General features: G+C 74.2%; 42 protein-coding genes and 2 pseudogenes (1 of these 44 only partly in view). 13 read left to right on the top strand and 31 right to left on the bottom strand.

All coding sequences use genetic code 11. The annotated features are described in order from the left end of the window. On the top strand, positions 1–1,868 hold the 3' portion of the coding sequence (locus ACFOWE_RS16530; RefSeq protein ID WP_377288587.1) for a transglycosylase domain-containing protein. It extends 448 nt beyond the left edge of the window; only the last 1,868 of its 2,316 coding nucleotides appear in the window; its start codon lies beyond the left edge, outside the window; the stop codon is at positions 1,866–1,868. A gap of 102 nt (positions 1,869–1,970) precedes the next feature. Beyond that, entirely contained in the window at positions 1,971–3,083 is a 1,113-nt protein-coding gene (locus ACFOWE_RS16525) for a carboxylate-amine ligase (RefSeq protein ID WP_377288586.1), read from the top strand. 119 nt (positions 3,084–3,202) lie between these two features. Here ACFOWE_RS16525 and dnaE read toward each other — a convergent pair whose 3' ends face one another. The 3 genes and pseudogenes from dnaE to ACFOWE_RS16510 form a co-directional block, all read right to left on the bottom strand. After that, on the bottom strand, positions 3,203–6,727 hold the full coding sequence (gene dnaE, locus ACFOWE_RS16520; RefSeq protein ID WP_377288584.1) for a DNA polymerase III subunit alpha: 3,525 nt from the start codon (positions 6,725–6,727) through the stop codon (positions 3,203–3,205). Between the two features lie 223 nt (positions 6,728–6,950). After that, positions 6,951–7,235: pseudogene (locus tag ACFOWE_RS16515) on the bottom strand (chorismate mutase); the annotation flags it as partial. A gap of 171 nt (positions 7,236–7,406) precedes the next feature. After that, positions 7,407–7,886 (bottom strand): annotated as a pseudogene (locus tag ACFOWE_RS16510) (hypothetical protein); the annotation flags it as partial. Between the two features lie 350 nt (positions 7,887–8,236). On the opposite strand from ACFOWE_RS16510, the gene ACFOWE_RS16505 reads away from it, so the two are divergent. Genes ACFOWE_RS16505 through ACFOWE_RS16485 form a run of 5 tightly spaced genes read left to right on the top strand, consistent with a single transcriptional unit; the run spans position 8,237 to position 14,822 of the window. Continuing rightward, positions 8,237–10,756, top strand: a complete 2,520-nt coding sequence (locus tag ACFOWE_RS16505) for a serine/threonine-protein kinase (protein ID WP_377289167.1) — start codon at positions 8,237–8,239, stop codon at positions 10,754–10,756. Between the two features lie 60 nt (positions 10,757–10,816). Continuing rightward, positions 10,817–12,973 carry a serine/threonine-protein kinase gene (locus ACFOWE_RS16500; protein ID WP_377288582.1) on the top strand — a complete coding sequence of 719 codons (2,157 nt, stop codon included), beginning with the start codon at positions 10,817–10,819 and terminating at the stop codon, positions 12,971–12,973. Then, a complete protein-coding gene (locus ACFOWE_RS16495; protein ID WP_377288580.1) occupies positions 12,970–13,812 on the top strand; it encodes an AraC family transcriptional regulator in 843 nt (280 codons plus the stop codon). Before ACFOWE_RS16500 ends, ACFOWE_RS16495 begins: the two co-directional genes overlap by 4 nt. 21 nt (positions 13,813–13,833) lie before the next feature. After that, entirely contained in the window at positions 13,834–14,514 is a 681-nt protein-coding gene (locus ACFOWE_RS16490) for an AzlC family ABC transporter permease (protein ID WP_377288578.1), read from the top strand. After that, positions 14,511–14,822, top strand: coding sequence for an AzlD domain-containing protein (locus ACFOWE_RS16485; RefSeq protein ID WP_377288576.1), 312 nt, complete (start codon positions 14,511–14,513; stop codon positions 14,820–14,822). Before ACFOWE_RS16490 ends, ACFOWE_RS16485 begins: the two co-directional genes overlap by 4 nt. Positions 14,823–15,005: 183 nt before the next feature. Here the strand turns inward: ACFOWE_RS16485 and ACFOWE_RS16480 are convergent, their stop codons facing one another. Further along, complete coding sequence (locus ACFOWE_RS16480; protein ID WP_377288574.1) at positions 15,006–16,112, bottom strand: sensor histidine kinase; 1,107 nt, start codon at positions 16,110–16,112, stop codon at positions 15,006–15,008. Continuing rightward, on the bottom strand, positions 16,112–16,798 hold the full coding sequence (locus ACFOWE_RS16475) for a response regulator transcription factor (RefSeq protein WP_377288572.1): 687 nt from the start codon (positions 16,796–16,798) through the stop codon (positions 16,112–16,114). Before ACFOWE_RS16475 ends, ACFOWE_RS16480 begins: the two co-directional genes overlap by 1 nt. Before the next feature lie 121 nt (positions 16,799–16,919). On the opposite strand from ACFOWE_RS16475, the gene ACFOWE_RS16470 reads away from it, so the two are divergent. Next, the gene (locus ACFOWE_RS16470; RefSeq protein WP_377288570.1) at positions 16,920–19,166 is read left to right on the top strand and encodes an MMPL family transporter; all 2,247 of its coding nucleotides are present in this window, start codon (positions 16,920–16,922) and stop codon (positions 19,164–19,166) included. A gap of 52 nt (positions 19,167–19,218) precedes the next feature. After that, positions 19,219–20,907, top strand: a complete 1,689-nt coding sequence (locus ACFOWE_RS16465) for a serine/threonine protein kinase (RefSeq protein WP_377288568.1) — start codon at positions 19,219–19,221, stop codon at positions 20,905–20,907. 78 nt (positions 20,908–20,985) lie between these two features. On the opposite strand, the gene ACFOWE_RS16460 is transcribed toward ACFOWE_RS16465, so the two are convergent. From ACFOWE_RS16460 to ACFOWE_RS16450, 3 genes are read right to left on the bottom strand one after another with little or no spacing between them, the layout of a single operon-like run. Next, a complete protein-coding gene (locus tag ACFOWE_RS16460; RefSeq protein WP_377288566.1) occupies positions 20,986–21,915 on the bottom strand; it encodes an RluA family pseudouridine synthase in 930 nt (309 codons plus the stop codon). Further along, the gene (locus tag ACFOWE_RS16455; protein WP_377288564.1) at positions 21,908–22,525 is read right to left on the bottom strand and encodes a signal peptidase II; all 618 of its coding nucleotides are present in this window, start codon (positions 22,523–22,525) and stop codon (positions 21,908–21,910) included. The genes ACFOWE_RS16460 and ACFOWE_RS16455 overlap by 8 nt, the downstream gene beginning before the upstream one ends. Further along, positions 22,489–22,896 (bottom strand): TraR/DksA family transcriptional regulator, encoded by a 408-nt coding sequence (locus ACFOWE_RS16450; RefSeq protein ID WP_377289165.1) that lies wholly within the window; start codon positions 22,894–22,896, stop codon positions 22,489–22,491. Before ACFOWE_RS16450 ends, ACFOWE_RS16455 begins: the two co-directional genes overlap by 37 nt. Before the next feature lie 498 nt (positions 22,897–23,394). Here ACFOWE_RS16450 and ileS point away from each other — a divergent pair, with 498 nt between their 5' ends. Beyond that, positions 23,395–26,550, top strand: coding sequence for an isoleucine--tRNA ligase (gene ileS / locus ACFOWE_RS16445; protein WP_377288562.1), 3,156 nt, complete (start codon positions 23,395–23,397; stop codon positions 26,548–26,550). Positions 26,551–26,654: 104 nt separating this feature from the next. On the opposite strand, the gene ACFOWE_RS16440 is transcribed toward ileS, so the two are convergent. From ACFOWE_RS16440 to mraZ, 18 genes are all read right to left on the bottom strand, one after another. Continuing rightward, positions 26,655–28,292 carry a hypothetical protein gene (locus tag ACFOWE_RS16440; RefSeq protein WP_377288560.1) on the bottom strand — a complete coding sequence of 546 codons (1,638 nt, stop codon included), beginning with the start codon at positions 28,290–28,292 and terminating at the stop codon, positions 26,655–26,657. 43 nt (positions 28,293–28,335) lie between these two features. After that, on the bottom strand, positions 28,336–29,202 hold the full coding sequence (locus ACFOWE_RS16435) for a DivIVA domain-containing protein (RefSeq protein WP_377288558.1): 867 nt from the start codon (positions 29,200–29,202) through the stop codon (positions 28,336–28,338). 50 nt (positions 29,203–29,252) lie between these two features. Next, a complete protein-coding gene (locus ACFOWE_RS16430) occupies positions 29,253–29,540 on the bottom strand; it encodes a YggT family protein (RefSeq protein ID WP_068894150.1) in 288 nt (95 codons plus the stop codon). A 79-nt stretch (positions 29,541–29,619) separates the two neighbouring features. Next, positions 29,620–30,120 carry a cell division protein SepF gene (locus ACFOWE_RS16425; RefSeq protein ID WP_377288556.1) on the bottom strand — a complete coding sequence of 167 codons (501 nt, stop codon included), beginning with the start codon at positions 30,118–30,120 and terminating at the stop codon, positions 29,620–29,622. Positions 30,121–30,239: 119 nt separating this feature from the next. After that, on the bottom strand, positions 30,240–30,944 hold the full coding sequence (locus ACFOWE_RS16420; protein ID WP_377288554.1) for a YggS family pyridoxal phosphate-dependent enzyme: 705 nt from the start codon (positions 30,942–30,944) through the stop codon (positions 30,240–30,242). A gap of 90 nt (positions 30,945–31,034) precedes the next feature. Next, positions 31,035–32,459 (bottom strand): cell division protein FtsZ, encoded by a 1,425-nt coding sequence (gene ftsZ / locus ACFOWE_RS16415; protein ID WP_377288552.1) that lies wholly within the window; start codon positions 32,457–32,459, stop codon positions 31,035–31,037. A gap of 249 nt (positions 32,460–32,708) precedes the next feature. Then, entirely contained in the window at positions 32,709–33,347 is a 639-nt protein-coding gene (locus ACFOWE_RS16410) for a cell division protein FtsQ/DivIB (RefSeq protein WP_377288550.1), read from the bottom strand. Positions 33,348–33,739: 392 nt separating this feature from the next. After that, positions 33,740–35,146, bottom strand: a complete 1,407-nt coding sequence (gene murC, locus ACFOWE_RS16405; protein ID WP_377288548.1) for a UDP-N-acetylmuramate--L-alanine ligase — start codon at positions 35,144–35,146, stop codon at positions 33,740–33,742. A gap of 57 nt (positions 35,147–35,203) precedes the next feature. Next, on the bottom strand, positions 35,204–36,292 hold the full coding sequence (gene murG, locus ACFOWE_RS16400; RefSeq protein WP_377288546.1) for an undecaprenyldiphospho-muramoylpentapeptide beta-N-acetylglucosaminyltransferase: 1,089 nt from the start codon (positions 36,290–36,292) through the stop codon (positions 35,204–35,206). 26 nt (positions 36,293–36,318) lie between these two features. After that, positions 36,319–37,590 carry a putative lipid II flippase FtsW gene (gene ftsW / locus ACFOWE_RS16395; RefSeq protein WP_377288544.1) on the bottom strand — a complete coding sequence of 424 codons (1,272 nt, stop codon included), beginning with the start codon at positions 37,588–37,590 and terminating at the stop codon, positions 36,319–36,321. Continuing rightward, entirely contained in the window at positions 37,587–38,948 is a 1,362-nt protein-coding gene (gene murD / locus ACFOWE_RS16390; protein ID WP_377288542.1) for a UDP-N-acetylmuramoyl-L-alanine--D-glutamate ligase, read from the bottom strand. Before murD ends, ftsW begins: the two co-directional genes overlap by 4 nt. A 44-nt stretch (positions 38,949–38,992) precedes the next feature. Continuing rightward, the gene (gene mraY, locus ACFOWE_RS16385) at positions 38,993–40,051 is read right to left on the bottom strand and encodes a phospho-N-acetylmuramoyl-pentapeptide-transferase (RefSeq protein ID WP_377288540.1); all 1,059 of its coding nucleotides are present in this window, start codon (positions 40,049–40,051) and stop codon (positions 38,993–38,995) included. Then, on the bottom strand, positions 40,048–41,466 hold the full coding sequence (locus tag ACFOWE_RS16380; RefSeq protein WP_377288538.1) for a UDP-N-acetylmuramoyl-tripeptide--D-alanyl-D-alanine ligase: 1,419 nt from the start codon (positions 41,464–41,466) through the stop codon (positions 40,048–40,050). The genes mraY and ACFOWE_RS16380 overlap by 4 nt, the downstream gene beginning before the upstream one ends. Further along, on the bottom strand, positions 41,463–43,022 hold the full coding sequence (locus ACFOWE_RS16375) for a UDP-N-acetylmuramoyl-L-alanyl-D-glutamate--2,6-diaminopimelate ligase (protein WP_377288536.1): 1,560 nt from the start codon (positions 43,020–43,022) through the stop codon (positions 41,463–41,465). Before ACFOWE_RS16375 ends, ACFOWE_RS16380 begins: the two co-directional genes overlap by 4 nt. A gap of 41 nt (positions 43,023–43,063) precedes the next feature. Beyond that, entirely contained in the window at positions 43,064–44,761 is a 1,698-nt protein-coding gene (locus ACFOWE_RS16370; protein WP_449301217.1) for a peptidoglycan D,D-transpeptidase FtsI family protein, read from the bottom strand. 797 nt (positions 44,762–45,558) lie between these two features. Then, entirely contained in the window at positions 45,559–45,867 is a 309-nt protein-coding gene (locus ACFOWE_RS16365; RefSeq protein ID WP_377288532.1) for a hypothetical protein, read from the bottom strand. 187 nt (positions 45,868–46,054) lie between these two features. Then, a complete protein-coding gene (gene rsmH, locus ACFOWE_RS16360) occupies positions 46,055–47,047 on the bottom strand; it encodes a 16S rRNA (cytosine(1402)-N(4))-methyltransferase RsmH (protein WP_377288530.1) in 993 nt (330 codons plus the stop codon). 450 nt (positions 47,048–47,497) lie between these two features. After that, positions 47,498–47,929: a division/cell wall cluster transcriptional repressor MraZ gene (gene mraZ / locus ACFOWE_RS16355; RefSeq protein WP_377288528.1), complete on the bottom strand. Its 432-nt coding sequence runs from the start codon at positions 47,927–47,929 to the stop codon at positions 47,498–47,500. A 557-nt stretch (positions 47,930–48,486) separates the two neighbouring features. On the opposite strand from mraZ, the gene ACFOWE_RS16350 reads away from it, so the two are divergent. The 3 genes from ACFOWE_RS16350 to ACFOWE_RS16340 all read left to right on the top strand — a co-directional run bounded on the left by ACFOWE_RS16350 (position 48,487) and on the right by ACFOWE_RS16340 (position 53,237). Next, positions 48,487–49,464: an AAA family ATPase gene (locus ACFOWE_RS16350; RefSeq protein ID WP_377288526.1), complete on the top strand. Its 978-nt coding sequence runs from the start codon at positions 48,487–48,489 to the stop codon at positions 49,462–49,464. A gap of 96 nt (positions 49,465–49,560) precedes the next feature. Next, a complete protein-coding gene (locus ACFOWE_RS16345) occupies positions 49,561–50,814 on the top strand; it encodes a DUF58 domain-containing protein (RefSeq protein ID WP_377288524.1) in 1,254 nt (417 codons plus the stop codon). After that, the gene (locus tag ACFOWE_RS16340; RefSeq protein WP_377288522.1) at positions 50,811–53,237 is read left to right on the top strand and encodes a DUF3488 and DUF4129 domain-containing transglutaminase family protein; all 2,427 of its coding nucleotides are present in this window, start codon (positions 50,811–50,813) and stop codon (positions 53,235–53,237) included. The genes ACFOWE_RS16345 and ACFOWE_RS16340 overlap by 4 nt, the downstream gene beginning before the upstream one ends. A 409-nt stretch (positions 53,238–53,646) precedes the next feature. Here the strand turns inward: ACFOWE_RS16340 and ACFOWE_RS16335 are convergent, their stop codons facing one another. The 5 genes from ACFOWE_RS16335 to efp all read right to left on the bottom strand — a co-directional run bounded on the left by ACFOWE_RS16335 (position 53,647) and on the right by efp (position 57,336). After that, on the bottom strand, positions 53,647–54,063 hold the full coding sequence (locus tag ACFOWE_RS16335; RefSeq protein WP_377289163.1) for a DUF3040 domain-containing protein: 417 nt from the start codon (positions 54,061–54,063) through the stop codon (positions 53,647–53,649). A 153-nt stretch (positions 54,064–54,216) separates the two neighbouring features. Next, a complete protein-coding gene (locus ACFOWE_RS16330; protein ID WP_377288520.1) occupies positions 54,217–55,449 on the bottom strand; it encodes a DNA polymerase IV in 1,233 nt (410 codons plus the stop codon). A 37-nt stretch (positions 55,450–55,486) separates the two neighbouring features. Beyond that, positions 55,487–56,245 carry a class I SAM-dependent methyltransferase gene (locus ACFOWE_RS16325; protein WP_377288518.1) on the bottom strand — a complete coding sequence of 253 codons (759 nt, stop codon included), beginning with the start codon at positions 56,243–56,245 and terminating at the stop codon, positions 55,487–55,489. A 120-nt stretch (positions 56,246–56,365) separates the two neighbouring features. Further along, positions 56,366–56,776 carry a transcription antitermination factor NusB gene (gene nusB, locus ACFOWE_RS16320; RefSeq protein WP_377288516.1) on the bottom strand — a complete coding sequence of 137 codons (411 nt, stop codon included), beginning with the start codon at positions 56,774–56,776 and terminating at the stop codon, positions 56,366–56,368. Next, positions 56,776–57,336: an elongation factor P gene (gene efp / locus ACFOWE_RS16315; RefSeq protein ID WP_377288514.1), complete on the bottom strand. Its 561-nt coding sequence runs from the start codon at positions 57,334–57,336 to the stop codon at positions 56,776–56,778. Before efp ends, nusB begins: the two co-directional genes overlap by 1 nt. Between the last annotated feature and the right edge of the window lie 335 nt (positions 57,337–57,671).

The following is a 57,671-nucleotide window of genomic DNA, read 5'->3' as shown; positions in this document are numbered from 1 at the left end:
CCCAGCAGCTCGTCAAGAACATCCTGGTCGCCGGCGCCGAGACCGACGCCGAGCGCGCCCGGGCCCAGGCGCCGAACCTGCAGCGGAAGATCGCCGAGCTGCGGTACGCGCTGGCGCTGGAGAAGAAGTACACCAAGCCGCAGATCCTGGAGCGCTACCTCAACATCGTCTACTTCGGCGCCGGCGCCTTCGGGGTGGAGGCCGCCGCCCGGCGGTTCTTCTCGGTCCCGGCCTCCCGGCTCTCCCTGCCGCAGGCCGCGACGCTGGCCGGGGCGGTGCGCACGCCGTACGGGACGGACCCGGCCCTGGGCAGGAAGCAGCAGCAGCGGCTCAAGCAGCGCAGGAACCTCGTGCTCGACCGGATGGCCGACGTCGGGTTCGTCACCCGCGCCGAGGCTGACGCGGCGCGGCGCAGCCCGCTGAACCTCCGCCTCCAGCCCGCGCCGGGCGGCTGCAGCGAGAGCGCCCACCCCTACTTCTGCGTCTACGTCCACCGGGAGCTGCTGACCAACCCGGTCTTCGGCCACACCCGCGCCGAGCGCGAGCGCCACCTGGCCAGGGGCGGCCTGATGATCCGCACCACCCTGGACCCGGCCGTGCAGCGCGCGGCGGACAGGGCCATCCAGGCCCGGGTCTCCCCGCACGACACCGAGGTCGCGGCCGAGGCCATGGTCGTGCCGGGCACCGGGGCGATCCGGGCGCTGGCGGCGAGCAAGCGGTACGGCCGCAACCCCGGCGACCGCAAGCACGGCCCCCGCACCACCTTCAACCTGCCCGCGGACGCGGTCCACGGCGGCGGGATGGGCTTCCAGGCGGGCTCCACGTTCAAGGTGTTCACCCTGGCCACCGCGCTCCGCCAGGGCTGGCGGTTCAACAGGGGCTTCCGGACCCCCGGCCTGTTCGTGCCCGCCCGGGGGTTCACCGACTGCAGGGGCCGGGCGGTCAACGACCCCCGCGCCAGGATCTTCAACGCCGACGGCCGCCGCCGGGGCGGTCCCTTCAGCATCTCCACCGGCACCTGGAGGTCGGTGAACATCTTCTTCATGATGCTGGAGCAGCGGGTCGGGCTCTGCCCGGTGGTGCGCACCGCCAGGGCGCTCGGCATCACCCGGGCGGACGGCTCCCCGTTGCGGGAGGTCCCGACGTTCACCCTCGGCATCAACGAGATGGACCCGCTGACGGTCGCCGCGGCGTACGCCGCCTTCGCCGCGCGGGGCCGCTACTGCCGCCCGATGGCGATCACCGCGGTCGTCGGCCGGGACGGCGAGCGCACGGCGATCCCGCCCAGCTGCCACCAGGCGATCGACCGCGGGGTGGCCGACGCGGTCAACCGCGTGCTGAGCGGCGTGTTCGGCAGCGGGACCATGCGGGGGCAGGGCATCGGCCGCCCGGCCGCGGGCAAGACGGGGACCAACAACGGCTACACCTCGGCCTGGTTCGCCGGGTACACCCCGCACCTGGCCGCGGCGGTCAGCGTGGGCGACATCCGCGGCTCCTACCGCCACCCGCTCCGCAACGTGGTGATCGGCGGCCGGTACTACGGCTCCGTGCAGGGGGCCTCCCTGCCCGGCCCGATCTGGACGGCCTCCGTGTCCGCCGCCCTGCGCGGCGTGCCCGCGGCCTCCTTCCACCCGCCGGACATGAAGCGCTTCGGCGGCGGGTTCACGCCCCGCCCGGCCAAGGTGAAGAAGGACGGGCGGCCCCGGGCGGGCGGCGAGGGGCACGGCCGGGCCCGGAGCCGGACCTGGCGGTTCCCCGACCGCGGCTGGCAGCGGCCCGGAGGGCGGCAGTGGAAGCGTGACCGCGGCTGGCAGCGGCCCGGCCGGGGCTGGAAGCGCGACCGCAGGTGGCGCGACCCCGACCGCTGACCTCCCGCCCCGGTCTCCGGGGCCGCCCCCGGCGTGCGGAAGCCCGGTTTCTGGGCAAAGAGCGGAAGATTCTCAGTCGTCCGCACGTCAGGGGTGGTCACGTTGGCGGGTCTCGCGGAGCCGATCGCGGTCGGCGTCGAAGAGGAGTTCCATGTCGTCGATCTGGAGACCCGGCGCCTGGTCCCCCGCGCCGGCGTGCTGCTGGAGCGGTTACCCGAGGACCGCTTCACCCACGAGCTGCAGCGCTCGGTGGTGGAGGCCAACAGCAGGCCCTTCGTCCGCCTGGCGGACCTGGCACACGACCTGACCGCGCTGCGCCGTACGGTGATCGCCGCGGCGGACGGGCTGGGACTGGGGATCGCCGCCGCCGGGAGCGTGCCGCTGGTGGACACCGAGGCGCTGAAGATCTCCCCGGACCCCCGCTACGAGCAGATGCTCGCCGACTACCAGCTCCTCACCCGCGAGCAGCTGATCTGCGGGGCCCAGGTGCACGCCGAGGTCTCGGACCGCGACCTGGCGGTCGTCATCTCCCACCGTCTGGCCCCCTGGCTGCCGCCGCTGCTCGCGCTGAGCGCGAGCTCGCCCTACTGGCTGGGCACCGACACCGGCTACGCGGGCTACCGGCCGCTGATCTGGCAGCGCTGGCCCACCGCCGGACCGGTGGCGGCCTTCTCCTCGGCCGCGGAGTACGACCGGGTGATCGCCGATCTCATCCGCTCGGGCGTGATCACCGACCCCGGAATGATCTACTTCGACATCCGCCCGTCGGACCACGTGCCCACCGTCGAGCTGCGGATCTGCGACGCCTGCCCGCTGGTCGGCGACGTGGTGCTGCTCGCGGGGCTGTTCCGGGCGCTGGTGGCGCGGGAGCTGGAGGCGATCCGGACCGGGACCGGGCACGGGGTCCGGCTGGAGATGGTGCGCGCCGCGACGTGGCGGGCGGCCCGCTCCGGGCTGGAGGGCGACCTCGTCGACCCGGTCGAGGGCGTGCCCCGGCCGGCCGGCGAGGTGGTCCGGCGGATGGTGGACGGCCTGCGCCCGCAACTGGAGGGGACCGGCGACTGGGAGCTGGTCTCCCGGCTGGCCTGGGACGCGCTGGCCCGGGGCTGCTCCGCGGCCCGCCAGCGCGCGGCCTTCGCCCGCGCCGGCCGGCTCTCCGACGTGGTGGACCTCGTCCTCGCCGAGACGCGCTCCCAGGAGTGGGAGGCCGCCTGACGGCGGACCGGCGCCACGCCCGCGCGCCGGCCTGCCGGGCGGCCACCGCGCCCCCCGGCGACGAGGCGGTCATCGGTGCGCGGGCCCGGCGCCCGCCGGGCCCGCGCACCGGACCGGCGTCATCCGCTCAGGCAGGCGGGGCCCAGCAGCTCCTTCAGATCGCCCATCAGGGCCGGGGACGGCGAGACGCGCAGCCGGTCGTCCAGGCGCATGACGGTGGTCTTCGGGCCGTTGTGGATGTGCAGGCGGACCTCGGTGGTGCCGGGGTGGGTGGTCAGGACCTCCTTGAGCCGGCCGACCACCGGGGGCGTGCAGCGGTTCAGCGCCATGCTCACCAGCAGCGGCCCGCCCGCCTCGGCGGTGGCCAGGTCGGGGGCCGTCACCTCCATGGCGATGATCTTGCCGATGTCCTCGCGCTTGTCCAGCCGGCCCTTGACGAAGACGATGGCGTCCTCGGCGAGGATCGTCGAGCAGAGCTGGTAGGCCGAGGGGAAGATCATCACCTCGATGGCGCCCTCCAGGTCCTCCAGCGTGGCCAGCACCCAGGTGTCGCCCTTCTTGGTGACCTTGCGCTGGACGCCGGAGAGGATGCCGCCGACCGTCACGATCTGGCCGTCGGGACGGCTCTCGTCCTGGAGCGCGGCGACCGAGCAGTCGGCCCCCGCGGCGAGGATGTGCTCGACGCCGAAGAGCGGGTGATCGGAGACGTACAGGCCGAGCATCTCCCGCTCGAACGCCAGCAGGGTGGTCTTGTCCCACTCGCCCGGCGGGATCTGCACGTCGAAGGTCTGGTCCTCGGCCCCGTCCACCGCGCCGAACAGGGAGTCCTGCCCGATCGCCTCGTTCTTCTTGATGTCGATGACCGCGTCCACGGCCTGCTCGTGGACCAGCACCAGGCCCTTGCGGACGTGGCCGAAGGAGTCGAACGCGCCCGCCTTGATCAGCGACTCGATGACCCGCTTGTTGCAGACGATCGCCGGGACCTTCCGCAGGAAGTCCTTGAAGTCGGTGAAGCGGCCCTTCTCCTTGCGCGCGGAGATGATCCCGTCGACGACGTTGCCGCCGACGTTGCGGATCGCCGACAGGCCGAACCGCACGTCGCTGCCGCGCGCGGTGAAGTCGAAGTCGGACTCGTTGACGTCCGGCGGGAGCACCTTGATGCCCATCCGGCGGCACTCGTTGAGGTAGAGCGCCGACTTGTCCTTGTCGTCCTTGACCGAGGTGAGCAGCGCGGCCATGTACTCGGCCGGGTAGTTGGCCTTGAGGTAGCCGGTCCAGTACGCGACCAGGCCGTATCCCGCGGTGTGGGCCTTGTTGAAGGCGTAGTCGGAGAACGGCAGCAGGATGTCCCAGAGCGCCTTGATCGCCGCGGCGGAGAACCCGTTCTCCTTCATGCCGGCTTCGAAGGTCTCGTACTGCTTGTCGAGTTCGGCCTTCTTCTTCTTGCCCATCGCGCGGCGGAGCAGGTCGGCGCCGCCGAGGGAGTATTTGGCGACCTTCTGCGCGATCGCCATGACCTGCTCCTGATAGACGATCAGGCCGTAGGTCGTGTCGAGGATCTCCCTGAGCGGCTCCTCCAGCTCGGGGTGGATCGGGGTGATCTCCTGCTGGCCGTTCTTGCGCAGCGCGTAGTTGGTGTGCGAGTTGGCGCCCATCGGGCCGGGCCGGTAGAGCGCGAGGGCCGCGGAGATGTCCTCGAAGTTGTCGGGGCGCATCAGGCGCAGCAGCGAGCGCATGCCGCCGCCGTCCAGCTGGAACACGCCCAGCGTGTCGCCCCTGGCCAGCAGCTCGTAGGTCCTGGTGTCGTCCAGCGGCAGGTCGAGCAGCTCGATCTTCTCGCCGGTGTTGGCCTCGACGGCCTTCAGGCAGTCGTCGATGATCGTCAGGTTGCGCAGGCCCAGGAAGTCCATCTTCAGCAGGCCGAGCGTCTCGCAGGTCGGGTAGTCGAACTGCGTGATGATCGCGCCGTCGGAGTCGCGGCGCATGATCGGGATGTAGTCGGTCAGCACCTCCGACGACATGATGACGCCCGCGGCGTGCACGCCGGTCTGCCGGATCAGGCCCTCCAGGCCGCGCCCGAGGTCGACCGCCGCCTTGACGTCGACGTCCTCCTCGTACAGCTTGCGCAGCTCCCCGGCCTCGTTGTAGCGCGGGTGGCCGGAGTCGAAGATGCCCGAGAGCGGGATGTCCTTGCCCATCACCGCGGGCGGGAACGCCTTGGAGACCTTGTCGCCCAGCGCGTACGGGTAGCCCAGGACGCGGGCCGCGTCCTTGATGGCCGCCTTCGCCTTGATGGTGCCGAAGGTGGCGATCATGGCGACCTTGTCGGAGCCCCACTTCTCCGTCACGTAGCGGATCACGTCGCCGCGCCGGCGCTCGTCGAAGTCGATGTCGACGTCGGGCATGGAGACGCGCTCGGGGTTGAGGAAGCGCTCGAAGATCAGGCCGTGCGGGATCGGGTCGAGGTCGGTGATGCCGAGGGCGTAGGCCACCAGGGAGCCCGCCGCCGAGCCTCGGCCCGGCCCCACCCGGATGCCGTTGCGCTTGGCCCACATGATGAAGTCGGCGACCACGAGGAAGTAGGACGGGAAGCCCATCTGGATGATGACGCCGAGCTCTTTCTCGACCCAGGCGCGGTGCTCGTCGTCGACGCCGTCCGGGAAGCGGCGGCGCATGCCCTCCCAGACCTGCTCGCGGAAGAACTCCTCCTCCGTCATCCCGTCGGGGACGGGGAAGGTCGGCATGAGGTTCTTGTAGGTGAACATGCCGGCCGGGTCGACCCTCTCGGCGACCAGCAGCGTGTTGCGGCAGCCCTCGGCCCACAGGTCGGAGGAGTCGACCGCCCGCATCTCGTCGGCGGTCTTGATGTAGTAGCCGCTGCCGTCGAAGCGGAAGCGGTCGGGGTCCGACAGCTGCTTGCCGGTCTGGATGCACAGCAGCGCGTCGTGGGAGGTCGCGTCCGACTCGTAGGTGTAGTGCGAGTCGTTGGTGACCACCGGCGGGATGCCCAGCTCCTTGCTGATGCGGGTGAGCCCGTCGCGGACCCGGCGCTCGATGTCGAGGCCGTGGTCCATGATCTCCAGGAAGTAGTTCTCCTTGCCGAAGAGCTCCTGGTACTTCGCGGCGGCGGCCAGCGCCTCGTCGTACTGGCCCAGGCGCAGCCGGGTCTGCACCTCGCCCGAGGGGCAGCCGGTCGTGGCCATCAGGCCCTCGGCGTGCTCGGCGAGGATCTCGGCGTCCATCCGGGCCCACTTGCGCACGAAGCCCTCGGTGTAGGCGCGCGAGCTGAGCTTCATGAGGTTCTTCAGGCCGCGCTCGTTGCGCGCCCAGATGGTCATGTGGGTGTAGTAGCCGCCCGCCGAGACGTCGTCCTTCTTCTGGTGCGGCTCACCCCACAGCACCGGCTTCTTCTGGTGGCGGGAGGCGGGGGCGACGTAGGCCTCGATGCCGATGATCGGCTTGACCCCGGCCCCGGTGGCCTGCTTGTAGAAGTCGTAGGCCCCGTGCATGTTGCCGTGGTCGGTGATCGCGATGGCGGGCATGCCGAGCTCGCCGACCTGCTTGAACATCTGCTTCAGACGGGCGGCTCCATCGAGCATGGAGTACTCCGTGTGAACGTGAAGATGCACAAACGAGTCGGGCATGCGGCCTTCGTCCTTCCCCTTGTCCCACGTCGGCGAGGGAAGCTTACGCCCGTTTCCCCGGGTGCGGGACGCCCTCGCCCCGCTCCTGTCCGGGCCCTCGTCCGGAGCCCCGCCCGGCCCCTTCCCCGGCTTCCCCGGCTTCCCCGGCCTCCTGGCCCGCTCCCTGCCCGGGACCGCCCGCCGCGGCGGGCAGGCCGCTCCCGGACGGTTCCGCGGCGGCCTGCCGGGCGCGGCGCTCCTCCGCCAGGTGCAGCCCCGCCTCGATGACGGCGTTCATGATGGGCGCCAGCCGGGCCTCTCCGAGGGAGGGGGCCCGGCGGGCCATCTCCGCGACCAGGCGCCGCTCGCGTTCCAGGTCGCGCCCGGCGAACCCGCCGACCGGCTTGAGCCGCTGCACGATCCCGGCCAGCTCGGCGCGGCGCTCCAGCAGGACCGCCAAGGCCGCGTCCACCCGGTCGATGGCGCCGCGGGCGGCGAGCACCGAGCCGGGCTCCTCCCGGCGGGTCAGCGCGCCGACGACCCGTACGGCCTCCTGTGCGGCCGCGGTGGCCTCCGGCGCCGCGTCCGGGGCCAGCAGCAGCCCGTCGGCCCCCGCGGCGACCGCGGCGGCGGCGAGCGCCGCGTCGCCCCCCAGCCCGGCCAGGACGGGGCGGCCGGAGCGCCGCGCGGCCTCGCGCATCAGGGCCAGGTCGGGCGGGGCCGCCGGCGCGCCCGACCGGCCGCGTCCGCCGCCCTCGCAGAGCACCACGTTCTCCCCCGCCTCGGCGGCGCAGTAGTCGGCGACGGCGAGCCACTCCGCCAGCGACGTGGCCGGGCCGCGCTGGACCACCACCGGCAGGCCGAGCCGGGAGACCGCCCGGACCAGCCGCAGGTCCCGCGTCCAGGCCGACCCGACCAGCACCGCGTCGGCCATCGCGGCGATCTGCGGCAGGTCGTCGGCGCAGGACGGCTCCACCAGGACCGGTCCGGCCCAGCCCGCCCGGACCGCGGACAGCGCCTCGGCCGCGGACGGCCATCCGTGCGGCGCGCGCAGGTCGGCCAGGCGGGCGTCCGCGCCCGGGCCTCCGATCACCACGGCCGGGCCGCCGCCCAGCTCGAGCGTTCCCAGGTGGACGGCCTGGTGCCGCGTCCGCGCGGCCGGCCGTACGGTCAACGACATCTCGGCTCCAGATGCTCGGCCGGTGCGCATCCTGCGGACCGGCGGGTGCGGGAAGCAAAAAAGGCAGAGACGATGTCTCTGCCTCGCCGGCTCAGGATGGTCGCTGGATCACGCCTCGGGTGACCGGCCCTCCGGAGCCGGCCTGGTAAACGCGTGACAGCGGTTCATACGGACCACACTAGGCCATCACCGCCCTATTCGCCACACTGCGGGATTGGCGTCTCAAATGCCGGACAGATCTCCCGGTTTCCCCGAACCCGTGCCAGGTAGGACGGTAGAGCCCTCCGGAGGGTCGGGGCAGATCCCTGTTTATGGGAGGATCTTCTCCACTGTGAGGGAGGTTGACGCTGGTGATGCAGTCGGAGGGGAACCGGGAAGGGCGACGCGTCGCGGGCCGCTACCACCTCCTGGAGCCCATCGGGCGGGGCGGGATGGGCACGGTCTGGAAGGCCCATGACGAGCTCCTCGACCGGACCGTCGCCATCAAGGAGGTCCGCTACTCCGCCGCCCTCGGTGAGGACGTCCAGACGCTCAACCAGCGCATGATCCGGGAGGCCCGCGCGGCGGCCCGGCTCAGCCACCCGAACGTCGTGATGGTCTACGACGTGATCGAGGAGAACGAGCAGCCCTGGATCGTCATGCAGCTCGTGCCGTCCCGCTCGCTGGGCCAGGTGCTCCGCGAGGACGGCCCGCTCCCGCCCCGGCGCGTGGCCGAGATCGGGCTCGCCCTGCTGGACGCCCTGCACAGCGCGCACGACGCCGGGGTGCTCCACCGCGACGTCAAGCCGGAGAACGTGCTGCTCGCGCAGAACGGCAGGGTCGTGCTCACCGACTTCGGCATCGCCAAGCTCGACTCGGAGAGCACCCTGACCATGACCGGGGTGGCGGGCACCCCGGCGTTCATCGCGCCGGAGCGGCTGCGCGGCCTGCCCGCCCGGCGGGAGTCCGACCTGTGGTCGCTGGGCGCGACGCTGTACGCGGCGGTGGAGGGCAGGTCCCCGCACGACCGCAAGCTGCCGCTGCCCACCATGCACTCGGTCATGACCGACCCGCCCGACCCGGCGCACAACGCGGGCCCGCTGCTGCCGGTGCTGGAGGGGCTGCTCCGCAAGGAGCCCGTCCAGCGGCTGACCTACGCCGAGGCCTCGGCCATGCTGCGGAAGGTGACCGAGGGCCGCGCGCCCACGCAGCCGTCGTGGCTGGTCCGCCCGGCCTCCCCCGCTCCGGGGCCCGGCGCCCCGTCCGCCGCGCCCTCTTCGCCCGCGCCGGAGGGCGCCTCCCCCGAGCGGCGCAAGCCGTACGGGTCGCAGGCCCCCCGCAGGCCCGCGGCGTCCCCCGGCGCGGCGTCCTCCCAGGCGTCCTCCCATGCCTCTCCCAGGGCGGCGTCCGGATCGCCGTCCCAGGCCGCCGGCGGGGCCGTGCCGCCCGCCCGGGAGAGGTCCGTGACCCCGCCCGGGCGGGAGAAGGTCGTCCCTCCGTCCCCGGGCGGCTCCCCCGGCGGTTCCCCCGCCGGCGCGGCCGCTCCGGCCCGGCTGGACGGGCCGGCCGGACCCCGCGGGTCCTCCGGGCCGCGCGGGCGGGACGAGGCCGCCGGCCGTGCGGAGCCCGGGGACGCGCCGGAGGCCGCCCCGGTGATCCCGCAGACCGGGCACGTCTCCGCGCCGCTCCCCGCCGGGGAGGCCCTGCCGCACGGCGGGGACGCCGCACCGGCCGCCGGGGACGGCACGGCCGGTTCCGGCGGGACCCCCGCCGAGGCCGTCACCGGGGACGGGGAGACCGCTGCCGCGACCCCCGCTGAGGCCCCCGCGGAGACCACTGCCGGGACCGCCTCGGGAGACTCCGGGCAGGACGCGGTCGCGGAGAAGGAGACCGCACCGACCCTGAAGGCCGCCCCCGCCGAGGAGCCTCCCCCGTCGGGCCCGGCGGACCCGTCGGCCTCGGCGGTCTCCCCGTCCCCGGACATCAGGGCGTACGTCAGGAACCTGGTCCCCGAGGAGCCAGCCGACGCCGCGCCGGCCCCGCCCCGGCCGACCGCACCCCTGCCGACCGCGCCCCGGCCCGCCAGCCGAGGGCGCACGCAGGAGCGGGGACGGCCCGCGGCCGCCGGGATCGCGGCGCTCACCGGGATCACCAGGGCCACCGGGATCACCAGGGCCACCGCCCTGCCTGGGGTCCGGCGCGCCCTGCCCGTGGCGGTGGGGGCGCTGCTGCTGGTGGGCACGGTCGGCGTCTGGGCCGGCATGAACAGCGACGAACCGGAGGCGGCGGGGCGGTCCGGCCCGGGCACGAGCGCGCCCGCCTCGCCCCCCTCCGACCCGGGAGAGTCCTCCGGCGGAGGCGCGGAGCCCTCGGAGTCCGAGTCCGCCTCCAGCCCCGCGCCCAGCCCGTCGGAGAGCGAGAAGAAGAAGGAGAAGAAGGACGAGTCCGCGCTCCCTTCCGGCTGGCGCATGCACAAGGACCGCTTCGGCTTCTCGATCGGCCTGCCCAAGGGCTGGAAGGTCATCGAGCGGGAGGGCCCGCGGGTGACGTTCGGCGACCCCGACGACAGCCGGCGCTTCGTCATGATCGACTACACGGACAAGCCCGGCTCGTCCGCCAAGAAGGACTGGGACGACTACGAGCCCCAGGCCCGCCACAACTTCCGGGGATACAAGCTCATCTGGATCAAGACCGTCGACTACATGGAGGACGCCGCCGACTGGGAGTTCACCTGGCGGACGAGCTACGGCAAGGCCCGGGTGCGCAACCGGGGGTTCGTCACCGAGGGCGGGCGGGGCTACGCGATCTACTGGCACACCCTCGCCTCCCGCTGGAAGAAGGACCTGAAGCTGTTCGACGGCTTCGCCTCGACCTTCTCGTCGAAAAAGTAGGGCCCCGCCCGACCGGCTACGATGCGGGGGATTCAGGGGCCGAGGGGAGTCGACCGACACATGACCGAGCGGAAGGTCGCGGGCCGCTACCAGTTGCTCGAGCCCATCGGCGAGGGCGGGATGGGCGTCGTCTGGCGCGCCCACGACGAGCTCCTCGACCGGGTCGTCGCGGTCAAGGAGGTCCGCTACCGCGGGATCGACGAGACCGCGCGGGCCGACCTGAACCAGCGCACCGTCCGGGAGGCCAAGACCGCCGGGCGGCTCGACCACCCGTCCGTGATCATCGTGCACGACGTGGTCGAGGAGGACGGGCGGCCCTGGATCGTCATGCAGCTGGTGCGCTCGCGCTCGCTGGGCGAGGTCGTCCGCGAGCGGGGGCCGCTGGCCCCCGCGCGGGCGGCGGCCGTGGGCCTGAGCGTGCTGGGCGCGCTGCGGGCCGCGCACGCCGCCGGGGTGCTCCACCGCGACGTCAAGCCGGAGAACGTGCTGCTGGCCGACGACGGCCGGGTGGTGCTGACCGACTTCGGCATCGCCGCGAACTCCCACGACACGGGCATCACCCGCACCGGCGGGATGGTCGGCACCCCGGCGTTCCTGCCGCCCGAGCGGCTGCACGGCCTGCCCGCCACGCCGGAGTCCGACCTGTGGTCGCTGGGCGCCACGCTGTACGCGGCGGTGGAGGGCCGTCCGCCCTTCCAGCGGGACACGGCCGCCGCCACCATGATGGCCGTGCTCTCCGGCGAGCCCGCGCCGCTGACCTGCTCCGGTCCCCTCGCCGCGGTCATCACCGGCCTGATGGTCAAGGACCCCGCCGCCCGCATGGGCGCCGGGGAGGCCGAGGCCCTGCTCACCCTGGCCGCGGGAGGCCAGACCGTCCCGGAGGGGGCTCCCCCTCCCCCGCCGCCGTCGGCGGAGGCGCCCTATCCCGCCTCGCTGGCCGCGCCCTCCGCCCCCGCGGCCGGGACGCGCCCGTCGCGGGGCGGCACGGGCGGACGCTCCTCCGCGGACCGCCCCTCCCGCACGGACCGATCCTCCGGCCGCACGGACCGCCCCTCCCGCACGGACCGATCCTCCGGCCGCACGGGTCCTTCCCCGCGCTCCGGCGGGGTGGCCCCGCCCGGCCCGGCGCCCGCGTACGGCGGGCCGCCCGGGCCCGCGCACCCGGCGGCCCCCGGCGCGTACCGGGACGTCCCCGGTGCCCCCCAGTCCTCTCCCGGCGTCTCCCCCGGCGCCTTCCCCGGTCAGGCATCCGAGCCGTCCCGGTCCGCGCGTCCCGGCGCGCCCTCCCCCGCCACCCCGGGCGACCCGTTCGCCGCCACCCCCTTCCCCGCCACCCCGGGCGACCCGTTCGCCGCCACCCCGAGGCCCGCGGCCGGACCGGCCGGCCACGCGCCCGTGCCGTACCCGGGCGGGCCCGCGCACCCGGCGCCGGCCGCCTTCCCCGCCCACCCGGGCGGACCCGCGGGGACGGCCGGGACCGGCCGCCGGTCCCGGCGGGAGCACCCGACCCTCGCCGGGAGCCCCGCCTCCTCCTGGCCGTCGGCCAGGAAGCTGGCCCTCGCGGTGGGCGCGCCGGTGCTCGCGGTCGCCGTGGGCGTGGGCGGCTGGCTCGTCCTGCGGGACGGCGGGACCTCCGCGGCGGCGGACCGGCCGGCCGGTGACGCCGGACCCGCCACGGCGCCTCCCACGGCGCCCTCCAGCGGGACCGGCCGCACGCCCGGGGCCTCCCCCGCCCCGGACTCCACCGCCCCGGACTCCACTGCGGGCTCCGGGACCGGCCGGCTGCCGAAGGGCTGGCGGTGGTACGAGGACCCCGAGATGGGCTTCACCGTGGCGATCCCGCGGAAGTGGACCGCCAGGCGCGCCACCGACCGCAACCGGGTGGAGTTCCGGGCGCCGGGCGCGGCGAGCTTCCTGTGGATCGAGTCGACCGAGGATCCCGAGGTCGACCCGGTCAAGCACTGGGAGAAGGTCGAGAAGGTCATCAGCGTGCACCGGCAGAGCTACCGCCGGATCGGCATCACCCCGCTGAGCTACCGGGGCCTGGCCGCCGCCGACTGGGAGTTCACCTACACCAGCGGGGGCGTGCCGATGCACGTGCTGGACCGGGGTTTCCGCACCGCGGACGGCACGCCGTACGCGATCTACTGGGAGAGCCCCGAGGACCGCTGGGACCGCGCCTACTTCGACCGGTTCACCGACACCTTCCGGCCATGAGCGCGGAGCCGGGCGGGGAGGCGGCGCGGTTCTGGCGGAACCCGGCGCTGCCGGGCGTGGACCTGCTCAAGGCCCGCTACGTCACGCACCGCTTCACCCGGCACGTGCACGAGCAGTACGCGATCGGGGTGATCCTGTCCGGGGTCGAGGAGTTCGACTACCGGGGCGAGCGGCACCGCGCCGGCGCCGGGGCGGTGGTCCTGGTCGACCCCGAGCAGGTGCACACCGGCCACGCGGGCGTGCCGGACGGCTGGGCCTACCGGATGCTCTACCCGTCCGTCGAGGTGGTCTCCGGCGTCGCGGCGGAGCTGCTGGCCGGGCGGGGCACGCCGTACTTCCCCGAGGCCGTGGTCTCCTCCCCGCACGCCGCCTCCCTGCTGCGCGCCGCCCACGCCGCCGCCGAACACGGCGACGACCTGGCCTCCTCCAGCCTGGCCCGCGCGGCCTTCGGCGCGCTGGTGCGGCGCCACGCCGCCCGCCGCCCGCTCCTGCCGCCGCGGGACGCCGGGGACCGCGCGGTACGGCTGGCCCGCGAGATCCTGCACGGGAGCCTCGTCGACCCGCCGACGCTGGAGGACCTGGCCCGCGCCGTGGAGGCGCGGCCGTTCGCGCTGATCCGCGCGTTCAAGGCCGCCACCGGCCTGCCCCCGCACACCTACCTGAACACCCTCCGGGTACGGCGGGCACGCTCCCTGCTCGACGCCGGGACGCCACCCGCCCGGGTCGCCGCGGAGGTCGGCTTCACCGACCAGGCCCACCTGAACCGGCACTTCAAACGGATCGTCGGCGTGCCGCCGGCCGCCTACCAGCGTGCAGGAACGTACAAGACCCACCCTTGAACCGGACATAACCTCACTCGCATGGAAACAACCACTCGTTCCTCTGCGGTCAGGGACGGGCTGGGCGTGGGGATCGCGGTGGGCCTGTCCGGGGTGGCCTTCGGCGCCGCCGCCGTCACCGCCGGGCTGAGCGTGGCCCAGGCGTGCGTGCTGAGCCTGTTCGCCTTCACCGGCGCCTCGCAGTTCGCGCTGGCCGGCGTCGTGGCGGGCGGCGGCAGCCTGGCGGCGGGCGCCGCGGGCGCGCTGCTGCTCGGCGTCCGCAACGGCCTGTACGGCCTGCGCCTGTCCGGCCTGCTCGGCGCCCGGGGCTGGCGCCGCCTCCCCATCGCCCACGGGGTGATCGACGAGACGACGGCGGTGACCCTGGCCCAGCCGGACGCAGAGTCGGCCCGGACCGGGTTCTTCGTCACCTTCGCCAGCCTCTACCTGACCTGGAACGCCACGACCCTGCTCGGCGCGCTGGGCACCTCGCGGGTGGCCGACCCGGCGGTGTTCGGGCTGGACGCGGTGGGCCCGGCGACGTTCCTGGCGATCCTCTGGCCCCGGCTGACCGGCTCCGGCCCCGAGGCCCGCACGCTCCGGGCGGTCGCGGCGGGCGGGGCGGCCGTGGCGCTGGCCGCGACCCCGTTCGCCCCCGCGGGCGTGCCCGTGCTGCTGGCCGCCGCGGCCGTGCTCGCCGTCGTGCTGAGGAGTCCGCGATGACCGTCTGGCAGGCGGTGATCGCCGTCTCCCTGGGCTGCTACGCGCTGAAGCTGGCCGGGCTCTCGGCGCCGCGCCGGGTGCTCGACCACCCGGGCGTGCAGCGCTTCGCCGCGCTGGTCCCGGTGGCGCTGCTGGCCGCGCTGATCGCGGTGCAGACCTTCGCCGAGGGGCAGGCGCTGGGCCTCGACTGGCCGCGCACCGCGGGGCTGGGCGCCGCCGTGGTCGCGCTGCTGCTGCGCGCGCCGTTCCTGGTGGTGCTGGTGGCCGCGGCGGCCGTCACCGCGGCGCTGCGATACGCCGGGCTCTGACTCCGGAGGACCGCCGGAACGACCCCGGGCTCTGGTCCCCGGCGATCTCCGGCGGTCCCTGCTGATCCCCGGCGGCCCCGGTTCCCGCCCCCCGGGGAGCGCGGCGGCCGCCCGTGCACCGTCCGGCTGCGGCTGCGGCGGCCGAGCCGTTCCGGCCGGGCCGTTCCAGGTGGGCCCGGCGGGTCACCCGAGCGGCAGCGCCATCCGGAAGACGGCGCCCCCGCCGGGGCGGGAGTCCGCCTCGGCCCGGCCGCCGTGGGCGGCGGCGACGGCCGCCACGATGGCCAGCCCGAGTCCGGCCCCGCCCTGGTGCCGCTCCCCGCCGCGGCCGCCTCCGGCCCGGTAGAAGCGCTCGAAGACGAGCGTGCGCTGCTCCTCGCCGAGCCCCGGCCCGGTGTCGGCGACCTCGATCACCGCCTCCCCGCCCGCCCGGCGCACCCGGACCACGGCCGGGGCGCCCGGCGGGGTGTGCGCGAGCACGTTGGCCAGGAGGTTGCCGACCGCCTGGCGGATCCGGGCGGCGTCGCCGGGCACCTCGACCGGCCCCGGGTGCTCGGTCTCCAGCGGCCGGTCCGGCTCGATGGCGAGGGTGTCGGCCACCGCGTCGGCCACCAGGGCGGTCAGCTCGACCGGGGCCCGCTCCAGCGGCCGGCCCGCCTCCAGGCGGGCGAGCAGCAGCATCTCGTCCACCAGCGCGCCCATCCGGGTCGCCTCCGCCTCGATCCTGCGCATGGCCACGGCCAGGTCCTCAGGCCGGGTGGCCGCGCCGCGCCGGAACAGCTCGGCGTACCCGCGGATGGTGGCGACGGGGGTGCGCAGCTCGTGGGAGGCGTCGGCGACGAAGCGGCGCAGCCGCTCCTGCGACTCCTCCCGCTCCCGGAACGCCGCCTCCAGCTGGCCGAGCATCGCGTTGAGCGCGTGGCCGAGGCGGCCCACCTCGCCGGCGGCCGGCGCGGCCTCGATCCGGCGGTCGAGGTCGCCGGCGCCGATGTCCGCCGCGGTCTCCACGATGCGGTCCAGCGGGCGCAGGCCCCGGCGGACCAGGTACGCGGCGAGCAGGGTCAGGCCGGCCAGTGCCGCGGCCGAGGAGACGGCCAGGACGCGGGCGATCCGCCCGGTCAGCTCGTCGGAGGCGGCGAGCAGGTCCTCGGGCGAGGCCATGGCCAGCAGCCGGGCGCCGTGGTGCCCGCGCCAGTCCTGCAGCGCCCCGAAGACGGCCCCGGCGACCAGGCCGAGGGCCAGGGCGACCAGGGCGACGACGGTGACGACCAGCCGGGCGCGCAGGGACATCACTCCTCCCGGGGCAGGCGCAGCACGTAGCCCACCCGGGGCACGGTGTGGATGAGGGGCGGGCCGCAGGAGTCGACCTTGCGGCGCAGGTAGCTGATGTACGTCTGCACGACGCCGTCGTTGCCGCCGAAGTCGTACTCCCACACGTGGTCGAGGATCTGCCGCTTGGAGACCAGCCTGCCCGCGTTGGCGGTCAGGAAGCGCAGCAGCTTGAACTCGGTGGGGGTCAGGTCGATGCGCCGGCCGTCCCGGTGGACCTCGTAGGCGTCCTCGTCGATGACGAGGCCGGCGAAGGCCAGCCGTCCGGTGTCCGGCCCGGCCCGGCGGGTCCGGCGCAGCACCGCCCGGATCCGGGCGACCAGTTCCTGGAGGCTGAACGGCTTGGTGACGTAGTCGTCCCCGCCCGCGGACAGTCCGCCGATCTTGTCCTCGGTCGCGTCGCGCGCGGTGAGGAAGACCACCGGGACCTCCGACCCGGCCGCCCGGAGCCGCCGGCACACCTCCGTGCCGGACACGTCGGGCAGCATCACGTCCAGGACGATCAGGTCGGGGCGGAAGGAGGCCGCCGCCGACACCGCCGCGGCGCCCGTCTCCGCCATCGCCGTCTCGAAGCCCTCGTAGCGCAGCGCGGTGGCGACGAGATCGGCGAGGTAGGGCTCGTCGTCCACGACCAGTATGCGGCTCACCGCTCCAGTCTCCCCCGGATGATCTCCGAAAGTCCTCAGAGAACTCTGTGAAGCCCGATCCACAGGGTTCTCCCAGAGCGGTCGCACGGGCCTCGAAGACCGCCTTGCTGCACTGGAGCGCATGGAGCGACTTTCGATCTTCGTCCTGCGGCGCAGGCGGCTGGTCACACTGCTGGCCGTGTGCGCGTTCCTGGCGGGCCTGGCCGCGACCCCGCTCGCGATCCAGCGCCTGTCCGAGGAGTACGCCCACCCCGGCATGCCCGCGTTCGAGGCCAACCGGGAAATCGTCAGGATCTACGGGAACGGCGGCTACCAGCGGCCGTTCGTCCCCGTCGTGGTGCTGCCCGAGGGCATGCGGGCGCAGGAGAGCAGGCAGGCCGTCGGCCGGGCGTTCGCGGCCGTGGCGGCCGAGCTGCCCCGGGCCCGCGTGGTCTCCTACGCCGACACCGGCGACCCGCGGCTCGTCGGCGCGGACGGCCGGACCACGTTCGGGTTGGTCTTCCCCGGCGCCTACTCCGACGGCAGCCCGCCGGGCGGCGGCCTGGGCGAGACGCCCGACGAGGGCCCGGTGATCGCCGCCGCGATGGCGCCCGTCCTCCCCGAGGGCAGCACCGTGCGCGTCACCGGGCTGGACGCCCTCGCGCCGGGCGTGGACGCGGGCGGCGTGGACGTCCCGGCCAAGATCGGGATCGGGGCGGCCGCCGCCGTGGTCGTGCTGCTGCTCGTCTTCCGCTCCGCCCTGGCCTTCGTCCCGCTCCTCGTCTCCGCCCTGTCGGTCTTCGTGTCGTTCGCCGTGATCCTGCTGCTGACGCTGGTGACGACCGTGCACGACGTGGCGCTGACCACCATGCCGCTGCTGGGCCTGGGCATCGCCGTCGACTACTCGCTGCTGCTGGTGGCCCGGTGGCGGGAGGAGCAGGCGAGCGGTCACCGCGGCGACGAGGCCGTGCACCGGGCGATGCGCGGCGCCGGGCGCGCGGTGCTGTCCAGCGGGGCGGCGGTCGCGATCGGCCTGGTGACCATGGTGGTGCTGCCGGTGCCGTTCCTGCGCAGCCTCGGCCTCACCGGGATGGTCGTCGCGGCGGTCAGCGTGGCCGCCACGCTGACCGTGCTGCCGGTCCTGCTCGCGCTGACCGGGCGGCGGCTGGAGCGCCGGCGGGCGCGGTCCGCCGCCAAGGGCCCGGCGGCGACGCCGTTCCACCGGGAGGCGCGGGCCGGGTGCGCCTGGTCGGCCTGGGCCCGCGGGGTGATACGGCTGCGCGTGCCGGCCGCGCTGGTCTCCGGCGGCCTGCTGCTCGCGCTGGCCGCCATCGCGCCTGCCGCGGACCTCGGCCTGCCGGAGAGCGGTGACCTCCGCGCCTCGGGCCCCGCCCACGAGGGGCTGGCCGCGCTGCGCCGGGCGGGCGTGCCCTCCGGCTCCATCACCCCGTTCGACGTGCTGGTCACCGGCGACCCCGCCCCGGTGGCGGAGCGCATCCGGGGCGTCGAGGGCGTGTCCGCCGTGCTGGCCCCGGACGGCGCGTCCTGGCGGCGCGAGGGCACCGCGGTGGTCACCGTGCTCCCGGTCGCGGAGAGCGGCGCCGACGCCGGGCAGGAGACCATCGCCCGGGTCCGCCGGGCCGTCTCGGACACCACCGCCGGGACCACGGCCGGCACCGCCACCGGTACCGGCATCGCCACCGCGGCCGGGACCACGGCCGGGACCGCGCGGGTGGGCGGCAACGCCGCGCAGAGCATGGACTTCCTCCGGCACGCCTACGGGGCCTTCCCGTGGATGCTCGCGGCGGTCGCGCTGGTCACGTTCGTGATGCTGGCGCGGGCGCTGCGCTCGCTGCTGCTCCCGCTCAAGGCGATCGCGCTCAACCTGCTCTCGCTGGGCGCGGTGGTCGGCGCGATGGTCCTGCTCTGGCAGTACGGCTGGGGCACCCGCGAGCTGCTGGGCGTCCAGCCGACCGGTTCGATCGGCGAGTTCGTCCCCCTGACGATCTTCGCCTTCCTGTACGGCCTCAGCATGGACTACGAGGTCTTCATCCTGGCCAGGATGCGGGAGGAGTACGACAGGTCGGGCGACACCGTCCACGCGGTGGTCGAGGGCGTGGGGCGGACCGGGCGCCTGGTCACCTCGGCCGCGCTGATCCTGTTCGTCTCCTTCGCGGCGCTGGCCATGACCCCCGAGCTGGACGTGAAGGTCTTCGCCAGCGGGCTGGCCCTCGGCGTCCTGCTGGACGCGACGCTCATCCGCGGTGTCCTGGTGCCCGCGGTGGTCGCCATGATGGGCCGCTGGAACTGGTGGCTGCCCGCCTGGGCGGCCCGGCCGCTCCGGGTGGCGCCCTCTCCGCTCCCACCCGGAGGCAGGCTTTCCACCTAGATCACATAAAAAGTCCAGATTACCCGTCCCCGTCCGGGGTAGTCGGGGCTCCATGTCCGACTCACAGGAGCTCATCGCCCACCGCTACCGGCTGCTGGAACCCGTCGGACGAGGGGGCATGGGCACGGTCTGGCGGGCGCGCGACGAGGTGCTCGGCCGGGACGTGGCCGTCAAGGAGGTCGTGCCCTCACCCGATCTGACGGCGTCGGAGCGGGAGGCGTTCACCGCCCGGACGCTCCGGGAGGCCCGCGCCGCCGGGCGGATCGGCCACCCGTGCGTGGCCACGGTCTACGACGTGGTCGAGGAGCGGAACCGGCCCTGGATCGTGATGCAGTTCGTGGAGTCCCGCACGCTCGGCGCCGTGACCAGGGAGGACGGGCCGCTCCCGCCGGCCCGGGTGGCGCGGGCCGGGCTGGAGGTGCTCGGCGCGCTGCTCGCCGCGGACCGGGTGGGGGTCCTGCACCGCGACGTCAAACCGGACAACGTGCTGATCGCCCCCGACGGCCGGGCCGTGCTGACCGACTTCGGCATCGCGATGCTGGAGGGCGACTCCTCGGTGACCAGGACCGGGGCGCTCATCGGCACCCCCGCGTTCATCGCCCCGGAGCGGGCGGGCGGCGGCGCGGCGAGCCTCGCCTCCGACCTGTGGTCGCTCGGCGTGACGCTGTACATGGCGGTCGAGGGGCGCTCCCCCTTCCAGCGCGCCCACCCGCTGGCGACGCTCGCCGCGGTCATGCACGAGCCGCCGCCCCCGCTCCGGCGCGCCGGGGCGCTGGGCCCGGTGATCTGCGGCCTGCTCAGGAAGGACCCGAAGGCGCGCATGTCCCCGCAGGAGGCGCAGCTGCGCCTGCGGGCGGTCATGGACGGCACGGCGCCCGAGTCCACCATGCCGATCGACCTCGGCGGCCGGCGGGCCGGGCAGCGGGCCGGCCGGCGGGCCGCCGTGCCACCGCCGTACCCGTTCCGGGAGGGCCCCGTCCCGGCGGCCTCCGCCGCGGCTGCGGCGCTCCCCGCCGCGGGGGCCGTGCCGCCGGACGCCGGCACGGGGACGCCACCGGGTCGCTCCCCCGCCGCGGCCCGGCAGGCTCCGCCACGACGGCGCCCGGTCATGACCCTGGTCTCCGCGGCCGCGCTCGCGGTCGCCCTCTCCTCCGGGGGGATGGCGTGGGTCACCTCGCGGACGCAGGCCGGCCCCGCGGGTCCCACGGGTTCCCCGGCGCCCTCGGTCTCCGCGACCGCTCCGGCGGACGGGAGCGAGACTCCCCCAGGCGCGGAGACGGTGCGGACCGGCACCCGTGACGCGGGCGACGGGCGGAGCCGTACCCGTGACGCGGACGCGGGCGGCGGGCGGAGCGGCACCGGATCCACCCGGGGCGACGGGAGCTCCCGCGACGGGTCTCCGAGCGGCTCCGCGGGCAGGCCCGCGCGGGGCGCTCCGGAGAAGGCGTCGGGGAAGCCCTCGGGCGGGCCCGCCCGCAAGCCCTCCGCGGAGCCCTCGCGTCCCTCCGCCGGGAACGGGCGCGGCGCGGAGGAGACACCGCGGGACCGCTCCGGGCAGGACCGCGGCGCCGGCGGCGGGCAGGGCCGGGACACCGGCGGCGAGGACGCCCCCGGCCGGGTCGATCCGGACGAGGGCGGCGGGCGCGGGAACGCCCCCGGCGCGGCCGTGAGCCCCCGCGGGGCCGGGAAGGGCGAAGAGAGGTCCGGCGCCTCTGCCGGGGGCCGGGACGCGAGGGGCTGACGGCCCGCCCGTCGGCACCGGCAGAACGCGTGCCACCACCGCGTCACCACCGGCGGACCGCGCGGCGCCGGCGGCCGCCTACGCGTCGCCGCTGACGGCCTTCAGGGAGTGCGCCAGGTCCTCGGGGTAGTCCGCGGTGAAGCTGACCCACTCACCCGTCGCCGGGTGCTCGAAGGCGAGACCGACCGCGTGCAGCCACTGGCGGTTCACGCCCAGCCGCGCGGCCAGCGTGGGGTCCGCGCCGTAGAGCATGTCGCCCACGCACGGGTGGCGCAGCGCCGACATGTGCACCCGGATCTGGTGCGTGCGGCCCGTCTCCAGCTTGATGCTCAGCAGCGACGCCGCGCGGAACGCCTCGATCGTGTCGTAGTGGGTGACCGACTCCTTGCCCCCCGCCACGACGGCGAACTTGCCGTCCGCGAACGGGTGGCGGTCGATCGGCGCGTCGATCGTGCCGCGGAGCGGGTCCAGGTGGCCCTGGACCAGGGCGTGGTAGATCTTGTCGACCGTGCGCTCCTTGAAGGCGCGCTTGAGGACCGAGTAGGCGTGCTCGCTCTTGGCCACGACCATCGCGCCGGTGGTGTTGGCGTCCAGGCGGTGCACGATGCCCTGGCGCTCGGCCGCCCCGCTGGTGGCCACCCGGTGCCCGGCGCCCAGCAGGCCCCCGATCACGGTCGGCCCGGTCCAGCCGGTGGTCGGGTGGGCCGCCACGCCGACGGGCTTGTTGACGACGACGATGTCGTCGTCCTCGTGGAGGATCGCCATGCCGGGGATCGGCTCGGCCACCGGCATCGGCGCGGCGGGCGGCGGGGGCAGGGTGACGTCCAGCCACTCGCCGCCCTGGACCCGGTCGGACTTGGCCGCGGTGGACCCGTCCACCAGCACGTCGCCGGAGGCGATCAGCTCCGCCGCCCGGGTGCGCGACAGGCCGAACAGCCGCGACAGGGCGGCGTCGAGGCGCTCGCCCTCCAGGCCGTTGGGGATCGGGAGGCTCCGCCGCTCAGCCATCGTTCTTGCGCTCCTTCTCTCCGGTGTCGCGCGTTCCGTCGATCTGGTGGCCCCGCCAGGCGAAGAAGACCGCGAGGACGCCGCCGCAGACGATCGCCGCGTCGGCGACGTTCCAGACGGGGAAGTGCCCGGGGAAGGTCTCGATGAAGTCGACGACATACCCCTGGAACGGCGCGTCCCTGCCGAAGCCCGCCGGCCAGCGGAAGACGCGGTCGGTCAGGTTGCCGAGCGCCCCGCCGAGCAGCAGGCCGAGCGTGACCGCCCAGGGCAGGCTGCGCAGGTGGCGCGCGGTGCGCAGAATGGCGATCACCACTCCGGCCGCGACGAACGTGAAAATGATCGTCATGCCGGTGCCGATGCTGAAGGCGGCCCCGGAGTTGAAGATCACCCGGAGCTGGAGCAGGCCCGGGATGAGGACCAGCGGGTCCCTGCCCTCGAGGGTCTCCAGGACGATCGTCTTCGTGACCAGGTCGAGAAGGTAGACGATCGGTGCGATCGTCGCGAGCACGGCGATCCGCCGCCTGCCGGACGGGACGGCCGGGGCGGCCGTCCCGTCGGCGGCGCCGCCGTCGGTCAGCGGCGCTCCTCCTTCTGCTTGCAGGCCACGCACAGCGTCGCCCTCGGGAACGCCTGCAGGCGCTCCTTGCCGATCGGCTGGTGGCACGATTCGCACTCTCCGTAGGTCCCCGCGTCGATCCGGGCGATCGCTCGCTCGTTCTGCGCGACCAGGTCGCGCGAATTCAGGGTAAGGGCGATCTCGCGTTCCCGCGCATACGTCCGGGCGCCGGCATCGGCCTGGTCGTCGCCCGCGCCGTCGGTGACGTCGCCGGCGGCGATCTCCGACTCCGCCCGGGCGATCTCCGCGGTCAGCTCCTCGATCTCGGCTGTCAGCCGCTGACGGACCTCTTCGAGCTCCTCCTCCGTCCACGTCGCGGCGGGACCGTTCTGGGACGGCGCTACCGCGCTCTTGTCTGCGCGAATGGTCGTGGCCATGTCGGCCTCCTCACTCGATCGGACCCCTACCGATGCGGTAAGACGGTGCGGGCAGCTTAGGCCGTCCATAACAGAACAGCAACAACCCGGCGGCGTCTTTGCCAATCCCGTACCATTCCGCCCCTTCCTGCCCGCTCCCCGGTCGTCCGCCCGCCGGAGCCCCGGATATCGGGAAGCCCCCGCCGCGCCGGGTGCGTTATCGTTTGAGTTCGCAAGGCGTTGACGGGGACGAGTACCTCCGGCCCCTCCCGCACGAGCGACCCGGGGACGGTGCGAGCCCGGGGCGGGCCCCGGAGGGAAGATCACCCCCGAGCCGCCGGAAGAACGGTCCTCCGCCCGTGGCGGACGCCCAGTAGACCCGGCAGCGAACCGAAAAGAAGAGGGTCTCCCCACCGGGAGGCCAAGGAGGGTGGTACCGCGGGGCCGCCAGGCCTCGTCCCTCCGCGCACCTGCAGGCCAGCACCAGCGTGGAGGTTCCAGCCCGTCATGTCCGCCCATTTCCGCTCCCTTCCCGCGCAGGTCGACCTGCCCGCGCTCGAACACGAGGTCCTCGGCCGCTGGCGGGACGGCAAGATCTTCGAGCGCTCGGTCGAGCAGAACTCCGGCGGCCCGGCCTGGGTCTTCTACGAGGGCCCGCCCACCGCCAACGGCATGCCCGGCGTCCACCACGTCGAGGCCCGCGTGTTCAAGGACGTCTTCCCGCGCTACAAGTCCATGCGCGGCTACAGCGTGCCCCGCAAGGCCGGCTGGGACTGCCACGGCCTGCCCGTCGAGGTCGGCATCGAGAAAGAGCTCGGCCTGTCCGGCAAGAAGGACATCGAGGCGTACGGCATCGCGGAGTTCAACGCCAAGTGCCGCGAGTCGGTGCTCCGGCACGTGGACGCGTTCGAAGAGATGACCGAGCGCATGGGCTACTGGATCGACCTGTCGCAGGCCTACCGGACGATGGACCCGGCCTACGTCGAGTCCGTCTGGTGGTCGCTCAAGGTCGTCTTCGACAAGGGCCTGCTCTTCCGCGACTTCCGCATCACGCCGTACTGCCCGCGCTGCGGCACCGGGCTGTCCGACCACGAGCTGGGCCAGCCCGGCGGCTACGAGACCGTCTCCAGCCCGTCGGTCTACGTCCGCATGCCCGCCACCTCCGGCCCGCTGGCCGAGCTCGGCGCCTCGCTGCTGATCTGGACCACCACGCCGTGGACGCTGGTCTCCAACACCGCGGTCGCCGTCCACCCCGAGGTGACCTACGTCGCGGCCCGGCCGGCCGGCTCCGAGGAGGTCCTCGTCGTCGCCGAGCCGCTGCTGGCCTCCGTGCTGGGCGAGGACGCCGAGGTGCTCGCCGCCTTCGCCGGCGCCGAGCTGGAGCGCACCTCCTACCGCAGGCCGTTCGAGCTCGTCGACATCCCCGGCGCGCACTACGTGGTGCTCGGCGACTACGTCACCACCGAGGACGGCACCGGCCTGGTCCACCAGGCTCCCGCCTTCGGCGCCGACGACATGGCGACCTGCAAGCGGTACGGCCTGCCCGTGGTCAACCCGATCGGCCCCGACGGCCGCTTCACCGAGGACGTGCCGCTGGTCGGCGGGCAGTTCTTCAAGCACGCCGACGAGTCCCTCACCGCCGACCTGCGCGACCGCGGCCTGCTCTTCCGCGGCGGCCACTTCGAGCACAGCTACCCGCACTGCTGGCGCTGCCACACCGCGCTGCTGTACTACGCGCTGCCCGCCTGGTACATCCGCACGACCGCGATCAAGGACCAGCTCCTCGCCGAGAACGAGAAGGTCGGCTGGTACCCCGAGACGATCAAGTGGGGCCGCTTCGGCGAGTGGCTGCGCAACAACGTCGACTGGTCGCTGTCGCGCTCCCGCTACTGGGGCACCCCGCTCCCGCTCTGGGTCTGCTCCGCCGACTCCTCCCACGTCACCTGCGTCGGCTCGCTGACCGAGCTGGGCGAGCTGTCCGGGCAGGACGTCTCCGCGCTCGACCCGCACCGCCCCTACGTCGACGACGTCACGCTGCCCTGCCCCTCCTGCGGGGCGGAGGCGCGCCGCGTCCCCGACGTGATCGACGCCTGGTACGACTCGGGCTCGATGCCGTTCGCCCAGTGGGGCGCGCCGCACAGAGCCGCCGAGATGCTCGAGAAGGCCTACCCGGCGCAGTTCATCTGCGAGGCCACCGACCAGACCCGCGGCTGGTTCTACTCGCTGATGGCGGTCGGCACGCTGGTCTTCGGCCGCACCTCCTACGAGAACGTGCTCTGCCTCGGCCTGATCCTCGCCGAGGACGGCCGGAAGATGAGCAAGCACCTGGGCAACGTGCTGGAGCCGATCTCCCTGATGGACCAGCACGGCGCCGACGCCCTGCGCTGGTTCATGGCCTGCTCCGGCTCCCCGTGGGCGGCTCGCCGCGTCGGGCACTCCACGCTGGAGGAGATCGTCCGCAAGGTCCTGCTGACCTACTGGAACACGGTCTCCTTCTTCACCCTGTACGCCAACGCCGAGTCGTGGGAGCCCTCGGCGCAGGCGCCCGCGCCCGCCGACCGCCCGCTGATCGACCGGTGGGCCCTGGCCGAGCTGCACCGGACGGTGGCCGAGGTCACGGCGTCGATGGACGAGTTCGACACCGCCCGGGTCGGGCGGCGGCTGGGCGAGTTCCTCGACGACCTGTCCAACTGGTACGTCCGGCGCTCCCGCCGCCGGTTCTGGTCGGGCGACGCCTCCGCCTTCGCCACGCTGTACGAGTGCCTGTCGACGGTCACGCGCCTGATGGCGCCGGTGGTGCCGTTCATCACCGACTACGTCTGGGACGTGCTCCGCACCGACGCCGACCCCGTCTCGGTGCACCTGGCCACCTGGCCGGAGGCGGACCCCGCGCTGCTCGACGCGGCGCTGTCGGAGCGGATGGCGCTGGTCCGCCGCCTGGTGGAGCTGGGCCGCTCGGCCCGCGCCTCCAGCGGGGTCAAGACCCGCCAGCCGCTCGGCCGCGCCCTGGTCGGCGCGCCCGGCTGGGCCGCGCTCTCCGCCGAGCTGCGCGAGCTGGTCGCCGACGAGCTCAACGTGCAGGCCCTGGAGGACCTGTCGGGCATCGGCGCCGATCTGGTCTCCTTCACCGTCAAGCCCAACTTCCGGGCGCTGGGCAAGCGGTTCGGCCCGCAGACCAAGCTGGTCGCCGCGGCCGTCTCCGCCGCCGACCCGGGCGCTCTCGCGGGCGCCCTGCGCTCCGGCTCCCCCGTCTCGCTGGAGGCCGGCGAGCTGGGCACGGTGGAGCTCACCGCCGACGACGTGATCGTCACCGAGCAGCCGAAGTCCGGCTGGGCGGTGGAGACCGGCGCCGGTGAGACCGTCGCCCTCGACCTGACGATCACCGACGAGCTGCGCCGCGCCGGCCTGATCCGCGACGTCGTCCGGCTGGTCCAGGAGGCCCGCAAGTCCACGGGCCTGTCCATCACCGACCGGATCGACCTGTGGTGGTCCGCCACCGACCCCGAGCTGGCCGAGGCGCTGCGCGCCCAGGGCGGCACGGTGGCCGAGGAGGTCCTCGCCCTGTCCATGACAGAGGGCACCACCGGGGGCGCCACCGGGGAGCTCCCGGTGCACGAGGACACCGACCTGGGGCTCGCCTTCCAGCTCCGCCGCAACGGCTGACCCGCCGTCGGACGTACGAAGAGGGCCCCGGGGAGATCCCCGGGGCCCTCTCTCGTGTTCCCGCCCGCCCTCCGGAGACCCGGTACGGCCCGGCGGGCGGAAGATCAGCCGTTCTGGCAGACGGCGCAGCCGCTCAGGCCCGCCTTCTCGGCCTCGGCCCGTGACATGGTCTCGACGCCGTCGTCGTCCACGCCCCTGATGAGAGGGCAGGTGGGACCGTGGAAGCGGCGGGTGCCCACGATGACGCTGACCGTCTCCGGCTCGGCGTCCTCCGCGACGGCGGGGATCCCGTGGGGCGAGGTCTCCTCGCCCACCGGCGTGCCGCCCCGGGCCTCCTCGGGTTCCCCCGGCGGGGTCGCCTCTCCCTCCGCGGAGCCCGCGCCGGACCCCGCTGAGGGCCCAGACGAGGGCTCTGTGGAGGGTCCTGGGGAGGGCTCCGCCGAGGTGGAGCCGGTCGGCACCGACTGCCCGGCGCGCCCGGGCTCGGTCCCGGCCGGCTCCACCGGCTCGGCGGTATCGGGAGTGGTCCTGTCCGCGGCTTTCACGGCCTTCTCCGCGGTCTCCGGAGCGGCCGGGGCCTCGCGGCCGCCGGAGGGGCGCTCCGCCCGGTCCCCGGGCGCGGGTGGCACCCGCCACACGGCCGTCTCCTCGGCGGGTTCGCCCGCCGTCTCCGGGTCCGCGCCCGCCGGCTCCGCGGCGGGCCCGTCCGCGGTCTCGCCCGCCGGCGAGACGGTGGTCTCCCCTGCGGCCTTCTCCGCGCGCTCCGTCCCGGTCACGGCCCCGCTCCCGGCGGAGGCGTCCTCCGGCTCCGCCGCCGGCCGTACGGCCGTCTCCGGCCCGGGGACCGCGGGGTCCGGTACGGGATCCGGCGCGGGGGGCCGGGCGGCCGCCGCGTCGCGGCCGAACCAGCCGGTGGCCGCTGAGTCCTCCGGCTCCGGAGCGGACGGCCGGGCCGAGGGCCCGGGGGCGGGCTCCCCTGCCAGGGAGGCGGACGCCGCCTGCTCCCGGCTCTCCCCGGACGGCGTCGCGGCCGCCCGGTCCCTCACCGCCGGAGGCTCCTGGGACGGGCCGGAGGCCACGGGGCGGTACGGAGGGGTGAAGCGCACGGTCTCGCCCGCCGCCGGGCCGGCGGCGCCGGCAGGGCCGGACTCGTGGAGCGCCTGGGGCCCCGTGGGCTCCTGCTCCCGCGGGTCCTCCTGCGGCGCGCTGAACTCGGGCAGGCAGGTGGTGCAGGGCGTGAAGCCCTCCTCGCGGGCCTCCTCGCAGGTGAGCTCCTCATGATCCCTGCCGGCCAGCTGGCGGCAGCCTGCGAGGTGGTAGCGCCTGCGGCCGGGGATCACCAGCACGATCGCCTCGGCGTCCAGCGGGCCCTGCCGGGCGGCGGCCGCCGGAGCCGGCCGGGTGCGGGTGGCGGCCGCCTGCCGTCCGCTCTGGGGCGCTCCCGCCGGTACACCGGCGACGCCGGGCACTCCCGCCACATGGTGCTGGTGGGGCGCCATGGGGCCCGCGTGCATCGGACCGGCCGGAACCGGCCCTCCGTAGGGGGACTTCAGAGCCGCCCCGGCGCGTCCGCGGCCGGGGAACAGCTCATGGCGCCGCAGCAACGCCCCGATCACCAGGAAGACCGCGGAGAGCACGCTGACCGCGATCGACCACATGACCAGAAAGGGCTTGGCGAGCACGACCCCCGCGATGAGCAGGACGACGGCCGTCAACACCAGGCCAGCGCTGATAAGGATCACGAAGGAACTCCCGGGTACGGGTCAGACGGAATGACCCGGCACCTTAGCGGCGGTCGTTGTGCGGGACGTCGGCGCCCTGGAACGCCCCGGAGTGCTGCGACGGCTCACCGCCGAAGTGCCCGGGACCGCTCTGCAGGGGCTGCTGGCCGCCCGGAGCCGCGGCGTGCGACATGACCGGGGGGCCGGCCACGGGGCCGCCCACGATCGGGAACCCTCCACTGCCCTCGGCGGCGACGTTCAGCTCGGCGAGCTGGTTCTCCAGATAGAGCTTGAGGCGGCTGCGGTACTCCCGCTCGAAGCTGCGCAGCTCCTCGACCTTGCGCTCGAGCTCGTCACGCGTCTGCACCAGCGAGCCCATCGCCTGGCGGTGACGCTCCTGGGCGTCGCGCTCCAGCGTCTCGGCGCGGGCCCGGGCCTCGCCGATGACCTGCTCGGCCTGGCGGCGGGCCTTGCCGAGGATGTCGTCGGCCTCGCGGCGCGCCCGGGTCACCGTCTCGTCCGCCTCCCGGCGGGCGTCGGCGATCGCCTGGTCGGCCGTCTGCTGGGCCAGGGCGAGCACGCGGGCGGCGGTGTCCATGTTGTCCTCGGCCGGGGGCATGCCCATGCCGACGGGGACCGGCTGCTGCTGCACCGGCTCGGGAGCCCGCATCGGCTCCGGCTGCGGCACCATCATCTCGGGCTTGGGCTCGGCGACGGGGGCCGGCGCCATGGCCATGCCCATCCCGCCGGGCACCTTGCCCCGCATGCACTCCGCCAGCTTGGCGCGGAGCTCCTCGTTCTCCTGGATGAGGCGGTCCAGCTCGGACTCGACCTCGTCGAGGAAGGCATCGACCTCTTCCTCGTCGTAACCCGGCCTGAGTCGGGTCGTACTGAACTGCTTGTTCCGCACATCAGCGGGTGTCAGCGGCATTTTCGGTCTCCTTGGCGCGCTTGGAGTCTGTCCGGAGGGACGGTACCCGATCAACGAAGCGCGGACACGAGTTGGATCAAGACCCAGACCACAATGAACAGGACTGTGAAGCTCAGGTCAAAGGCCACCGTACCCAACCGGAGTGGCGGAATGAAACGGCGGAGGAACTTGAGAGGTGGGTCGGTGACCGTGTATATGGCCTCCGCCAGGACCAGGACCACCCCCGTGGGGCGCCACTGGCGGGCGAACGCCTGCACCGTCTCAAAGATCATTCTGCCGATCAGCAGGAGCAGGTAGATCCACAGGACAACGACCACGATGTCGCTAACGATCCCCACGGTGCCGTCCTGCCTCCGTCCTGGTCCACGACCGCCGGAAGGACGGGGTGGGCTTCGACTCGGTGTACATAGTGGAACTCTAGCTCTGGTTGAAGAACCCGCGCTCCGCGATTCGGGCCTTGTCCTCGGCGGTCACCTCGACATTGACAGGGGACAACAGGAACACCTTGTTCGTAACACGTTCGATGCTTCCGTGTAGGCCAAAGACGAGACCTGCCGCGAAATCGACGAGTCGCTTCGCGTCGCTGTCAACCATTTCAGTCAGGTTCATGATGACCGGCGTGCCCTCACGGAAGTGCTCCCCGATGGTCCGCGCCTCGTTGTAGGTGCGGGGATGCAGGGTCGTGATGCGCGCCAGATCGGTCGTGCGGCGCTCCAGGACCGCCGTCGCGGGCCTGGGAGCGGGCACTCCCTCGGTGTCGTCCTGGGGGTCGCCGGCCGCGTCGGAGCGCTCCTCGCCGGCCCGCCTCGACTCGTCGAACTCGTCGAACTCGTCGTCGGGGTAGACGTCGTACCTCTCGTAGCGGTCGTCCTCCACAAGACCGAGGTAGACCGCCATCTTGCGCATCGCGCTGGCCATCGCTGCTTCTTCCTCCGTCTTACTTCGATTGCTCGGGGTGGCAGCCATCCCCCCTTGACGCTCACCGCCGATCGACCACTCACCGGATACGTGGACGGCAACGCCCACTTGGAGGGACATTACCTGACGAAGGGCTTGCGGTGACCGAGCAACGCCGTACCGATCCGCAGGTGTGTCGCGCCGTTCGCCACCGCCTCGCGCAGATCGCCGCTCATCCCCGCGGAGATGATCCCGGCGTCCGGGTGGGCCTCCCGTACGGCCTGCGCGACCTGGCGGAGCCTGGCGAAGGCCCGGGCGGGCTCCTCCCCCAGCGGGGCCACCGCCATCACCCCGCCCAGCCGGAGGCCCCCGGTCCCGGCCACGGCGTCGGCGACGGCGGGCACGTCCCGCGGCCGCGCCCCGCCCCGGGCCGGATCGTCGTCCAGCGCGACCTGGACCAGGCAGGTGATCTCCCGGCCCGCCCGGACCGCCTCCGCGCCGAGCGCGGCGACCAGCCGCGGCCGGTCCACCGAGTGCACGACGTCGGCGTAGCGGGCCACGGACCGGGCCTTGTTGGTCTGCAGCTGGCCGATGAAGTGCCAGGCGAGCCCGAGGTCCGCGCAGTCGCGCGCCTTGGCCGAAGCCTCCTGGTCGCGGTTCTCCCCGACGTGCCCGACCCCCAGCGCGGCCAGGTGCCGCACGTCCGAGGCCGGATAGGTCTTGGTGACCGCGATGAGGGTCAGCTCCTCACGGGCACGGCCGGCCGCCCGGCAGGCCTCGGCGACGCGCGCCTCGACCTCGGCCAGGCCGGCCGCGATCTCATCTCTTCGAGTGGTCTCCGTCACATCTCCGCCGCTCAAACACCGACAAACCGGAGGAAACCATTCTGTCGGTCCCGGCGAAGGACATAGGCACCCATCCCGCAGTGATCAATGTCACTTCAGGAAGTCGGGCACGTCCAGCTCCTCCTCCTGCTCCTCGAAGATCACCCGAGGCCGACGGGCGGAGTCGGAGACCTTCGCGGGGATGGGGGCCGGCGGGACGGGCGCCGACTGCGACGGCTCGGGGGTCGGACGCGGGATGGAGACCGGAGGCGAGAGCTCCTCCACCCGCGGCGGCTCGGCCTGCGGGGCCGGCTCGGGGGCCGGGTGGACCGGCTGCGGCGCCGGGGCGGGCGCCACCGGCGCCGCCTGGAGCGCCGGGGGCTCGGCCTCGGCCTGCGGCAGGGGCGCGGGGACCGGGCGGACCGGGGCGGGCGGCGGCTGCACAGCCCTGGGCGGCTCGGGCCTGGACTCGGCCTTCGCCGGCGGGACCGGGCGGACCGGAGCGGAGGACGGCGGGGAGGGCGGGGAGGAGGGCTGCCGGGCCGCCGGGCGGGCGGCCGCCTGCCCGAGCGGCGCCTTGTCGTTCGCGACGGGCTCGTCGAAGCCCGCCGCGATCACCGTGACCCGCACCTCGTCTCCGAGCGCGTCGTCGATGACCGTGCCGAAGATGATGTTGGCGTCCGGGGCGGCCGCGTTGGAGACGAGCTGGGCCGCCTCGTTGATCTCGAAGAGGCCGAGGTCGGAGCCGCCGGCGATCGAGAGCAGCACGCCGTGGGCGCCGTCGATGCTGGCCTCCAGCAGCGGGCTGGAGACCGCCATCTCCGCCGCCGCGACCGACCTGTCGTCGCCACGGGCGTGCCCGATGCCCATCAGGGCCGAGCCCGCACCCGACATGACCGACTTCACGTCGGCGAAGTCCAGATTGATCAGTCCGGGGGTGGTGATCAGGTCGGTGATGCCCTGGACGCCGGAGAGCAGCACCTGGTCGGCCGCCTTGAAGGCGTCCAGCACGCTCACCTGCCGGTCGGAGATCGACAGCAGCCGGTCGTTCGGGATGACGATGAGGGTGTCCACCTCCTCGCGCAGGGTCTCGATCCCGGCCTCGGCCTGCATCGCCCTGCGCCGGCCCTCGAAACTGAAGGGCCGGGTCACCACGCCGATGGTCAGCGCGCCCAGGGAGCGCGCGATGTTCGCGACCACCGGGGCTCCGCCGGTGCCGGTGCCACCGCCCTCCCCGGCGGTGACGAACACCATGTCGGCGCCCTTGATGACCTCCTCGATCTCCTCGCGGTGGTCCTCGGCCGCCTTCCGCCCCACCTCGGGGTTGGCCCCCGCACCGAGGCCTCTCGTGAGCTCCCGCCCGACATCCAGCTTGACGTCGGCGTCACTCATGAGCAGCGCCTGGGCGTCGGTGTTGATGGCGATGAACTCGACGCCCTTGAGTCCCTCCTCGATCATCCGGTTGACGGCGTTGACTCCGCCTCCGCCGATGCCTACAACCTTGATGACCGCGAGGTAGTTCTGCGGTGCTGCCACGACGAGGGGCCTTTCCGCTCGTTGACTTGCAATTTCATGCGGCACGGGGCTCGTGCCGTCGTTTCTTTAACTCTCACCCTCAAGTTGAGATTTAGATTTATGTCAACCTGAGGATTGATACGGACAGTAGGAGCTACGCTCCAGGTGGGTCAACTAACCGCGCCGCAAGCGTGCCCGGCGTGTCGCAGCCTGTCCTTTTCGTGAGACGCCCGGCGAAGGCCTCCGGAGCACACCCGCCGGACATCCCGGTCACTTCACCGTCACCACGTCCGGCGAGCTCACATCATAGGTGTCGGCCGGCCGCTCCAGCAGGGTGGTCAGGATCTTCGCCTTCTCGGCGGGACGGTCGCTGCCGCCCCACACCACCACGCGGCCGTCCCTGAGCCTCAGCGTGACGGTCTCGGCCGAGGTGGCGCGCACCTCCGCGACCCGCCGGGCCAGGCCCTCCGGCAGGGCTCCGATCACGGCCAGTGCCGCGCCCGCCGCCGGATCGTCCGGTCCCGGCCGTTCCAGGCGCAGCAGCGGCAGGGTCGGCGGCGCCACCGCCCTGACCTCGGTCACCACCCCGTGGCGGTCCACGAGCGCCGCCTTGCCGCCCACCGGCACCACCGCCACCGGCTCCCGCTCGACGACCTCGACCACCAGTGTGCCCGGCCAGCTCCGGCCGACCTCGGCCGACTCGATCTGCCGGATCGCCCGGATCCGGCCCGCCACCGCGGCGGCGTCCACGGTGGCCAGGGGCGTGCCGTCGGCGACCCCCGCGGCCTGCCGGATCCGGTCGGCGGGAACGTCGAAGTTGCCGGTCACCCGGATCTCCCGCACCCCCAGCACCGGAGAGAGGAAGACCAGCCAGACCGCGCTGCCCACGACTCCGGCGGTCAGCAGCACCAGGAAAGCCGTCCGCCAGACCCTGCTCCCGGCGTTCCCGGCGTTCCCGGCGCTCCGGGTACTCCGAGCGTTCCCGGCGTTCGCCGCCCCCGGGGTGTCCGGGGCGGCGGCGCGCGCCGTGGACGGCGGACCGGAGGCCGGCGTCTCCCCCGGCGGGGCGGACGCGCTCCCCGGGCCCGGCCCGGCGGCCTCCTCACGGGCCGCGCTCCCCGGGCCCGGCGCGGGAGCCTCCCGACGCGCCGCGCTCCCCGGGCCCGGCGCCTTCCGGGGTGCGGCGTGCTCCCGGGCGCCGCGGCCCCCGGAGCGGCCGCGGCCCGTCCCCGCACGCTCCGGAGGCGGCACCGGCCCGCCCCGGCCGGGGGACCCGCGACCGTCGCCCGCCCGCCTCCCGGTCACCGGGCGGCCAGCTCCGCGACGATCCTGGGGCCCAGCTCCGTGACGTCGCCCGCTCCCATCGTCAGGACGACGTCCCCCGGCCTGGCCCGGCCGGCCACCAGCGCGGGCACGTCCTCCCGCCGGGGCGCGTAGGCCACCCGGCCGGGCGGGAGCGGCACCTTGTCCGCCACCAGCGCCCCGGAGACCCCGGGCTCGGGGTCCTCCCGGGCGCCGTAGACGTCCAGGACGACGGCCTCGTCCGCCAGCCCCAGGGCCGCCCCGAACCCGTCGGCGAAGAACCTGGTGCGCGAGTACAGGTGCGGCTGGAAGACCGCGATCACCCGGCCCGAGCCGGAGAAGGAGTTCACCACGTCCCGTGCGGCGCGCAGGTCGGCGGCCAGCTCGGTCGGGTGGTGGGCGTAGCTGTCGAAGACCGCCACCCCACCGGCCTCTCCCTTGGCCTCGAAGCGGCGCTTGGCCCCGCCGAAGGCCGCCAGGCCGTCGCGGATGGCGTCGAAGGGCACGCCCAGCGCCGCGGCCACCGCGATGACGGCCGTGGCGTTGAGCGCGTTGTGGCGGCCGGGGACGGCCAGTCTCACCTCGCCGTGCCCGTGCACCCGGAAGGAGACGCCCATGCCGTCGGGGACGATGTCGCCCACCCGCAGGTCGGCGTCCTCCGCCTCGCCGTACGTGACGACCTCGAGGCCGCGGGCGCGGGCGATCGGCACGAGCGCCGCCGAGCCGGGGTCGTCGGCGCAGACCACGAGGGTCTCGCCGACCCGCTCGACGAAGCGGGCGAAGCTGTCGTAGACGGCGCGGGGATCCCCGTAGTTGTCGAGGTGGTCCGGCTCGACGTTGGTCACCACGGCGATGTCGGGGGCCAGCATGAGGAAGGAGCCGTCGCTCTCGTCCGCCTCCGCGACGAACACGCCGCCCGAGCCCTCGTCGGCGCCCAGGCCGGTGGTGACCAGCTGCCCGCCGACGCAGTAGGACGGGTCGGCGCCGCACTTCTGCAGCGCCACGGTGAGCATCGAGGTCGTGGTGGTCTTGCCGTGCGTGCCCGCCACGGCGACCGCCCGGCGCCCGGCCATGACCGAGGCCAGCGCGGCGGCCCGGGGGATCACCCGCAGCCCCTGGCGGAGCGCCTCCCCCAGTTCGGGGTTGGAGTCGCGGATCGCGGTGGAGACCACCACGGTGTCGACGTTCTTGACGTGCGAGGCGGCGTGGCCGATGTGGACCGTCGCGCCCAGCTCCCGCAGCGCGGTCACCATCTCCGAGGTGCGCGCGTCGCTGCCGGAGACCGGCACGCCCCTCTTGAGCAGGATGCGGGCGATGCCGGACATGCCGGCTCCGCCTATCCCGATGAAGTGGACCCGTCCCAGCTCCTCGGCCGCGACCGGCTCCACCAGTTTGACAAGACTCATCGGTGACTCACACTCTCCACTCGTCACGCGGACGGCCGCCGCACGCGCCGCCGCTCATCACGCCCGCCCCTGCGCCGCGATCTGCAGCACCCGGCGCGCGAGCGCCGTGTCGGCCTCCTTGCGCCCCATCCGGGAGGCGGCCTCCGACATGGTGACCACCCGCTCGGGGTCGGACAGGATCGGCAGCACGTTCGCCACGATCCACTCCGGCGTCAGCTCGGCGTCGTCCACCAGCAGCCCGCCGCCCGCGGCCGCGATCGGCTCGGCGTTGAGCCGCTGCTCCCCGTTGCCGTGCGGGAGCGGGACGTACGCCGCAGGCAGGCCGACCGCGGTCAGCTCGGCGCAGGTGATGGCGCCGCTCCGGCAGAGCGCGAGGTCGGCGGCGGCGTAGGCCAGGTCCATCCGGTCGACGTACTGCAGCACGACGTACTGCGGGTCGCCGGGCGGCGGCTCCTCCTCCAGCGTGTTCTTCGGGCCGATGATGTGCAGCACCTGCACTCCGGCCCGGCGCAGCGCCGCCGCCGCGCCCAGGGCCGCCCGGTTCAGCGAGCGGGCGCCCTGGGAGCCGCCGGTGACCAGCAGGGTCGGCAGGTCGGCCTCCAGACCGAACCAGGAGCGCGCCTTGTCCCCGGCGGAGAGCCGGTCCAGCTCGGCGATCTCACGCCGGAGCGGGATCCCGACGTGCTCCGCCTTCGGCAGGGGCGTGTCCGGATGGCCGGTGAACACGTGGTCGGTCAGGCGCGCACCCAGCCGGTTGGCCAGGCCGGGGCGGGGGTTGGCCTCGTGCACCACGATGGGCACGCCGCGCCGCCGCGCCGCCAGGTAGGCGGGGGTCGCCACGTAGCCGCCGAAGCCGACGAGCACGTCGGCCCGGACCCTGTCCATGATGCCCGCCGCCGTGCTGATCGCCCCCGCCAGTCGGCCGGGCACGGTCAGCAGCTGGGGCGTGATCGCGCGGGGCAGCGGCACCGCGGGCACGAGCTCGAGCTCGTACCCCCTGGCCGGCACCAGCCGCGTCTCGAGGCCGCGCTCCGTGCCGAGGCAGGTGATCTGGACGCTCGGGTCCAGCCGGCGCAGCGCGTCGGCCAGGGCCAGTGCCGGCTCGATGTGACCGGCCGTCCCCCCGCCGGCGAGGACCACTCTCATGTCGGCCCCTTCGCTCGTGTCGTCGCTCAACGTCTTGTGCGGCCCGGCCGTCTTCCCGGCCGCGGGCCACCCAGGCCAAGCCAGCTTAGAGCCCGCGCCGCCGGTCCGGGGCCACGGGCGAGGAGAGCCTCGCGCGCACCCGGCTCCTGTTTGGCGAACGAGAGCAGCATGCCGAGCGCGGCCAGGGTCGGCAGCAGCGCCGATCCCCCGTAGGAGACCAGCGGCAGCGGGATGCCGGTGATGGGCAGCACGCCGATGACCGCCCCGATGTTGACGATCGCCTGGCCCGCGATCCAGGCGACCGCGGCGGCCGAGGCCAGCCGGACGAACGGGTCGCCCACCCTGGTCGCCACCCGCAGGCCCCCGTAGCCGAGCAGCCCGAACAGGGCCACCACCACCAGCGTCCCCATCAGGCCGAGCTCCTCGCCGATGATGGCGAAGATGAAGTCGCTCTCCGCGTGCGGCAGCCAGTTCCACTTCGCCCGGCTGGAGCCCAGGCCGAGCCCGAACCAGCCGCCGCTGCCCATCGCGATCTGCCCCTGGACCGCCTGGAAGCCGGTCCCCTGGGCGTTGGCCCACGGGTTGAGCCAGCCCTCGATCCGGTCGGAGCGGTAGCCCTCGGTGCTGATCATCACGACGGCGGCGAGCACCACCACCGCGAGGATGCCGCCGAAGAGCTTCAGGGGGGCGCCCACCACCCAGAGCAGCGCCAGGAAGATCGTCATCAGGACGATGGTGGTGCCGAGGTCCCTGCCCGCCATGACCAGCAGCGCCATCAGGGCGGTGCCGGGCATCAGCGGGATGAGCAGGTGCCGCCACTCGGCCGTCCCGCCCCGCACCCGGCGCGCCAGCAGGTCGGCGCCCCACAGCACCAGCGCGAACTTGGCCGGCTCCGACGGCTGGATGGTCAGCTCGCCGATGTAGATCCAGCGCTGCGCGCCGAGCTCCGACTGGCCGATGAAGATCACCAGGACCAGGCCGAGCGCGGCCAGGACCATCAGCGGGTAGCCGGCCAGCCGGAAGAAGCGCAGCGGCAGCCGGGAGCAGACCCACATCAGGCACAGTCCCAGCAGCATCGAGATGAGCTGCCGCCCGAAGAGCGCGAAGGCCGAGTTCCGCGTCTCCAGCGCCGAGATGCTGGAGGCCGACAGGACCATCATCAGCCCCAGGGTCACCAGCAGCCCGCTGACGCCCAGGAGCAGGTGGTAGGAGAAGAGCGGCCTGCCCAGCAGCTCGCGCAGGCGGGTGAGCCGTCCCTGGAGCGGTTCGGGCGCCGCGGGCGGGTCGGCCGCGGTCATCCGGCGGCCCCGAGGCGCTGCACGGCCCGCGCGAACGCCTCCCCCCGGGCCGGGTAGCCGGTGAACATGTCGAGGGAGGCGGCTGCGGGGGCCAGCAGCACGGTGTCCCCGGGGGAGGCGAGCCTGGCGGCTTCGGCGACGACACGGTCCATGACCCCAGTGTCCTGTCCGGCGACCTCCACCACCGGGACATTCTCGGCGTGTCGCGCCAGTGCCCGCCGGATCAGGCCGCGGTCGGCGCCCAGGAGCACCGCGCCGCGCAGCCGCGGGGCCGCCTGCCGTACCAGGTCGTCGACGTCGGCGCCCTTGAGCTGCCCGCCGGCCACCCAGACGATCGAGGGGTAGGCGGCGAGCGAGGCGGCCGCGGCGTGCGGGTTGGTGGCCTTGGAGTCGTCGACGTAGTCCACCCCGCCGACGCGGGCGACGTGCGCGATCCGGTGCGGGTCGGGGACGAAGTCCCGCAGGCCCTGCCGCACGGCCTCCGGCGGCACGCCGTAGGCCCGGGCCAGGGCGGCGGCGGCCAGCGCGTTGGCCACGTTGTGCGGGGCGAAGGGGCGCACGTCCTCCAGCGAGGCGAGCTCGGCGGCCTCGCGCACGGGGTCGGCGGTGAAGGCCCGGTCCACCAGCAGGTCCTCCACCACGCCGAGCTGCCCCGGCCGGGGCACCTGGAGCGTGAAGCCGACCGCGCCGGGGTACGGCGCCGCCAGCCGGGCCGACCACTCGTCGTCGGCGTTGTGCACCACGGTCCCGGCCCGCGCGAAGATCTCCCCCTTGGCGCGGGCGTACTCCTCCATGGAGCCGTGCCAGTCGAGGTGGTCGGGGGCGACGTTGAGCACGGCGGCGGCGAGCGGGGCGACGCTCGGCGCGCGGTGCAGCTGGAAGCTGGACAGCTCCACCGCCAGCACGTCGTACGGCCCGGCGACCGCCTCGGCCACCGGGACGCCCACGTTGCCGACCGCGAGCGCCCTGTGCCCGGCGGCGGTCAGCATCGAGGTCAGCATGCGCACGGCCGTCGTCTTGCCGTTGGTGCCGGTCAGCGCCAGCCAGGGCGCCGCGCCCTCGGGCCGCAGTCGCCAGGCCAGCTCGACCTCGCCGATCACCTCGGCGCCCGCCTCGGCGGCGGCGACCAGCGCCGGGTGGTGGGGCGGCCAGCCGGTGGCGACGATCAGGGAGGCGCCCTCGGGCACCGCCTCGGGCTCGCCGAAGCGCACCTCGACGCCGGCGGTGGCCAGCTCGGCCGCGGCGGCGCGCTGCCGCTCGCCGTCGCGGCCCTCGAGGACGACCACCCGCTCGCCCCGGGCGGCCAGGAGGCGGGCGGCGGCGGCGCCGGACACTCCGGCCCCCAGCACACAGATCATTTGCAACTACCGGGTCCTTCCGGGACGGGCGGGGCTGGCGCGCATCAGGACTTGGGCATCCACTCGATGTAGAACAGTCCCAGGCCGAACGCCGCGCAGAGGCCGGCGATGATCCAGAACCTGACCACGATGGTGGTCTCCGCCCAGCCCGCCAGCTCGAAGTGGTGCTGGAGCGGCGCCATCCGGAACACCCGTTTCCCGGTCATCTTGAACGAGCCGACCTGGATGATCACCGAGAGGGTGATGACCACGCAGAGCCCGGCCAGGATGATCAGCAGCAGCTGGGTGCGGGTGGTGATGGCCAGGCCGGCGATCACGCCGCCCAGGGCCAGCGAGCCGGTGTCGCCCATGAAGATCTTGGCGGGCGGGGCGTTCCACCACAGGAAGCCGACCAGCGCGCCGAGCACGGCGGCGGCGACCACGGCCAGGTCCAGCGGGTCGCGCACCCAGTAGCAGTTCGGGCCGAGCTGCGTGGTGCAGCTGTTGCGGAGCTGCCAGTTGCCGATCAGGATGTAGGAGGCCAGCACCGCGCCGGTGGCGCCGCTGGCCAGGCCGTCGAGGCCGTCGGTGAGGTTCACCGCGTTGGAGAAGCCCACGATCATGATGAGCACCCAGATCATGAACCCGACGATGGTGATCGACGGCCCGAAGTCCCGCAGGAACGACAGCCGCGTCTCGGCCGGGGTGATGTCGTAGGCGTTGGGGAAGCGGACCACCAGCACGGCGAAGACCGCGCCGACGATGAGCTGGCCGAGGGCCTTGGCGCCGCTGCGCAGGCCGAGGCTCCGCTGCTTGTAGATCTTGATGAAGTCGTCGAGGAAGCCGACCATGCCCAGGCCGGTCATCAGGAACAGCACCAGCACCGCGGAGACCGTGGGCGTGGTCCACGACATCAGGTGGGCGCAGGCGTACCCGAGCAGCGCGGCGAGCACGATCACCGTGCCGCCCATGGTGGGGGTGCCGCGCTTGTCGTGGTGGCCGGAGGGCCCCTCCTCCCGGATGCTCTGCCCGTAGCCGCGCCGGGAGAACAGCCGGATCGCCAGCGGAGTGCCGAACATCGACAGCAGCAGCGCCACGGCCGCCGCGATGAGGATGTCCCTCACCGGCCGTCACCCCCGACCAGGGCGTGGGCCACCCGCTCCAGCCCGGCCGCGCGCGAGCCCTTGACCAGGACCACGTCGCCGGGGGCCAGCATCTCCTCCACCAGGGCCGCGGCCTGCTCCGTGTCGGCCGCGTGCACCACGCGGGTCTCCGGCCCGCCCGGTGGCGCGCCGGAGGCGGACTCCGCCAGCGCCGCCCGGGCCCCGGCCAGGATCGGCCCGGCGTCCTGGCCGACGACGACCAGGCCCGCCAGGCCGGCGCCGCCGGCCAGCCGGCCGACGCCCTCGTTGAGGGCGTCGCTGTGCTCGCCCAGCTCGGCCAGGGAGGCGACGACGGCGAAGCGGCGGCGCGTCCCGGCGAGCGCGTCCAGCGCCCTGAAGGCGGCCCGCATGGAGTCGGGGTTGGCGTTGTAGGCGTCGTTGATCACCGTGACGCCGTCGGGGCGGTCGGTGACCTCCATCCGCCAGCGGCTGCGGGGCTCGGCCTCCGACAGCTCCTGGGCGATGACGGCGACCGGCAGGCCCAGCTCGTAGGCGGCCGCGGCGGCGGCCAGGGAGTTGTCCACCGCGTGCTCGCCGTACAGGCGCAGGGCGACCGGCGCGGTCCCCGAGGGGGTGCGCAGCGTGAAGGCCGCGCGGCCCCGCTCGTCCACGGTCACGTCCTCGGCCCGCACGTCGGCCCGGGCGGACCTGCCGTACCAGGTGACCCGGGCGCGGGTGCGGTCCGCCATGGCGGCCACCAGCGGGTCGTCGGCGTTCAGCACGGCCACGCCGTCGGCCGGCAGCGCCTCCACCAGCTCGCCCTTGGCCTGGGCGATCGCCTCGCGGCTGCCGAAGACGCCCAGGTGGGCGGTGCCCACGTTGAGGACCACCCCGATCTTCGGCGGGGCGATGCGCGCCAGGTAGTCGATGTGCCCGACGTCCCTGGCGCTGAGCTCCAGGACCAGGCAGCGGGTGGTCTCGTCGGCCCGCAGCACCGTCAGGGGATGGCCGATCTCGTTGTTGAAGGAACCGACCGGGGCGACGGTCGGGCCGATCCGGGCGGTGAGGCGGGCCAGCAGGTCCTTGGTGCTCGTCTTGCCCGACGAGCCGGTGACGCCGATCACCGTGGCCTGCGGGAGGTCGGCGCACACGGCCGTCGCCAGGGCCGCCAGCGCGGCCGTCGTGTCGGCCACGATCACCGCGGGGGCGTCGACCGGCCGCTCCGCCAGCACGGCGACCGCCCCGGCCGCCACGGCCTGGGCGGCGAAGTCGTGGCCGTCGGCCCGGTCCCCCTTGAAGGCGACGAACAGCGACCCCGGTTCGGCCGCCCGGGAGTCGATGACGACCGGGCCGCGCACCACCGCGCGGGGGTCGGCCGCGCCCGTGAGGGCACCCGAGGTGATCTCGGCGATCCTCGCCAGCGGCAACGGGATCATGATGCGTCTTCCCTACTCTCATATGTGCTTCGGCGCCCGGTCCGGCTCCGCCGCCGGGCGATCGCGTCGGCCACCACCTGCCTGTCGTCGAAGACCAGGACCCGGTCTCCGACGTACTGGCCCTGCTCGTGGCCCTTGCCCGCCACCACGACGACGTCCCCGGAGCCCGCCCGGGCGATCGCCAGGTCGATGGCCGCGGCCCGGTCCGGCTCAATGATCACATGTGCGCGCTCTTCTTCGGGCACGCCGAGCACTCCGTCCATCATCTCGGCGAGGATCCGCAGGGGGTCCTCCGAGCGGGGGTTGTCGCTGGTGAGAATAGCCACATCCGCCAGGCGTGCGGCGGCTTCCCCCATCATCGGGCGTTTGCCCCGGTCGCGGTCGCCCCCGCAGCCGAGCACCACGGTCAGCCTGCCGGCCGTGACCTCGCGCAGCGAGCGCAGCACGGACTCGACCGCGCCCGGCTTGTGCGAGTAGTCGACGATCGCCTCGAAGCCGTCGCCGCCCGGCACCCGCTCCATCCGGCCCGGCACCCCGGCCAGCGCGCCCACGCCCGCCACCGCGGTCCGCAGCGGCACCCCGGCCTCGACCAGCGCGACGATCGCGCCGAGCGCGTTGGCCACGTTGAAGGGACCGGGCAGGGCCACCGCGACGTCGTCCTCGACGCCGCCGGGCCCGACCACGCGGAAGGCGCTGCCGTCACCGCCCAGGCGGACGTCCACGGCCCGCCAGTCGGCCTCCGGGTCGCCCGTGGCGGAGAAGGTGGTCATCGGGATCTTGGCCCGGCCGAGGAGCTCGCGCCCGTGCGGGTCGTCGAGGTTGGTGACGCCGGCCCGGCTCATCTCGGGGGTGAACAGCCGGGCCTTGGCCGAGAAGTAGTCCTCGAGGTCGGCGTGGAAGTCCAGGTGGTCCTGGGAGAGGTTGGTGAAGAGCGCGACGTCGTAGAAGACCTCGTCGACCCGGCCGAGGGCCAGCGCGTGGCTGGAGACCTCCATCGCGGCCGCGGTGACGCCCTGCTCGCGCATGAGCGCGAACAGTGCCTGCAGGTCGCTGGCCTCCGGGGTGGTGAGCTTCGGGGTGAACCGCAGCTGGTCGGCGTGGATCTCCACTCCGCCGACCAGGCCGGTACGGTGGCCCGCCGCCCGCAGCCCGGCCTCCAGCATGAAGGTCGTGGTGGTCTTGCCGCTGGTCCCCGTGACGCCGACGACCGTCATGTCCCGCGCCGGCCGGCCGTACACCCAGGCGGAGACCCGCCCGAGCACGGCCCGCGGGTCCGGGACGACGAGGACGGGCAGCCCGGTCGCGACGGCGGCCTCGCGGCCCGCCGGGTCGGTCAGGATCGCGGCCGCCCCTGCGGCCAGCGCCTGCGCGGCGAACTCGGCGCCGTGGGCCGAGGATCCGGGCAGCGCGACGTAGAGGTCGCCGCGCCGGACTCGGCGGGAGTCGATCGTGACTCCGGAGACGGCGGCCAGGGGGGTCCGGGACGTGCCCGAAGGCGCGCCGAGCAGGCTCGCCAGCCCGGAGAGCGGCCGGGGCGGGTTGGTTGAAGGTCGCATGGACGACGGGGGACGCACGGCGGAGAGCGTACCGCTCCCGCTCACTCCCCGGCGCGTATCCGCATTGCGGGCGGCTCGGTGCCGGTGGGCGGGATCTTCTTGCTCTTCAGCGCGAACGTCATCACCTTCTTGAAGACCGGGGCGGCGATCTCCCCTCCGTAGTAGCCCTTGCGGGGGTCCTGGATGACGGCCAGGACGACCAGGCTCGGCTTGTCCGCCGGGGCGAAGCCCGCGAAGGTCGCGGTGTAGCCGCAGTATCCCTGGCAGGCGGTGTCGTAGCGCATCGCGGTGCCGGTCTTGCCCGCCACCCGGTAGCCGTCGATCGAGGCCTGCTCGCCGGTGCCGTCCGCGCCGACGGCCGCCTCCAGCATCAGCGCGACCTCGCGGGCCGTGCGCTCGCTGACCACCCGGGTCCGCTTCCCGCCCTCCGCCGGGACGAACGCCCCGCCGGCGTCGGTGGTGCCGGCCACGATCGACGGGGCGACCCGCACCCCGCCGTTGGCGATGGTCTGGTAGACGCTGGCCGTCTGCAGGGCGGTGACCGAGATGCCCTGGCCGTAGGAGATCGTGCAGCGCTGGCTGCCCGACCAGTCCTTCCAGGAGGGCAGCAGCCCGGCCTCCTCCCCGTAGAACCCCCCGCCGGGCTTGGCGCCGAATCCGAAGCGCCGCAGCATCTCGTGCAGCTTGGCGTCGCCGACCTTCTGCGCGGCGAGGATCGTGCCCACGTTGCTGGAGGTGGCGACCACGCCGGAGAACGTCAGCTTCTCGGTGGGGTGCGGGTGGGAGTCGCGCAGCACCCGGTCGGCGCACCTGATCTCGTCGTCCACCGTGAAGACGGTCTCGGGGCGGACCGCTCCCGACTCCAGGGCGGCGGCCGCGGTGATCACCTTGTTGGTGCTGCCGGGCTCGAACACGTCGGCCACGGCCCGGTTGACCCACCGGTCCGGGGTGGTCTTCTCCCAGTCCTCCAGATTCAGCTCGGGCGCGTTCGCCATCGCCACCACCTGGCCGGTCCGCACGTCCATCACGATGACGCTGCCGGTGCGAGCCCCGGTGGCCTCGACCTGCTCGGTGATCGCCTTCTGCGCGGCCCACTGGATGTCCCGGTCGATGGTGAGCCGCACGTCGCGCCCCTCCACCGGCTGCCGGCTGGTGCTGCGGGTCATCGGGATCCGCTGGCCGTCGCGGCCGGTCTCGATGGTCTGCTGCCCGTCGCGCCCGGCCAGCACCTTGTTGTGCCGGAGTTCCAGGCCGCTGAGCCCGTTGCCGTCGTCGCCGACGAACCCGATCAGGGTGCCGGCGAGGTCGCCGCCGGGGTACTGCCTGTGGTACTCGTGCTTGCTCCCGACGCCCTTGAAGTCGGCCTTCAGCTCCCGGGAGCCGCGTTCGAACATCTTCTGGGCCACCGTCGGGTCGACGGTGGCCACGGGCACGTAGCGCTTCCTGGTGTCGGCCAGCTTCGCGGCGATCTCCTCCTGCGGCCTGCCCAGCTCCTCGGCCAGGATCGCCGCCACCCTGCCGCGCCGCGCGGGCACGACCTCGTGGGGGTCCACGAAGATCTCCCGCGCCTCGACCGTCATCGCGAGCTCGTTCCCGCCCGCGTCGGTGATCGAGCCGCGCCGGGCGGGGATGCTCTCCTCCTGGACGCGGTATCTGGCCGCCTCCGCCACGTACACCTTGGAGTCCAGCCCCTGCAGCTGGACCAGGCGGCCGGCGAAGATGGACAGCACGAAGGTCATGGCGATCAGGCCGATGCTGATCCGCCTGCCCGGGTTGCCCAGGCGCAGCGTCACCGGCGGACGCGCCGGAGGCCGGGGCCTCCCCCCGTCCCCGGGGCGCCGCACGGGCCCGCGCGGCCCGCCGGGTCCGGTGATCCGGCTCCTGACCACGCGGATGGGACCGGTCGGGCGCTCGTCGTCGTCGCGCACGGCCCGCGGGCCCCGCCCCGGAGCGGGACGCGGGCCCCGCCCCGGGGCCGGGCGCGGGCCCGGCGGGCGGCCGCCGGGCCTGCCGGGCGCCGACGGGCGCGCCGGCTCCGCACGGCCGGACCTGCCGGGCGCGTCCGAGCGCGACGGGCGGCCGGACCTGCCGGGCGCGTCCGAGCGCGACGGGCGGCCGGAGGACCCGGGACGCGACGGCCTGTCGGCACCGTCCTGCCTGCGGGGACGTGGGTGCTCGGCCCCGGACGACCCCTGGCCGCGCCTTTGAACAGGCCCCTGAGCGGGCCCCTGACCACCGGCCCGGCCCGGCCTCTGGGGCCGCCCGGCCCCGCCGTCCTTCTCCGTCCTGCCGGGTCGTGCCGGCCCGTCGGCGCGCCCGGATCCGCCGCGTCCGCCTGCCCCGCCCCGGCCGGCGGGCGGGGTCGAACGGCCCGGATCCCCGGCGGCGCCGGGCCTGCCGGTGCCCTCCGCTCCCCCGGACCGCCTCGGACCCTCGGGACGGCCCGGACCCTCGGGACGGCCCGGACCCTCGGGACGGCCCGGGCCGCGGCGGCCGGAACCACCCTGCCGCGGTCCGGGGCCGCGGCCGCCGTCCTTCATCGACCCGTGCCCGGCACGCGTTCCCGCCCGACGGGCGTCTGGTCCTCGCTGGCGACCCGGCTGTCCGCCGAGCCGCCGGGGACGATCACGCGGGCGGAGTCGTCGGAGAGCATGCCCTGCAGGTCGGCCGCCCTGGCGAGCTCGCCGGGGGTCTCCCGCCGCATGTTCTCGTTCTTGAGCTTCTCCTTCTCCAGGAGGAGCTGCTTGATCCCGGCTCGCAGCTCGCTCTCCCGCAGGGAGTTCTGGGCGAGCACCGTGTTCAGCACCAGCAGGGTCACCAGGCCTCCGCAGAGCAGGCCCACCACGAGCAGGACGAAGGGAGCGCGCGGCGCGCGCCCCGGGCGGGGGGCCGCCTGAACCCGAGCCGCCGGCGCCGCGGGCGCGGCGGCGGGCACGACCCTGGCCGGCCTGGGCCTGCGGCCCCGCGGCACCGCGCGGGGAGCGCGCGTGGGTCGCCCGTCGCGGCCGGGCGCGGTACGGCGGACATCTGGCTCAACTCTCGTCAACTGCCTCACGGATCCTTTCTGCCGCCCGGCACCGGGCGGACGCCGCCCGGGGGTTGCGGGCGACCTCCTCTTCGCCGGGGAGCTCCGCTCCCCTTGTCAGGAGGGCGAACCTGGGCTGGTGGGCCGGGAGCGGGACGGGCAGCCCCGGCGGGCTGGTGTCCCTGGTTCGCGCGGTGAGGATCTGCTTGGTCAGCCGATCCTCGAGCGAGTGGTAGGCGAGCACGACGACGCGCCCGCCGAGCGTCAGCGCGTCGAGGGCCGCGGGCAGCGCTCGCTCCAGTGCCGTCAACTCCGCGTTCACCTCGATCCGCAACGCCTGGAAAGTCCTCTTCGCGGGGTTTCCCCCTGTCCTCCTGGTGGCCGCGGGGATCGCCGTACGCACGATCTCCGCAAGCCTCTTGGTAGACGTTATGGCTTCCCTGGCCCGTTCCTTGGCAATGAGGTGCGCGACACGCGGGGCGAATCTCTCCTCGCCGTAGTCGCGGAGGATCCGGATCAGCTCGGCGACGGGGTAGGTGTTGACCACCACCTCGGCGGTCAGCTCCTCCTCCGGGTCCATCCGCATGTCCAGGGGCGCGTCGTAGGAGTAGGCGAAGCCCCGCCCGGCCTCGTCGAGCTGGGGCGAGGAGACTCCCAGGTCGAACAGGGCCCCGTCGATCCTGCGGCGGCCGATCCGCTCCAGCACGGCGGGGAGCTCGTCGGAGACGGCGCGGACCAGTGTGATCCGGTCGGCGTACGGCTCGAGCCTGGCCGTGGAGCGCTCGATCGCGGTGGGGTCGCGGTCGATCCCGACGAGGTGGAGGGCCGGGTGCGCCGCCAGCAGGGCCTCGGCGTGTCCGCCGAGGCCCAGGTTCGCGTCGACGAGCACGGGCTCGGGGCGGTCCAGCGCGGGGGCCAGCAGTTCGAGCACGCGGTCGAGCATCACGGGCACGTGCCCGCCCGGACTCTGGAGATCACGCTTGTCGTTCTCGGCGCGCATGAAGCACACCCCCCCTTCGCCGCCTCGCTCGCGGATGTGCGGCGGACGCTCATCGGTGTCGTGGAACCCTGGTCGCGGAGCCTCACCGCCCCGGGCGGCGGCCGGCGGGCGGACCCGCCGCCCGGCCGCGGCGAGGAGGCTTCCCGATCATGAACACCGGCCGGCGCCACCGGACCCGCGGCAGGCGCGGGCCACGCGCGGGCCACTGCGAGACGTTCGATGGAGCGAGGCGGCAACGCGTGCGACGCCATCCCGGCGTCACCACGGCAGAGTACGGGGTTCACGGGACAGGCTCCGACAGCCCCCCGGAGGCCGCCCGGCCAGGTCCCCATCCGCACCCGCGAGTCCGCACGCCACCTGACACCGGGGAAGGTGCATCAGCTGGCACGTGGGTGGTTGCGGGTGGAGACCTCGCCGAACGACGTGTTCACCGATGAATCGACCGCGAAATCACAGAATCCCTGGCAGCACCTCCTCCGACAGATCGGCGAACGCCTGCTCTTGCTCGGACAGGTAGGCCTCCCATGCCTGCGCGTCCCAGATCTCCAACCGGGTGTTGGCTCCGATGACCACGCAGTCACGCTGCAGGCGGGCGTATTCACGCAGAGCCTGCGGAATGGTGACACGGCCTTGCTTGTCGGCGAACTCGTCGGACGCGCTGGCGAAGAAGACGCGGCTGTAGTCACGGACCGCCTTGGCCGTCACCGGCGCGGTTCGCAGAGCCTCGGTGATGCGCTGGAACTCCTCTACGGGAAAGACGTAGAGGCAGCGCTCCTGGCCTTTGGTGATCACCAGACCCTCCGCCAGCTCCTCGCGGTACTTCGCCGGCAGGAACAGCCGTCCCTTGTCGTCGAGACGCGGGTAATGAGTGCCGAGGAACATCGGCCCCCACCTCCCGTGCCTAGCGGAGCGCTCAGCGCTTCAGCCTCTGCCCTCCACTGCGCACCACCATACTCCACTTCTCCCCACCGTCAACTGATTCCACCACTCTTCGCGCCCGGAATGGCCGATATTTCCGCAGCTCAGAGCGGGTGGTGCCGAGTGGAGCGGCGCGGGGACCGCACCGGCCGCAGGCGTGTCGGCCCCCTGCCGCGGACCCACCCCGGAGGGGAGAACGGCACCGGGCCGGGCGCCGGTGGAGGAAATCGGCTCACGGCCCGGAAACGACCCCGAATCGACACAGGACCGGCACAGAAGCAGCACAGAACCGCTGCAGAATCGGCGCAGAACCCGGACGGATCCTGAACGGAGCCCGTGCGCCGGACGCATCCTCTGCCCGCACCACGACTCATTCACCCGAAATAGGTCCCAATGCCCTCATAAAGTCGCCGACGAACCCGCGGGGACGTAGTGTCGGCACTCACAATGGGAGAGGGGCCACGAGGCCCCGTGCAACACGTACCCCCGGCGCGCAACCGCCGCACCCTCATGGAGGCCTGGTGGCAGTAACCCATGACGTCCCACCCCGGCTCGACGACCTGGTCGCCACCGCGCACCGGATCCGCGAGGCGATCGAATCCGTCATCGAGGGCAAGAGTGACGTCATCCGGCTGACCTTGACCGTCCTGCTCGCGGAGGGCCATCTTCTCATCGAGGACGTGCCCGGCGTGGGGAAGACCATGCTCGCCAAGGCGCTCGCACGGTCCATCGACTGCCCCGTGCGCCGCGTGCAGTTCACTCCCGACCTGCTGCCCAGCGACATCACCGGCGTGAGCGCCTACAACCAGCAGACCAGGGAGTTCGAGTTCAAGCCGGGACCGGTGTTCGCCAACATCGTGGTCGGCGACGAGATCAACCGGGCCTCGCCCAAGACCCAGTCGGCCCTGCTGGAGTGCATGGAGGAGAACCAGGTCACCGTCGACGGCGCGACCTACCCCCTCGACGCCCCCTTCATGGTGATCGCCACCCAGAACCCGATCGAGATGGAGGGCACCTATCCCCTCCCCGAGGCGCAGCGCGACCGCTTCACCGCGCGGATCGCGATGGGCTACCCCGAGCCCTCCGCCGAGCTGGAGATGCTCGACGTGCACGGCGCCGCCTCCCCGATCGACAAGCTGGAGCCGGTGGCCACCACCGCCGAGGTGCGCGCCCTCATCGAGGCGGTGCGCGCGGTGTACGTCTCCCAGCCGATCAAGAAGTACGCGATCGACCTGGTCACGGCCACCCGCCACTCCCCCGACCTGCGGCTCGGCGCCTCCCCGCGCTCGACGCTGCAACTGGTCCGCGCCGCCCGGGCGCAGGCCGCGCTCGCCGGGCGCGACTACGTCATCCCCGACGACCTGCAGGCGCTGGCCGTTCCCGTCCTCGCCCACCGGCTGCTGCCCAGCGTCGAGGCCCAGGGCCAGCGCCGCCTGCCCGAGCAAGTGGTCGCCGACCTGCTCCGCCGGGTGCCCGTCCCCGAGGCCCAGGCCCGATGAGCGCCGGGATCGGCGGGGCCGCCGGGCCGGCGGAGGCCGCCCGGCGGGACGGCGGCGCCGCAGGACGTCCGCGCCGCCGGACGGGGAGGTGACGCGGTGCCCGGTCTGAAGGCGCTCACCACCCGCGGCCAAGCCTTCCTCGGATCCGGCCTCGCGGCGCTGGCGTGTGCTTTCTTCGTCGGGGAGCACGACCTCCTCCGCGTCGGGGTGCTGATCGTCTCGCTGCCGCTGATCGCGGCGGTGGTGGTGGCCCGCACCCGCTACCGGCTGAGCTGCGCGCGGCGCCTCGACCCTCCCCGGGCCGAGGCGGGCAGCGAGGCCACCGTGACCCTCCGGCTGGAGAACGTCACCCGGCTCCCCACCGGCCTGCTGATGATCGAGGACACCGTTCCCTACGCGCTCGGCGCCCGTCCCCGCTTCGTGCTCGACCGGGTGGAGCCGAGAGGCGTCCGGGAGATCGACTACCGGGTCCGCTCCGACCTGCGCGGCCGCTTCCCCATCGGCCCGCTCTCGGTCCGCATCGGAGACCCCTTCGGCCTGGTGGAGCTGACCCGGTCGTTCACCGCCGGCGACACGCTGGTGGTGACCCCGCAGGTGATCCCCCTGCCCCCGGTCCGCCTGTCCGGCGAGTGGTCCGGCGGGGGCGACAGCCGTACCAGGAGCGTGGCCGCGGCGGGCGACGACGACGTGGCGCCGCGCGAGTACCGGCAGGGCGACGACCTGCGGCGGGTGCACTGGCGCTCGACCGCCCGGCACGGCGAGCTGATGGTCCGGCGCGAGGAGCAGCAGTGGCAGAGCCGGGGCGCGCTGCTGCTGGACACCCGCAGGTACGCGCACCGGGGCGAGGGGCCCCGCTCCTCCTTCGAGGTGGCGGTCTCGGCCGCGGCCTCCATCGGCGTCCACCTGGCCCGCGAAGGGCTCGGCCTGCGCCTGGTCACCGATCAGGGCGCCGAGCACCTGCCCGACACCGGGCTGAGCTGGTCCCTGCTGGACGCCCTGGCCGTGGTCCGGACCAGCTCGGCGCGGTCGCTGGAGCTCGGCCTCGCCGCCCTGCGGCAGGGCGGCGGCGACGGGCTGGTGGTGGCCGTGCTCGGCGGCGTCGGGGCGCAGGAGGCGCAGTCCCTGGCCCGCCTGCGGCACGGCAACATGACCGGCGTGGCCGTCATGCTGGACGTGGCCGGCTGGGACCGGCCCGAACTGTGCGACGGCGAGGAGTACCGGGCGGCGCAGACGGTGCTCGCCGATGCGGGCTGGCGGATCGTACGGCTGCCGACGGGCGCCTCGATCGCGGACGCCTGGCCGGACGCCGCGCAGCGCGGCCGTTTCGCACTCAGCGGGGACAGCTCATGAGACTTCCCATCATGTCGGGCGTGGCCACGGGAGCGGTCGCGCTGGCGCTCTACCCTCTCTTCAAGGAGGACGGCACCTGGTTCTGGGCGAGCTTCGGCGCCCTGCTGGTGGTGACCGCGGTCGGCGTGCTGACCGGCCGCCGGCCCCTGCCCGCCTGGCTGGCCCCCCTGGCCCAGCTGGCCGCGTTCTGGGTCTATCTGACGGCCGTGTTCGCCGGCTCGGACGCCTGGGGCCGGATCGTGCCCACCAAGGACTCGGTCGTCGCGCTGGCCCTGCTGGCGGCCGACGGTTTCTCCGACATCCAGCGGTACGCCGTGCCCGTCCCCCCCAATCCCGGGATCATCCTGCTGACCTGCGGCGGCGTCGGGCTGATCGCGATACTCGTCGACCTCCTCGCCGTGCGGCTGCGGCGGGCCGCGCTGGCCGGGCTGCCGCTGCTGGTGCTGTTCGTGGTGCCCGCCTCGTTCCTCGGCGACCCGATGAGCTGGCCGGTGGTCGTCATCGGCGCGCTGGGCTTCCTGGGGCTGCTCGCGGCCGACGGACGGGAGCGGGTCGGCCACTGGGGCCGGCCGGTGCTGGTGCGCAGGACCCCGTCGTTCGTCGCCCCCCGTCCCGCGGACACCGCGGGGCTGCGGCTGTCGGGCAAGCGGGTCGGCTTCGCCGCCATCGTGCTGGCCGTCCTGGTGCCCTCGCTGCTGCCCACCCTGGAGCCCGACCCGCTGTTCGGCTTCGGCGTGGGCAACGGCAGGGGCGGGAGCGGAGGCTCGATCAGCTTCCCGAACCCGGTGGCCAACCTGCGCAGGCAGCTCACGTTGCCGGCCGAGTCCACCTTCCTCACCTACCAGACCAGCGACAACCTCCCCCGCTACCTGCGGCTGTACTCGCTGGACGTCTTCGACGGCGATCAGTGGACGATGACGCAGCCCGTCGGCCGCTCGGAGGACCGCACCTCCGAAGGGCCTCTGCCCCCCGCGCCCGGTCAGGGCGCCCGGGTGCCCGCCGGCCAGGTGACCACCCGGATCACGGTGAGCGAGGACGTCCGCGACCTGAAGTTCCTGCCGCTGCCGTACCCGCCGGGCAGGATCCGGATCGAGGGCGACTGGCGGCCGGACCGGGACACGCTCATGGTGTTCTCCCACACCGACACCGCCGAGGGGCTGACCTACGAGGTCGTCAGCTCCGAGCCCAAGCCCACGCCCTCCCTGCTGAAGACCTCCGGCGCGGCGCCGGAGGCGGTCCGGGAGAGATACCTGCAGCTCCCCGAGAACCTCCCCTCCGGGATCCGGCGGCTGGCAGACTCGGTGACCGAGTCCGGCGCCACCCCCTACGAGAAGGCGATCCAGCTGCAGGACTTCTTCACCACCGACGGCGGGTTCACCTACACCCTTCAGGCGCAGGGCCACGACGGCTCCGCCCTGGTGGACTTCCTGTTCCGCAGCAAGGCCGGCTACTGCGAGCAGTTCGCCGCCTCGATGGCGGTGCTGGCGCGGACCCTGGGCATCCCCGCCCGGGTCGCCATCGGCTACACCGGCGGCATCAGCGCCTCCGGCCGGTGGGAGGTGCGCACGCGCGACTCGCACGCCTGGCCCGAGCTCTACTTCGAGGGGGTGGGCTGGCTGCGCTTCGAGCCCACCCCGTCCGGCCCCACCGGGCAGGCCAGCGCGTCCCGGCCCGTCTACACCTTCCCGGAGGTCGACACCGACGGCGGTGACGAGCCGAGCACCTCTCCCAGCACCGGCCCCGCCGGCGCGGACCCGTCGAGCGGGCCGAGCCAGGCCCCTCGCAACCCCATGCTCGACCGCGACTTCGGCGGGGTGCCGCTCGCGGTGGACGAGGGGATGCCGCTCGCCGCGAAGATCGCGATCGGCGCGGCGTCCGCCGTACTGCTCCTGCTGGTTCCGGCGATGCTCCGCTGGGAGACCCGGGTGCGGCGGCGGCGCGCCTACTCCCGTACGGCGGTGCGGGCCGAGGCGCCGGCGGCTCCGGGGACGAGCGGTGTCGTGGCGGTCAGGGGCACCGCGGGGCAGCCGACCGCCGCGGCGGCCTGGGCCGAGCTCGACGACGCGCTGTGCGACTACGGCATGGCGCGGCAGCCGAGCGAGAGCCCCCGGGCACTGGCCGCGCGCCTGGCCCGGGAGTACGGCTTCGACGCCGAGGCCAGGGCCTCCGTGGAGAAGATCGCCCAGGCGGTGGAGCGCATGCTCTTCGCCAGGTCGCCCGGCGAGACCGGCTCTCTGCGCGAGGACGTCCACCGGGTACGGCGGGCGCTGGCGGCCACCGTGCCGCGCGGCAGGCGGATCAGGGCGGTGCTGCTGCCCCCGTCCACCCTGCTGCGGATGCGGGCGGCGGGCACCCGGGTGCTCGACGGTTTCGACCGGCTGGGGAACATCCGGCTCAGGCTCCCGGCCCGCAGGGACGCCTGAGCAGGAGGACCGGCGCGGGGCCCGGCACACGGCCGGGGCCCCGCGCGCACGGCCGCCCGGACGGCCGGGCCACGGCCCGGGTCCGTTGGAGGCTGGGGGCAGGGCCGGGCGGAGCCCTGGGAGAGGCCCCCGGTGGGCCCCTGGGGTTCCAGGACCGCTGGGACCTGATCAGGGATGCGAAGAGCCGTTCGGACCGCGAGGAGCCGCCAGGGCCACGCGGGACCCTTCAGACCGCGTGGGACCGTTCAGGCGCGCGGGACCCTTCAGACCGCGTGGGACCGTTCAGGCTCGAGGTGGCGCGGAACGGCACGGGGACGGCAGGAACCGCCGGCCGGCACAGCGTCACGTCTTCCGGACAGCGGCGAAGCCCCGCCCGCCTGACGGCGGCCGGGGCTGGGAAGAAGCCGGCTCAGCGCTCGTCGTGGCGACGGCGCCAGCGCTCTTCCATCCGCTCCATGAAGCTCTGACGGGAACCGCCGCCGCGCTGCCCCGTCCGGCCGCCGCCCCGCTGGCCGCCCGCTGGAGCTCCGCCGTCACCGAACCCGTTCATCCGCTTCCAACTGGACAGACCCCATAGGCACGCGGCGAGCATGACCACGAAACCGCCTACGCCGAGGATGACTCCGAAGGGCAAGGAGTTGATCACAACGCCGACCATCAACAGGACGACGCCGAGGAGGAAGCCGATGGAGGCCTTCACCAGACGCCGCTTGTAGTGACTGCGGGGATCACTGATCCTTACGGTGTTGGCCCACTTCGGGTCCTCGGCGTAGAGGGCCTGCTCGATCTGGTCGAGCAGGCGCTGCTCGTGCTCAGAGAGCGGCACGGCGCCTCCCAAGGACAGCCCCAGGACGGGGAAAACGGTGACGGACGACACGGGGTGTCCGAACCTCGCGGTCGGTTATCCCCAGAATACGAGCCTGTAGACGTAGACGAAAGAAAACGTCCAACGTAGTCCAAACCGGAGGAGGGGCCACGGCTATTCCTCCTCCTGCCGGGGCCGGACGAGCGAGGCGGGGAGCACCGCGTCGCGGCCGAACCTCCGCGCCGCCCGGTCCATCGCCCGCTCGGCCTCCCGCCAGCCGTTCTCCCGCTCGGTGAGGCTGAGCTGCCGGGGCGCCCCCTCGGCGGGCAGGAGGTTCTCCACCCGCACCCCGACCAGGCGGATCAGTGTGCCCTCCAGGCCGGAGGCGGCGTACAGGTCGCAGGCGACGGCGTACAGCTCCCGCGCGACGTCGGTGGGCCCGGCCAGGGTCCGGGAGCGGGTGAGGGTGCTGAAGTCGGCCCGGCGGAGCTTGACGCTGACCGTCCGGCCGGCGTGGCCTCCCGCCCTCAGGCGGGCGGCGACCCGCTCCGACAGGCGGAGCAGCTCCCTGCGGATCTCCACCGGGTCCGCCACGTCCACGGCGAACGTCTCCTCCGCGCCGATGCTCTTGTCGGGCGTGTGGGGCGTCACCCGGCGCTCGTCGCGGCCCCAGGCCAGCTCCGCCAGGTGGGCGCCGGCCGCCTGGCCGAGCTCGCGCCGGAGGGTCGCCACCGGGGTGCGGGCGAGATCGCCGACGGTCCGCACGCCGAGCCGCGCCAGGGAGCGCTCCGTGCGCTCCCCCACGCCCCACAGGGCCGCCACCGGGAGCGGGTGGAGGAAGTCCACCACCCGGTCGGCGGGCACGACGAAGAGCCCGTCGGGCTTGCAGTGCCGCGAGGCGAGCTTGGCCACGAACTTGCTGTTCGCCACCCCGACCGAGCAGGTGATGCCGTGCTCGGCGGCGACCCGTTCGCGGATCAGGGCGGCGATCACGGCCGGCGGGCCGAGGCGCCTGCGGGCCCCGGAGACGTCGAGGAAGGCCTCGTCGGAGGCGACCGGCTCCACCTCGGGGGTGATCTCGCGGAAGACGGACATGACCCCGCGGGAGACCTCGGCGTACTTGCCGTGGCTGGGCGGGATGACCGTCGCGCGCGGGCAGAGCCTCAGGGCGCGCGTCATGGGCATCGCCGAGTGCACGCCGTACCTTCTGGCCTCGTAGGTGGCGCTGAGCACCACGCCGCGCGGGCCGGGGACGCCGATGATGACGGGCGTGCCGGCGAGCTCGGGCCGCTCGCGCAGCTCGACGCTCGCGAAGAAGGCGTCCATGTCCACGTGGAGGATGGGGCAGCCGGTGTCGTCACCGCCCAGCTCGAGCCCCGGGCGCGGCACCTGCTGCTTCCTCGACACGGCGCCATCTTATGCGAACAGGCGTTCGGTGCGTGCCTCATCGGCGGCCGAGGACGTGCAGCTGGGCGGCGATGTCCCGCAGGACCGGATGCTCGGCGGCGGCCTGCTCCAGGGCGACCAGCGCGGCGGCGGCCCCGGGCTCGCCGTCGAGGAACCGGCTCGGCACCAGGTCGGCGAAGACCCGGACCCCGTGGATCTCCCCCGGCCGCAGGCCCGCGGCGCCGAGGAGGCTGACCAGCTCCTGGCGGGTGAAGCGCCGGGGGGTGGGATCGCGGTCGCCCCAGCGGCCCTCGGGGTCGCCGAGGACCTCGCGCGCCTCGTCGAACCGGCCCGCGACGGAGCGGTGCAGCGCGGCCGCCAGGGGGTTGGCGGCCAGGACGCTGAGCATGCCGTCGGCGCGGAGCAGCCGGGCCATGGCGGCCAGCGCGCCGCCGGGGTCCTCGACGTACTCCAGCACGCTGTGGCAGAGCACCAGGTCGGTGGCGCCGGGCGGCAGGAGATCGCCCAGGTCGGCCGCGTCCCCCTGCAGGGCCCGCACGGCCACGCCCGCCTCGGCGGCGCGGCGCTCCAGCGCGGCCAGCGAGTCCGGGCTCGGGTCGACGACCGTGACGGCGTGCCCGAGCGCCGCGAGCGGTACGGCGAAGCCCCCGGTCCCGCCCCCGGCGTCGACGATGTCGAGCCGGTCACGGCCGGTCACGGTCACGCGATCGGCCAGCGCCGCCCGCAGAACGTCCCAGACGACGGCGGTGCGGACCGCCGGAGCGCCGGCCTGCCGAGAGGTGCCTGCGGCGTGCAACTTCCGATCGCCTCCTCGCATTCGGTGACGGGCCCAGCCTACGCCGCGCCCCGGGGAACCGGCGACGCGCGGGGGCCCGGCGGCCTCCAGGGGAGGCGTTCCCGCCGACTCCGGGGGAGCCTACAGCGCCAGGGAGGGCTTGAGCTGCTTGAACCGGGCCAGCAGGCCGTTGACGAACTGCGGGGACTCGTCCGTCGACAGCTCGGAGGCCAGGCCGACCCACTCGCTGATGACGACGCCCTCGGGGACGTCCGGCATCCAGAGCAGCTCGTAGGTGCCCCCGCGGAGCAGGTTGCGGTCGACCGCGGGCATGCGCTCGAGGGTCCAGCCCTCGGCGTAGGTGGTGATCAGCTCGTCGATGCGCGACCGGTGCCGGCACACGCCCTCGACGATCGCCGCGGTGTACTCGTTGACCGGCGGCTCGGCCCGCTCCAGGCGCTCGGCGAGCACCTTGAGCGGGTCCTCGCCGCGCGCCTCGGATTCGAACAGGATGTCCAGCGCGCGCCTGCGCGCCTTACCCCGTGCGGACATCAGGCGCGGCCGAGGTATTCGCCGGTGCGGGTGTCGACCTTGACCTTCTCGCCCGTCGTGATGAACAGCGGGACCTTGATCTCCGCGCCGGTCTCCAGCTTGGCGGGCTTGGTGCCGCCGGTGGAGCGGTCGCCCTGCAGGCCGGGCTCGGTCTCGGCGATGAGCAGCTCGACGGCGGCGGGGAGGTCGACGTAGAGCACCTCGCCCTCGTGCGTCGCCACGGTGGCGAGCATGTTCTCCAGCAGGTAGTTGGCGGCGTCGCCGACCGCGGCCCGGGAGACGTGGAGCATGTCGTAGGTCTCGGTGTCCATGAAGACGAAGTCGTCGCCGTCCATGTAGGAGAACTGCATCTCGCGCTTGTCGACGTTGGCCGTCTCGACCTTGACGCCGGCGTTGAAGGTCTTGTCGACGACCTTGCCGGAGCGCACGTTCTTGAGCTTGGTGCGGACGAACGCACCACCCTTGCCGGGCTTGACGTGCTGGAACTCCACCACCGTCCAGAGCTCACCGCCCTCGAGCTTGAGCACGAGGCCGTTTTTGAGGTCGTTCGTCGTCGCCACTGAAGTTTCTCCTGCGTACGGCCGCTCTTGGGGACAAGCAGCTCTTCGGTCGTCCGGGTGGGAAGCCCCCTCCCACGCGCCACGAGCGTGTCCTCGGCGCGGTCCCGCCGGGGCCGCTGGGCCCGGGCGGTGCGGTGGGCGGAACCCGATCGTCCATTCTACCGTGCCCGCGCCCACGCTCCGGCGCCACCGGAAGGAGACCGCACCGCCGGACCGACTCCGGACCGCCGCCGGACCGACGCGCGACCGCCGACGGACCGGCCGCCGAACTGGACAGCGGACCCGGCGGTGGACCCGGCGGTGGACCCGGCGGTGGACCCGGCGGTGGACCGGAA

Source organism: Planomonospora corallina (assembly GCF_042650625.1).
Taxonomy (GTDB): Bacteria; Actinomycetota; Actinomycetes; order Streptosporangiales; family Streptosporangiaceae; genus Planomonospora_B; species Planomonospora_B corallina.
Note: the sequence above shows the minus strand (reverse complement) of the source record. Positions and strands in the feature narration are given on the sequence as shown.

Coding starts and splice junctions, on each gene's coding strand:
- dnaE (WP_377288584.1), bottom strand. CDS start 6,727: ATGCCCGACTCGTTTGTGCATCTTCACGTTCACACGGAGTACTCCATG.
- ACFOWE_RS16500 (WP_377288582.1), top strand. CDS start 10,817: ATGACCGAGCGGAAGGTCGCGGGCCGCTACCAGTTGCTCGAGCCCATC.
- ACFOWE_RS16495 (WP_377288580.1), top strand. CDS start 12,970: ATGAGCGCGGAGCCGGGCGGGGAGGCGGCGCGGTTCTGGCGGAACCCG.
- ACFOWE_RS16490 (WP_377288578.1), top strand. CDS start 13,834: ATGGAAACAACCACTCGTTCCTCTGCGGTCAGGGACGGGCTGGGCGTG.
- ACFOWE_RS16485 (WP_377288576.1), top strand. CDS start 14,511: ATGACCGTCTGGCAGGCGGTGATCGCCGTCTCCCTGGGCTGCTACGCG.
- ACFOWE_RS16480 (WP_377288574.1), bottom strand. CDS start 16,112: ATGTCCCTGCGCGCCCGGCTGGTCGTCACCGTCGTCGCCCTGGTCGCC.
- ACFOWE_RS16470 (WP_377288570.1), top strand. CDS start 16,920: ATGGAGCGACTTTCGATCTTCGTCCTGCGGCGCAGGCGGCTGGTCACA.
- ACFOWE_RS16465 (WP_377288568.1), top strand. CDS start 19,219: ATGTCCGACTCACAGGAGCTCATCGCCCACCGCTACCGGCTGCTGGAA.
- ACFOWE_RS16460 (WP_377288566.1), bottom strand. CDS start 21,915: ATGGCTGAGCGGCGGAGCCTCCCGATCCCCAACGGCCTGGAGGGCGAG.
- ileS (WP_377288562.1), top strand. CDS start 23,395: ATGTCCGCCCATTTCCGCTCCCTTCCCGCGCAGGTCGACCTGCCCGCG.
- ACFOWE_RS16435 (WP_377288558.1), bottom strand. CDS start 29,202: ATGCCGCTGACACCCGCTGATGTGCGGAACAAGCAGTTCAGTACGACC.
- ACFOWE_RS16425 (WP_377288556.1), bottom strand. CDS start 30,120: ATGGCCAGCGCGATGCGCAAGATGGCGGTCTACCTCGGTCTTGTGGAG.
- murC (WP_377288548.1), bottom strand. CDS start 35,146: ATGAGTCTTGTCAAACTGGTGGAGCCGGTCGCGGCCGAGGAGCTGGGA.
- murG (WP_377288546.1), bottom strand. CDS start 36,292: ATGAGAGTGGTCCTCGCCGGCGGGGGGACGGCCGGTCACATCGAGCCG.
- ftsW (WP_377288544.1), bottom strand. CDS start 37,590: ATGACCGCGGCCGACCCGCCCGCGGCGCCCGAACCGCTCCAGGGACGG.
- murD (WP_377288542.1), bottom strand. CDS start 38,948: ATGATCTGTGTGCTGGGGGCCGGAGTGTCCGGCGCCGCCGCCGCCCGC.
- ACFOWE_RS16380 (WP_377288538.1), bottom strand. CDS start 41,466: ATGATCCCGTTGCCGCTGGCGAGGATCGCCGAGATCACCTCGGGTGCC.
- ACFOWE_RS16375 (WP_377288536.1), bottom strand. CDS start 43,022: ATGCGACCTTCAACCAACCCGCCCCGGCCGCTCTCCGGGCTGGCGAGC.
- ACFOWE_RS16370 (WP_449301217.1), bottom strand. CDS start 44,761: ATGACCTTCGTGCTGTCCATCTTCGCCGGCCGCCTGGTCCAGCTGCAG.
- rsmH (WP_377288530.1), bottom strand. CDS start 47,047: ATGCGCGCCGAGAACGACAAGCGTGATCTCCAGAGTCCGGGCGGGCAC.
- mraZ (WP_377288528.1), bottom strand. CDS start 47,929: ATGTTCCTCGGCACTCATTACCCGCGTCTCGACGACAAGGGACGGCTG.
- ACFOWE_RS16340 (WP_377288522.1), top strand. CDS start 50,811: ATGAGACTTCCCATCATGTCGGGCGTGGCCACGGGAGCGGTCGCGCTG.
- nusB (WP_377288516.1), bottom strand. CDS start 56,776: ATGTCCGCACGGGGTAAGGCGCGCAGGCGCGCGCTGGACATCCTGTTC.